Raw genomic sequence first — 56,515 nt, 5'->3', positions numbered from 1 at the left:
CTGCACAAAGGCCTATGCTGTGAACCGCTGCATCAATGACAAAAAACTTATGGTAGCGTTGGAATTTTATATGAAAAGCGGAAATTCTGAAATCAGCGGATTGCGGTGTTTATCGACATCCAAGCATCGTTGGGTCAGAACACCAATCCTAAGGCGCCTCCGTAAGAATTCAGCTGCGGCACCGCGCGTATAGAACATTTCCGGCGAAAACGGAGCGCCGTCAATGCTCTATCTCTTTGATTTTACGCAATTCCGGACGCACAACCGGTCTCCACTTTTGCTGGATCTGCTCTAGGCCGAGAGCCTCCACATCCGCACACGACCTGCGCCACGCAGTTCCGTTTCCTCGAGAGGGTCGCAAACAAATTTTGGTCCAAGCAGTTGGTGAGATGCATCCGAAATACGGATCTCATCGGGCTCCGCGGACGTTTGAATGCGTGAGGCAAGATTGACGGTCTCGCCCCACAGGTCGTAGGCGAACCGCCTTTTGCCTATGACACCAGCGACGATTGGTCCGGAGTGAATTCCAATTCTCAATCTTAGCGGTTCTCCTGCGAAGCGCTCGCGCTTAACCGCCTTGCGCAGTTCAAGTGCATAGTGCGCGAGGGCATTTGCGTGATCGGATCGTGCGAGGGGCAGCCCAGCGACCACCATCACACAATCGCCGATTGTCTTGATCTTTTCGCAGCCGTATCGTTCCGAGAGCCGGTCCGCCGTCTTGAAGAAGAAATTCAACATGGCGAGCGTTGTCACGGCTCCGACGCTCCGCGTTCGTTCCGTAAAACCGACGATGTCGGCAAAAAGCACACTCACCTCTGCGTGGTTGTCGGCAATTTTTTTGTTAGCCTTCAACCGCTCCGCAATCGACGCCGGAAGGATGTTGAGGAGTAGGGATTCGGCGCGCTGGTATTCACGCGACAGTCCCTCCTGGCTCTTCCTCAACGCCTCGTTCGTCGATTGCAGTTTTTCGTTGAGTTGACGCTCCCTCTCTTCCAGGAGTGTCATTTCATAGGCCTTCTGTTGAAGCCGCTGTTTGTTGTCGCGTTCGGCAGTGGTGTCAAGAAAAAGCAACCACACGCAGGCATGGCCGGCAAAAAGATGAAGGTCCGCGACACGCCCGTTGGGCAGTTCGACCATGGCAATATGATATGGGAGCTCCTGGCAAGGCAGTAAACCTTCCATGAATTCAAGCTGATCGGCAACAGGCTTGCCAATGAGAAGCGATGAGAGCCCGTAATGTTCAACGTTTCCGCCCTTGGCAGCTGTGCAAAGCCGGGCGTCAATTTTTAGATATGCGACAGAGTGCTCATTGTAGAAGAAATCATAAATCCAGTTGCCGACTTCTCTTGGCAATCTACGCATGGTCTATTCGGTGACTGTCAAGGCAAGTTGATGAAACGCATCATCAACATGTTCACCCGAAAGTGCACTTGTCAGATAGATTTGCCATCCAAGTTGCCTGAATTCGTCAATCTCGCGATCCGATATTTCCCACCGATCTCTCAGGTCGGATTTGTTGAACAGCAGTACGAACGGCATGGCGCCGAATTCGGCCTCGGCCCGCTCGCGCAGCGTGAGCGCAACGGCAAGGGTTGCGGCGCGGGTCCCATCGGCGACCAGCACGAGCCCGGTCGCACCCCTAACATTGCTGACGCGGAAGGAACCGATATCGTCTTCGCCGGCCAAATCCCACAAAATCAGATCCACGGTTCTGTTCGGGAGTGCGACAATCTTCTTGTCGATTTTCACACCCACCGTGGTCAAGTAGGCATCTGAAAAGATGCTTTGCACAAACCTGCGCACCAGACTCGTCTTTCCGACAGAGAAGCCACCCAACATGCAGATCTTCTTTTGCAACATACCAGCTCCGCACTACTCCAAGTTTATCGTAATCGAAACCCGGCGATTGGTGGAGCTCCCCGTTCGACTATTTTCAGGCACCACCGGTTCAAAGGTGCCAGCCCCCCGAACCACCAGCAGTCCCGGCGCGACACCGCGCTTGTTGAGCAGCGCACGAACCGTCTCGGCGCGGGAAGCGCTGATCGATACGTTAGCAGTCTCACGGCCTGTAGCGTCCGCATGGCCGGTCAACATGAACCGCGCTGTTACGCCTGACTTGCGAGCCTTTTGTGCGAATTCCTTTATCTGATCCGCCAACCTATCGAGCACTGGCACCTGCTCTGGTCCCGGCACAGCCTTGCCGGAATAGAAGAAGATATCGGTCGCCTGGATGGCCTCTCTCAAATAATTTAGTTCTGCAAGGTTCAGCTCACGCAGTTGCGAGACATCCAGAACCACTCCGTCCGCCGAAAGTTGTTCCGCGGCGGCCCGGACACGGTTGATCCAGTTGGCAGGAGCCTCACCCTCGGCAACGATGCGACCCTGGACAATCGAAAGTCTTACTGTATCGGGTGGAGACAGCGACGCCGTCAGCCGCTTCAACACGAACTCCGGCTCGAGGCTCTGATAGAATTGCCATTGCGAATGAACCCGGGCGGGATCGACCTGCGTTCCGGACAACAACGACTGCGGGTCGATGGCAAGCGGATCTCTCAGGCCGGAAATATAGAATTGCCCGCCCCTCGCCGTTTGTTCCGCAACGACAATACCAGGCTGGCCCTCAAGCCGCGACACATAGGCTTGCCAGCGCTCCGCCGCGCGTACTTCGGGGCTCACCTCACGAACCTTGGAGATGTCGAATTCCGGTCCCCCGACCGAAAGCTGTCGGGCCGCAGCACGCGCCCTTTCTATCCATGTGTCGGGAGCCTCACCCTCCGCAACAATGCGACCCTGGACGACCGAAAGCAGAACAGCTTCGGGTGGAACCAGCGACGCCGTCAGCCGCTTCAACACGAACTCCGGCTCGAGGCTCTGATAGAATTGCCATTGCGAATGAACCCGGGCGGGATCGACCTGCGTTCCGGACAACAACGACTGCGGGTCGATGGCAAGCGGATCTCTCAGGCCGGAAATATAGAATTGCCCGCCCCTCGCCGTTTGTTCCGCAACGACAATACCAGGCTGGCCCTCAAGCCGCGACACATAGGCTTGCCAGCGCTCCGCCGCGCGTACTTCGGGGCTCACCTCACGAACCTTGGAGATGTCGAATTCCGGTCCGCCGACCGAAAGCTGCCGGGCAGCAGCACGCGCCCGTTCTATCCAGGTGTCGGGAGCCTCACCCTCGGCAACAATGCGACCCTGGACGACCGAAAGCAGAACAGATTCGGGTGGAGACAGCAACGCCGTCAGCCGCTTCAACACGAACTCCGGCTCAAGGCTCTGATAGAATTGCCATTGCGAATGAACCCGGGCGGGGTCGACCTGCGTTCCGGACAACAGCGACTGCGGGTCAGTCGCAAGCGGGTCTCTCAGGCCAGAAATGTAGAATTGGCCGTCATGCACCTTTTGTTCGGCAACGACAATACCCGGTTGGGCCTCCAGTCGCGACACATAGGCTTGCCAGCGCTGCGCGGATTGCCAGGAAAGAAAAAGCCAAGCGGCTGCCGGGATCGAAACCAGCAGAACTGCAGCTACCACCAGCCACGGAAATCCCTGGTCTGAGTCCCCCTGCCTCAGTTCAACGCAGATCTGAAGCCGCGTATCTATGCCGGCCAACTGAGAGCCGTCGCCGTCAAACTGCTCTAAAGCCTGCGCATATTCATCATGGATTCGGAGCAACACATCGCGAACTATTTCATGCAGTTCCTCTGGCGGATTTCCCCGGATCACCGCAACCAAGGTCGCAAACGGTCCCACTTCCGACCAGAGACGAAGCTCTCCGAAGCGGATCGTGTCCAGGCCGCTCTGTTCTTTCTCGTGAAATGAATCTTTCACAAAGTCCTGAATGGCACTGAGCATCGAGGAAATGAGTTGGGGGTCCTCGCTCGTTGCATTGTCGGCAGTTACATGCGCGATCAAAAGCCCCGAATTTCGGTTGATGAGGAAGACATGTTCTACCCGATAGACAAGAGAATGCTTCAGGACAACTTCCGAGAAGCTGGCACCAGTTCTCCAGGATTCAAATCTCCACTTCAGCCCATGCCAGGTAAATATATGCCTTAAAGTTTCATTCAGCGACTGAAAGGTCTGGTCAATCTTTTCCCCGATCGACTTGCGAATTGCCGGCAGAAACACCGGGTACATTATATCGGTCAGCGTGCCGGGGCTCTTCTGGATCGACCGTTGCACAGCCCTCTCTACGGCTGGCGCAAGGGCCTCGCCGAGTTGCGCATGAGGCGCCCGTGCGGTTGCGCTGGCAAGAATGCCGCCCACTGCGTCGGCAAACTGCTCCGGTTCGCCCAGCAGACGCGTAACACGTGAAAGCTCAGATATTTCGCGGCCAACCAGCAACTGGCGCAGCGTTTCCATGCGATGATCGGAGGCTGGAACTCCGTCGAAACGCGCATGATGTTCCGGATCGACGTTCCGGGCAATTTCGACCAAAAGAAGAGCCAGAGCCGCGCGATCGATTTCGATTTCGTTCGAGGCAGCTCTTTGAGGAATTCTGATCGGGTCGACGCTCGACGTCAAGTCCCGATCAACTCCCTTTCCAGCTGCGTTCCGAGGTGCCATTGCTTCCGCCGGGATCCTGATTTATGCATTTTGCAACCTCGACAAACAGGCCAGCCAGAAGATTTCTGTCGGTCTTGACGTGGTTGAGATCGGAGAACATTTTCTCCATAAGCATCTGAATGCTTTCATTCTTTTGCTTGATTTCCTCACGCAGCAAATGATCGATGCGATTTATCCGGTCCGCAACGTCGCGCTCAAGCTCGCTCAATTGATCCGACAATGCGCGCACCTGCTTCTCAAGTGCCTGATTTTGCTCGCGAAGATTTCGGTCAATTTCCTTATCGGCCTCGGCTCGCGCATCTTTTTCGCTCCGCAATTGCGCCGCCAGAGACTCCACCTGCTTCTTTGCGTTTGACTCGTAGGTTTCAAGATTGCGCTTGGCCTCGGATTCGACATCCTTGAAGCGCTGCAGGAACCGCTCTTCAAGCTTGGAAAAACGGCGGTCATAGTCCTGCATCTGGTTGCCGAAAAGCAGATCGCGTATCTTGTCGACACCTACTGCGTCACCGGAGAGCCCGCTCTCGCGGGCTTGGGCCGCCATGAAGCTCAGCCCGTTTCCCTCAACATTACCTATGAGATTTTCATCCGACTTACTCGTAGAAGAAGCAGCAATCGAAGGTTCCTTTGCCATGCTTATGTCCCTCCATTTGTACACTTGCCACAGTGCAACCCCGTTAACAGGGAAGAATGTCAGCAAAACAGTTAACCCACAAGCTGGAATTCTCTTGACCCCGGTCTATTCATGACGCAGCACCATTCACTCGATCTGATTCGCGACGCAGACGAGCGCTACGTCGCCGACGTAGCAATGGAAGTTTGGGGCGATGCCATCTTGAAAGCCGGAGGCCGCGATTGGTCAGGGATCAAAGGCAGCAAGCGCGCGGTCGTCGGACGGTGACAGTCTGCAATCTATGCGGATTCTATACCCGATATACTCAACCTGAGGGCCACACTAGATGACCAGCTGCGCTGGAGCAACTGGGGGACAAAAACGCCGAATGCCCCACGAGGGGGCTTTATTGGGATCGCAAGAATGGTTGGTTGCGGGGGCCCAAATCCACAGAGACTTGTGTGTTTCGACCCGGATCGGCAAGGGCGGAACTATTGCTGCTTCAGGTCGAGTTGATTTGCCTTTCCAGCATAGCAACAACCGGGATCGGGTAGGAAGAGCGCTGTCCGCATTTGGTGATGGGACGATGAAAGCTACCAATCAATGGTGCAGCTGAGATTCTTGTCGGCAACCGCTGTGACAACTGAGCGGCTGTGCTACCAAGATGGCTTCCCGGTGGCAACACACTGATCAACAGCGTCACCCGCCTCGAGGGCGCGGGGATACGCCCCCGTATTTACATCCATCCGTCGATCGGCAGCGAAATGAATATCGGTTGCACTGACTGGTCGACCGAAAAGGAAGCCCTGACCATAGGGACAGCCGAGCTCTTGCAAGGCCTGGAGTTCCATCATGGTTTCCACACCTTCGGCAACGACCTGCTTTCCCATTGCCTTCGCCATGTCTACGATGGCCTTCACGATGGCATGATCGGCGGTGGAGCCGGTCATCGCGCGCACGAAGGCGCCATCGATCTTGATCTGGTCATAGGCGAATTCCTTCAGATGCACGAGGGACGCGAACCCGGTGCCGAAATCGTCGAAGGCAACGGTGAAGCCCGCTGCCCGTAGCGCTTCGAGTTGCCTGCCTATGGCAGCGCTCTGCTCCGACAACATGACGCCTTCTGTGACTTCGATCTGGATATGTCGGGGCGACAGCCCGGCCGACCGGGTTGCGCTCAGGATTTCTTCGACCAGGCCGGGGCTGCCCGGCGATGCCGTGAACTGCGACGACGAGACGTTAATCGCGATATGCCCGAAATCGATGCCGGCCGCCTGCCACTCCCTGGCCTGTGCGACCGCGCACCGGAGCACATGTTTGCCGATTTGCCTGGAAAGCGCCGGCTCGTCGAAAGCTGCGGCAAAGGCCGCAGGACCAAGCATCGAACCATCAGGCTTCTTCAGCCTCAGCAGTGCCTCGAACCCGATCCGCCGGCCCGTATCGAGCGCTATCTTCGGCTGGTAGTAAAGCGTGAAGAGATCCTCAACGATCGCCTCTTCAGCAAGCGCCAGCGCCGCCTTGTCGGTTTTTGCATGATTGAGCCTGCCCGGTTCGATCCGGGACAATAGATACCGATCTTCGGATTGCAGCAGGCGTTCCACGGCGCAGTGTGCCAGCCGCTCCAGCACCCCGCGCTTGTTGGCGCCGAGCCGCCGCGGCACGCGGTCGAGAACACAGAGCGAGCCGAGCCGAAGTCCCGGCTCTATTTCCAGCGGGATTCCGGCATAAAAGCGGATCCTGTCGCCTCCGGTCACGAAAGGATTGTCGGCAAAACGGACATCGCGAGCGGCGTCGGGAACGACGAAGGGCATTGATGAGCGGATCGTGTGGTCGCAGAAGGCGTCTGTGCGGCTGGACCCGTGTCCGTCGATGCCCCGTTTTGCCTTGAACCATTGGCGTTCATGGTCAAGCAAGGTAATGAGGCCGATCGGCATGTCGGCCGCGAGGCAGGCCGCGTCGACCAGCGCATCGAGCACAGGATCCGGGCCAGACGACACGCTGGAAAGTTCTCTCAGCCGTTTGAGGCGAGCCGCTTCATCCGGCCCGGATCGATCGGGTCTGACCATTTCTTGGGAAAAAACATGCCGATCAACGAACTGAGGCATAGGTACCTCTACTCCTGCAGTTATTGGATTTTGCTCAGGCGATAGCCGACGCCGCGGATCGTCTTGATGACCTCACCGCTCGCGGCATCGAGTTCCGCAAGCTTGCCGCGAAGTCGGTTGATATAGACGTCGATCGTCTTGTCGCGCGGGTCGTACTCGCGGAAGAGCGCCTGGCGCGCAATGCAAGACTTCGGGCAATCCTCGCCGGCGCAGGCGTGAAGAACCTGCAATATCCGTCCTTCGAGGGCGGTCAGCGGCTGACTGGCGCCGTCGAAATCCATCGACAGGCGCCCAATGTCGCATTCGATATTGCCGACCTTGAAAGCAAGGCCCTGCCGGACGGCGTCGCGGCCCAAGCGCGCCGCGTGCAGACGATGGACGCGGGCGCGCAGTTCCTTGACGCTGAACGGTTTCATCACATAGTCGTCGGCCCCGACACTGATGGCGTCCGCGCGGCTATCGGCATCGCCGGCGCCGGAGATCATGATGATCGGGATATCAGAGCGCGCGCGTGCACTGCGAAGCACCTCGAGGCCGCTCCCGTCGGTCAGGTTGATATCGATCAGGATGCAGTCATAGGCGGCGAGTTCGTTGGAATGGATGAAGCGGTTCGCCAGCTTCACGGAGGCAAGGCAATCCAGCCGGTCCCGCGAATCCGACCAGTTCAGCCGCAACATATCAACGACGTCGCGCTGATCCTCTATGATCATTATGTTCATTGTCTTTTCGGATGCCTGGTTGTTTGGCCAATGCGTCCTTCCCGAACGCTATGCAGCTCAGGTGGCATCGGCCGCAGCTTCAGCTGCGTGTCATCAGCCGTCGATATGGGGGCTCGACTCAAGCTTTCCAAGGTAGCGAAGGGCGATGTCAGACGGGCCAGGCGATTGACGAAGTCCGGCCTCAGCTCCTTCAGGAAACAGAGTTGTAAATGTCCCGCGTCGCGCCGGACGACGATGCTCCCGATCAATACGTCAAAGCTGCCGATGACGAGATAGAGGTGGTCCGGAATCTGCGACTTTCCTATCCGCACAGTGGCGCCGCCCTCGCTGATTTCGACGACCAGGCAGCGAACGATCTGCGCCTTGCGCATCCATTGTCCGGTGAACAGCAGATTGCAAAAAAGGGTGACGGTGCGGCAATACCATCTGCGGCTGAAGTAGTCGGATTGAACACGGCTGAGATAGGTCGTTCTCTTGGTGTGTTTCACAGGATCGCCTCGATGCTTGCAGAGATCTGCCCCGCTATCGGGAGACAAACCACCGCATTTGGATGCATCGACTAAACCGGACCGTCCTTAAGCGACCGCCGCTCCAAATTTAAAAAAGGTTAAACTGAAGCGATCCCTATGGATTGCACCGCCTTTGGAGATTATCGAAAGGTTGAAACCCATAACCATCGAGGACGAGGCAAACCATGCGACCGGGACACACAATCGCCGGCAAAGTCTTTCGCTCTCTTGTGACCGCACTCAGGCAATGTGCGGCGGATCGATTTTCCGCCGGATTGCTTGCGGGTGGCATCTCCGCCCTCGTTCTCACATGGCCGCCGATGCCCGCTTGGCTCTGGTTCATCGGAGCCGCCCTCTTCGTTGCCTGGCGGCTTCGTCACGACGGGGCGTGGCCCAGGCAGCACGACGTCTGCGGGAACCAGGCGCTTCTCGAAATGGCCGGCAAGGCCGCGAAGCTCGGCGGATGGGTGGTGCACCTGCCAGAGCGGCGGATCGAATGGTCGAATGAGACCTGGGAGATCCACGGGCGACCAAAGGGCAAGACCGTAACCCTCGAGGAAGGGATAAACTACTTCGCACCCGAGTGGCGCGACACAATCACGCAGCACTTCGAGACCTGCGTCGCGACGGGTATGCCCTACGACATCGAGGTGGAGATCATCGACGCCACGGGCCGGCGAAAATGGGTTCGCGCGATCGGTGTCGCCATCCGCGATGACATGGGCAGGATCGCCCGCATCCAGGGCGCCCTGCAGGATATCGACGAGCAAAAACGACTGGAAAGCACAGCGAGGGATCTCGAACGGCGTTTTGCCGACTCTATGGATAATATCAGCGATGCCTTTTTCCAACTCGATCAGAATTGGCGCTTCATCTACCTCAACCGACAAGCCGAACTCCTCCTGGAGCGTCAGCGTTCGACGCTCATTGGACGCTTGATCTGGCAGGAATTCCCGGAAGCCTCGTCGGGGATCATCCGGCAGCACTACGAGCGGGCCATCCTCGAAAACATTACAGCCGACTTCGAAGTCTTCTACGAGTCGCTGAACGCATGGTTCTCCGTCACCGCCTATCCCGGACCGGGAGGTTTGACAGTCTATTTTCGCGACGTGACGAAACGGCACGCCACCGATGAACATTTACATCTGCTGGAAATGGCGATTTCGAGGACCGAGGACTTCGTCATCGTCACGAAGGCTCCATCACAGCCCGGAAACAGCCATGCCATCGTCTATGTCAACGACGCCTTCGTGCGGATCACCGGCTATTCACCGAGCGATGCGCTCGGTCGTTCTCCGAGCTTTCTTCAGGGAAAGCACACGGCCGCCTCGACCATCGAACAGATCGATCGCGCCATGGCGCTTCCAAGGGCGATCCGGGTCGAAATTCTCAACTACGCCAAGGATGGACGCGAATACTGGGTGGACATGAGCATAGCGCCGATTGTCGGCGCGGACGGACGCGCCACCCATTTCGTCGCGACAGGGCGGGACATCACGGACAAGAGGACTGCAAAGGAACGTCTGGCCGAAAGCGAAGAGCGCTTCGCGATCGTCGCCATGATGACGACGGATGCGATCTGGGACTGGGACATTGCGACCGGCCGTGTGCAATGGAACAGCAATATCGCATCCGTCTTCGGTCATGACGATGTGCCGGTCGAGGATGGATTCCGGGAATGGGAATCCAAGATCCACCCGGATGACCGCGCAAGCGTGGTGTCCAGCATATTGGCCGCGATTGATGGTCAGGTCGACACGTGGCGGGAAGAGTACCGCTTCCGGCGTGGAACGGGGACTTATGCCGAGGTCGTCGATCAGGGTCATATCATCCGCAATGCCGCAGGCGAGGCAACGCGCATGGTCGGTGGCGTCCGCGACATCACCGAGACCAGGCTGGATGAGGCAAAACGGCTGCAGGCACAGCGCCTCGAAGCGATTGGCCAACTGACGGGCGGCGTCGCCCATGACTTCAACAACCTGTTGACGGTCATCCTCGGGACGGCAGAGACCCTGGCCGACGAAATCACCGATCCCAGACTGTCCGCGATCGCGCACTTGAACCACAAGGCATCTCAGCAGGGCGCCGCCCTGACCCGCCAGCTTCTGACCTTTGCGGGACGACAGCCGCTCGAGCCGGCCTCTCTTGATATCAATGGTTCCATACGTGCCATGGAGGGGTTGTTAACGTCCGCGCTGGGCGAAACCATCATGCTGCGGCTCGAACTCGATCCTTCAGCGGGACATGTGAGGGCGGATGCGGCGCAACTGGAAGCGTCCATCATGAATCTCTGCATCAACGCCCGCGACGCAATGCCCAATGGTGGCAGGCTGACAATTTCAACCGCCCGAAGCGGCGATAACGCCGTGGTCCGTATTTCCGACGATGGCTTCGGCATGGACACGGGGACGCGCGCGAAAGCCTTCGAGCCCTTCTTCACCACTAAGCCCTTCGGCAAGGGCAGCGGACTGGGCCTCAGCACGGTCTATGGCTTCATGAGGCAATCGGGAGGCAGGATCGACATCGAGTCGGAGCCGGAGGAGGGAACGACCATTTCCCTCTCCTTTCCCCGACTCGCGCCGACGGACACTCCTGCCGAACCTGCTTCGCAAGGGGGGCTTCAGGGGGGCAAGGAGCATATTCTCGTCGTCGAGGACGATCCCATGGTCCGCGATTTCGCCACAGGAACACTGCTTTCGCTCGGCTATTCGGTCACTTGCGTGGAGAATGGGACGGAAGCGCTGCGCACACTCGAAACGGACGGCCCGTTCGATCTCGTCTTTTCGGATGTGGTCATGCCCGGCCCGATCGACGGCCGCGCCCTGGCGAGCGAAATCAGGATCCGGCATCCAATGCTCCCTGTCGTCCTGGCGACCGGCTATGCGGATATTGACGGCATCGGCGCAACCTCGCGATTGTCGCCGCTGGCGAAGCCCTATACGCGACGGCAGCTGGCAGAGGCCTTGCGGGAGGCGATCGATGCGCCGTCAGACGCCAGATGAGCGCTCAAGCCGGAAATGCGGCAAATGAGGAACTGCCGCCTCGCCGGCAGCGCTGATCGCTTTCGCCTTTCGTCAGGCACGGTCGATCACTTCGTCGTTGCGAGCTCCGCCGGGTGCAGCCGCCACATCTCGATCGGTTTCGCCAGCAGACGGTCGATCTGGCTCAGCAGAGGCTCGAGGTGCGGCATTTTCATGTGTGCATCGAGGTCCGCCTGACTGTGCCAGTTCTCGTAGAACACGAAGACACAGGGATCGCCGGCATCGACATGAAGATTGTAGTTGATGCAGCCATGTTCGGCGCGGGTGGGCTCGACCTGATCGACGAGAAGGCGGTAAATCTCCTCCCGGGTTTCCGGGAGGGCCGTCAGCGTTGCGATGAGGGAAACAATCATGGCCTTCAGCTCCGCTTCTGGCTGAGCGCGACGGCGAGAATGATGATGCCACCGCGCGCGATCAATTGCTGGCTGAATTCCAGACCCATAAGGATCAATCCGTTGTTGATGAGGCCGATCATCAGGGCGCCGACAATGGTGCCGATGACGGTTCCCCTGCCGCCGAAGAGGCTCGTGCCGCCGAGCACCGCCGCGGCGATGACCGAGAGCTCGTCGCCCTCGCCGAGTTGGAAGCGGCCGGATTGCAGGCGCCCCGCATAGAGCATCCCGGCGAGCGCTGCCGCGAGCGAAGAGATGACCAGCACCTTGAACTTGATCGCCTTCGTGTCGATGCCGGAATAGCGCGCCGCCGTCTCGCCACCGCCAGTCGCAAGCACCCGCCGACCGAAGCCCGAGCGGCGCAGCACGATATGGCCGATGCCGCCGAAGACTGCCATCCAGAGCATAAGCACCGGCACCGGTCCGAGATTGCCACCGCCGAAGAGCCAGGAATAGCCGGGCGACAGGATCGGCACGGCGGCTGTCGCCGATATCCACATGGCGACGCCCTTGGCTATGCCCATCATGGCGAGCGTGGTGAGAAAGGACGGAATACCGATGCGGGTGGTGAGCCAGCCGTTGAACATGCCGACGGCAAGCCCCGTGGCAATGCCGGCACCGACGCCAACGATCGGCCCGCCTGCGGCGATGCCCATCGCGACCGTGACCGTCGCAAGCCCTGCAACCGCGCCGACCGAAAGGTCGATCTCGCCCGCCGAGAGCACGAAGGTCATGGCGATCGCCATGACGGCGATCATCGCCGTCTGCCGGACGATGTTGAGCAGGTTGTTGGGATTGAGGAACCCCTTGTCTGCCAAGGTCACCGCGAAGACGAGGAAGATGACGACGAAGCCGATATAGATGATGTTCTGGCGCCAATTGGCGAAGAAGGCGTTAGCCATGGGAAACCTCCTGTATCGCAAGGGCCTTTTGGATTTCGATCTGGAGCCGCTGTTCGGCGGCCTGGAGACGGTGGGCAAGGTCATCGGCGGGCACGGACGGATCTTCCAGCGCCTCGCGCGGCAGATCCTGGTGAATGCGCCCGTCAGCCATGACGAGAATGCGATCGCAGGCGGTCAGCAGCTCGGACAGCTCGGACGAAATCATGATGATGCCTTTGCCGGCGGCAGCGAGTTCCCGCACCAGACGAATGATTTCGGACTTGGAACCGATATCGATGCCCGCGGTCGGCTCGTCGAGGACGAGGATGTCGGGGTTGGTGGCAAGCCACTTGCCGATGACGACCTTCTGCTGGTTGCCGCCCGAAAGCGTCGAGACCGCATGGTCACGGCTCGCCGTCTTGACGCGCAGGCGCTCGATCTGCGCGTCCGTCAGGTCGTTTGCCGCCTTGGTATCGACGAGGCCGCCCTTGGACAGCCTGTCGATCACGGCAAGGATCATGTTGGAGGCAACCGAATGGTCTGGAATGATGCCCTGCGTGGCGCGCGCTTCCGGCACCAGCGCGACACCGGCGGCAATCGCATCACCAGGCTTGCGGATCGAGACGGCGCGGCCCTTTATCCGGATTTCGCCCTTGGCTACCGGATCGATGCCGGCCATGACCCGCGCCAGCGACGATCGGCCCGAGCCGAGCAGGCCCGCAAGCCCCAGCACTTCGCCACGATGCAGCGTCAGAGACACGTTCTCCGGCTTGTGGCGGCCGCTGACATTCTCGAGTTGCATAAGCACGTCGCCCTTCACGGCCACACCGCGCTCGACATCCGACAGCCCCTTCGAGCGCCGCCCGACGATGTGCTCGATCATCGTGTCGATCGGCAATTCACTGAGCGGTGCGGTGATGACATGCCGGCCGTCGCGCAGGATCGTCGCGCGATCGGCAATGCGGGCGATCTCGTCCATGCGGTGGCTGACATAGATGATGGCCACGCCGTTTGCTTTCAGCTTGCGCAGGAAGACGAAGAGCCGCTCGACATCGGAAACGGCGAGCGCCGTCGACGGTTCGTCCAACACCAGCACCCTCGCATCCTGCGATATGGCCTTGGCGATCTCCGTCAGTTGCTTCTGGCCAGCACCGAGATCGCCGACAAGAGCCTTCGGATCGACAAAGACGTCGAGCATTGCGAAAATGTCCGCCGCACGCTTCTCCGCCTCTTGGTCGTCGATCAGCCCAGTGCCGGCGCGGTATTCCCGCGTCAGGAAGATGTTCTGCGCCACCGTCAGCGTCGGGACGAGGCTCATTTCCTGGTAGTTCATGGCGATGCCGGCAGCCCGGGACGCCTCCGGTGAATGGGTAGACAGAGGCGCGCCACCGACCTCGATCGTCCCCTTGTCAGGGCGATGAACCCCGTTCAGCACCTTGAGGATCGTCGACTTGCCGGCGCCGTTGCCGCCCAGCAGCGCATGGACCTCGCCGGGCATGACCTCGAAGGACACGTCGTCCAGCGCACGCACGCCGCCGAAGGTCTTGGATATGCCGGTCATGCGGACCGCAGCGACGCTCGTGCTCATCCCACCTTCTCCCACAGTCCGGTTTCACCGGAACGGATGAGGGCGTCGGCGACGAGTTCCGTCAGCAAGCCGTCCTCGAAATTGGGGCTCGGCTGCCGGTTCTTCGCGATGGCCGAGAAGAAATCGTAGCATTCGACGATCTTCGTTTCCGAATAACCGATGCCGAGACCGGGAATCGGCCAGAGGCCGTTGCCATAGGGATGGGCAGGACCGGTATAGACGGTGCGGAAACCGCGCGCATCCGCCGGATCGTCGGCGAACATCACCTGAAGCTCGTCGCGGCGCTCGTAGTTGAAATGGATCGAGCCCTTTGTGCCGTGGATTTCCAGCGTGATGAAGTTGTTGCGGCCATAAGCGTTGCGGGTCGCCTCCAGGCTGCCGATCGCGCCGCCTTCGAATTTCAGCATCGACACGACCTCGTCGTCGACATCCACCTCGCCGCGGTCGGCATCCGCGGCCTTTTCCGCCGCGCCCAGCTTGTCGACCCCACCCTGCTGCAATGGCCGCGTCTTGTTGTAAGTCGTCGTGATCGCGTTGACCTCGGCGATCGGGCCGACGAGATAATGGGCGAGATCGACGACATGGGTGGCGATGTCGCCGACCGTGCCGGAGCCGGCGATCTTCTTCTGGAAGCGCCAGGAGAGGGGCGAATCCGGGTCGGCCGACCAGTCCTGCAGATAGGTGCCGCGGAAATTCAGGATCCGGCCGATCCGGCCCTCGTCGATGTACTTCTTCGCGAGCGCCACGGCCGGCGTGCGGCGATAATTGAAGGCCACCATGTGAATGACGCCGGCGGCTTTCACCGCGTCATGCATCGCCCTCGCCTCTTCGACGGTGCGGGCAAGCGGCTTTTCGCAGATGATGTGCTTGCCGGCCTTGGCGGCCGCAATGGCGATCTCGGCATGCACGTTGTTCGGCGTGCAGATATCGACGACGTCGATATCCGGCCGGTTGACGACAGCGCGCCAGTCAGACGATGCTTCCTCGAAACCGTAGCGCTCGCGCGCTTCCTCGGCCATGCCTTCGGTCACATCGACGACGACCTTGCGGTGGGGTATGGCCGGTGCGGGCCAGAAGAACATTGGCATGGAGGCATAGGCCATGGCATGCGCCTTGCCCATGAAGCCGCCACCGATCATGGCGACGTTCATCACTTTGGTCATCGGTTTTCTCCTGAAAAAGCTCGCCCTATGGGCGCCAAGTTCGACTGCCGGCAAAGGCCGGATCGTGTCGGACGCGGGGCGCGAGAAGCGCCCCGTGTCCTGCGGATTACTGTCCGAGGCTCGTCTTGATGTTGTCGGTCGCCTCGGTGGAATAGACCGCCTTCCAGCCGTCGAGCAGCGTGTCCCGGGTCACCGGAAGGGCTGGCAGTGCGACAAAGGCCGGCGCTTCCTTGCCGAGCAGCGCATAGCCGGCAAGCTTGGCTTCGACGACACCGGCATCATAAGGCCGCTGCGCGCCGAGCCCCTTGACGAAGCCGCCCTGGGCCATCGAGATCGCCACGTTTTCCCCGAGGTCGATCGTGGTGATGACGAGATCGTCGCGACCCGCGACACGCGCCGCCGAAATCACGCCTTCGGCCGGCACGTCCCAGACAGCCCAGATGCCCTTGATGGTCGGGTTCGAGGTGAGGATCGCAGAGGCCGCCTTTTCCGCATCGCCCGAGAAATCAGGTCCGCCGATGCCCTGCTCGGCCACGATCTTGATATTCGGATAGTCGGAGGCGATGGTCGCCTTGAAGGCATCGTAACGCTGCTTGGTGACGAAGAAATCGGCGGCATGGAACACAAGCCCGATATCGCCCTCCCCGTTCAGCGCCTTCGCCATCAGATGCGCCGAGGCCACGCCATTGCCGTAGTTGTCGGCAGATACGACCGACACATAGTCCTTGCCGGCTTCAAAGCCGGTCGGCACGTTGTCCATGAAGACGAGCTTGGTGCCAGCTTCCGCGGCCGCCTTGTAGGCTGCGGCCGTCGCTGTCGGATCCGTCGGGATCGAGACGATGACGTTCGGCTTCTGCGCCATAATGGTCTCTAGGTCGGAGACCTGTTTTTCCGGTTTGAAGCCGGCATCGGTCACCGCAAGCACCTTGATGCCCATGGCGGCGAACTGGGTCTGAAGGCCGTTGATCTGGGCGCGTGACCAATCGTTGCCACCATAGTGCATGACGATGGCCGCCGTCGCATTCATCGCCTTGATCTTCGCCAGCTCCTCGTCGGTCAGAGTAACGTGGGCGGCCGGCGAAGGATCTTCGCCCGACGGCCCCTTGGACAGGACTGTTTGCTGAAGCGCGGCCAGTGCGCTGTCAGGATCGGCCAAGGCCGGCGCTGAATAGGTGCAGGCAAGCGCCAACACGGCGGCAGTGCCCAACAGGGTTCTTCTCTTCATCATCACTTTCTCCTCCCGAAAGTGGGGCATGCGCCCCGGTCGCGGCCGTCAGGCCGATTTGAGATAGGTCATGCTCGCCTTCGCACCTTCGAGTGCGTCAGACCACGAATCGAGCTCCGTGCAGACCCAGCCATCGAAGCCAACCTCCCGAAGGGCCGCGATGATGTCGTCCGTCGGCACGTCGCCGCGGTCGATCGGCGTGAAGGCGAATGGCTCCTTCTGGAACCCCTTGAGATGGACATAGGAGATGCGTGCCGCATGCTCGCGAATGAGCGCGGCGGGATCCCCGCCGGCAGCGGCCAGATGGGCCGTGTCCGGGCAGAAATGAATGCCGGTGAGTGCAAAGATCTTGCGCACCTCTGCCGGCCCCTCGACGATCGTCGAAAGATGCGGGTGGTAGTGGGCGGTGAGGCCGCGCGCCTCGGCGATTTCCTTCACACGGTCAAGTGCGGCTGCCAGCTTGGGATAGTCAGCCTCGCGGATACCGTCGAAGCGCTTGGCGCCACCACCGACGACCAGATGCGGGGCACCAAGCTCGGCTGCGCGATCCGCCGCGCGGGTCACCCGGGCCAGCTCCTCCGGCAGAATGTCGTCGAAAATGAAGTTGCCGCCGGCATAGGTCGCCACGAGCGTCAGCCCATTGTCGGCAAGCAGGGCCCGCATGTCGCCCACGCCAAAATCGAGAAGATTGCCGTCGAAGAGCTCGACGCCTTCGTAACCCGCCGACGCAATGTCTGCGAAGGCGCGGCGCATGTCGCCAAAGGTGCGGTAGGCAAGATTGGTGATTGACGTGACGCCGACTGCGTCTCCGCCAAGGCTGCCCCAGCAGTTCGCATGATAGGCGAGCTTGAAGTTCGACATCGGCGCCTCCTCCCAGTGACCGTGTTGATGTGTGAGCCGTCTTACGTCGACAAAAAGTACATGTCAATTATTTAACTGCATAACCTTGCTTACTTTTGCAGATTTAATGCAAAAGATCCATGTTGCCAGTCGGAAGCCTCCGCCTTAATAAGGATGGAGAGGGCGAATCCGCCGGAAGGAAGAAGTCATGGCGACGACGGCAACTGCGGCAAATGACGCCGCTCCCCGCCGCAAAGGTCGGCCCCGCGTCACCGAGACCGCGGCGCCGAGCCTTGTCGAAATTCTCAATCTGGTGCGGACGGAGCAGGCCACCACACGCCAGGAAATCGAGCGCCAGAGTGAACTCGGCCGCGCGGTCGTGGCGGACCGCTTGGGTACGCTCGGCGAACTCGGTCTGGTCGACGAAAGCGAACTTGCGACCGCATCCGGTGGGCGCGCGCCGCGCCTCGTGCGTTTTGCAGCAGATCGTGGCCGGATCCTCGTTGCCACGCTCGACCAAACCGCGCTCGGCGTCGGGATTGCCGATCTCGGCGGCTCCCTGCTGATGGAGCATCACGAGGCGACCGAGCTCAGCCAACCTGTGTCCGCCCTCGCCGATCGTCTGGTCACACTTTTTCGCTGGATCCTGGAACGGCATTCGGACAACCAGCTCTACGGCATCTCCATCTCGGTTCCAGGCGCCGTCTCCGACGGTGCCGAGACGCTGTTCCAACGCGCCACTCCCGGCGTTCTGCCGGGCTGGGAGAGCTTCCCCCTTATCGAAATGCTCGTTGCGGCCTTCGATGCACCCGTCTGGCTTCGTTCCAGCGTCGAGACCATGACGATGGGCGAACTGCACGCCGGAGCCGGGCGCAATCAGCGCACCATGATGTTCGTCAAGGTCGGCAAACGCATCGGGGCCGGGCTGGCAAGCGACGGAATTCTCTTTCGTGGTGCACAGGGAGCCGTCGGCCTTATCGGCTCCGTTCCGGTGACTGTCGGCGACCGGACGGGCACGCTGGAGGCGATGGCGGGGTCGGACCACATTGCCCAGGATGGCAGGCTTGCTGCAGAAAACGGCACCAGCCCGATACTTGCCGAGCTCGTTCGACGCGGCACCGAGATCACGGCGCTGGAAGTCGCCCAGGCAGCACAGATGGGCGATGCCGCCGCCATCGATATCCTGGCGCAGAGCGGCCGGCTGATCGGTCAGGTGGTCGCGACGCTCGCCAACATGCTGAACCCCGCGCTCATCGTGCTGTCCGGCTCGATCGCGCAGACCAATGACATTCTTCTCGCCTCCGCGCGAGAGGCCATTTACGGTGCCTGCCATCCCCTCGTCAGCCGCGACATGCAGATCATCCGCTCCCAGATGGGCAGCTCTTCAGGTCTTGTCGGGGCTGCAATCGTTGCGTCCGAGGGGCTATTCGCACCACCGATGCTGAAAGACTGGATCATGGCCGGGCAGCCTCAGGCGCATCCGCTTTTCCAGGAGATGAAAAAAGAAATTGCCCGGCGAAAGGTCATCAAGGGGGATGTTGTCCGGCCGCCGGATATGTGAGGAGGATTGAATGACGATTGCGGGTCTCGGCCCTCATGGGGAGCGGGCATCGGCGCCCGAGCGGGTTTTGCTGCTGCCGGAGGACATGGAGCGGGCGCGAGCCAGTGGCTTGCGGGTCGCGGTCGTGCTGCACACGCTCGAAAGCGACTGGGCCAAACAGCAGCTTTCCGGCATCATCGGCATGCTCGGCAATTGCGGGGTCGCGGTCATCGACGTGATCGACTGCGCCTTCACGCCGGAGGTCCAGATCGAGGCACTCGGGCGGCTGATCGAGGAAGCACCGGATGCCATCATATCCCTGCCCGTCGCCAATTCGAAAGTGGCAGCGGCGCATGCGCGCGTGTCTGCGGCCGGCATAAAGCTCATCCTGCTCGACAACGCACCGACCGGGCTTCTTCCGGGAAAGGACTACATCTCCCTCGTCTCGGCGGACAATTTCGGCCTCGGCAAGATCGCCGCGGAAGGCTTGTCGCCGCATCTGCCTGATGGCGCGGAGGTCGGCGTCCTCGGCTATGACGCCGATTTCTTCGCGACCAACGAGCGGGAAATCGCCTTCGTCAAATGGATGCAGGTCAACCGTCCGGACGTGTCTCTGCGCGTCCAGCGGTTTCCATCCCTGTCGGCAGTTGCCGCAACCACGCGCGCTCTTGCCGAAGCCCATCCGGATCTCGCCGGCCTCTTTGTCGTCTGGGACACGCCGGCAATGATGGCCGCCGGCGTTCTCAAAACGCTCGGGCGCAAGATTCCGATGACGACCGTGGATCTCGGTCATGCAGCGGCGATCGGCCTTGCTGCCAGCGATCCCCTCGTCGCGATTGCCGCCCAGCAGCCGTTTCGCCAGGGTGAATCCGCTGCATCCATCACAGTGACCGCGCTCCTCGGCCGGCCGGCCCCCGACTGGGTCGCGCTTCCCGGCCTTGCGGTCACCGCAAGCAATGTGGTGGAGTGCTTCCAGACCGTGTGGCGGGCGCCGGCACCCCAGGAAGTTCTCCGAAGGCTCAGGCTCGTCGGCCTGAAGACTTCCGATCAACACCCATCTTGAGCGCGAAAGCTCTTTCGAACTTGTAGTTTCTGCGGAACAACCCAATATTTAAGCAATGTCGAATGCTTTACGCATCGCACGTGGTCGCTTCGGGAGAGTGGCGCTGCTGGATATGGATCGGCCCCTGGTGCGACACGCGCATCCGCATTGCCATGTGCTGTTGAAGGTCGAGGGTGCAGACACGCAGTTTTCGGTGCGCGACCGGCTCGTGCCGCTCACGGACGAAAGCGCCGTTCTGATCAATGCCTGGGAGCCGCATGCCTATGCGCATGACCAGGCGCGACCGAAGACGGTGATCCTCGCGCTCTACATCGAGCCGCAATGGCTCGGCCATTTCCGGCCGAATTGGGCGGCAAGCCACGCCCCCGACTTCTTCGCCTCGAATGTCGGCTCGATCACCCCCGACATCCGTTCGCGCGCACGCACGCTGGCAGAGGCCATGGTACAGGAGCCGAACAGCGCCGAAGTGCACGAGGTGCTTCTCGGCGAGCTGATGGTCGCCGTCATCGAGCGCTTCGCCGACTGGCGGGCCGTGCCGAACTCGATCCGCGATCTCGCATCACGCCCACTGCTCGACTTTCGTATCCGCAAGGCCGTCGAGCGTATGAAGGCGGCGCCTGGCGAGATCGCCGATCTCGATCTTCTCGCGACCGATATCGGCCTGTCGCGAGCGCATTTCTTCCGGCTGTTCGAGACCTCGATGGGTGTGACGCCCCGGGTCTTCCTCAATGTGCAGCGCCTGGAACGGGCGGTGTCCGCCGTTGCCGATGGAACCGAGAGCTTCGCGGTGATCGGCGACCAGCTCGGCTTTTCCGTGCCGGCTCATTTTTCGCGCTTCTTCCATGATCATGCCGGCTCCTCGCCGAGCATCTTCCGCACCGTCAGCCGGCTCTCGGCTGACGATTTTGAGACTCCTCGGTAAGGTTTGATACGCGGCGGTATCGCCCGATTGCGCGCCCTGGTTCACCTTTCTCCCCACGGCACCCCGAAATCAACGGGTGCGGGAGGAGCACATGAAGAGTTTGGAGACGGCGGGCGGCCTGATCGGCCGGACCGTGGAACGTGTCGAGGATGCCGGACTTTTGACCGGCCGCGGCCGCTATATCGACGACCTGCCCGTCCGGCGCGACACCGCCCATCTGGCGATACTGCGCTCGCCGCATGGCCATGCCGAAATCCGTACGATCAATACGACTGCTGCCCAGGCACTGCCCGGCGTCTCCGCCGTGCTGACCGGGGACGACGTTGCGCGGCTCACCCGCAGCATGACCGTGGGGGTCAAGGCGAATGTCGAATGCTGGCCGATCGCCCGGGACCGGGTACGCTATGTCGGTGAACCCGTGGCCCTCGTCGTTGCCGAGAACCGCTATGTTGCAGAGGATGCGCTCGATCTGATCGAGGTCGAGTACGAGACCCTGGCCGCCATTGTCGATCCCGAGAAGGCACTCGCAACAGACGCACCGGTCTTGCATCCGTCGCTCGGCACCAACCTCATCAACGAGCGCAGCTTTCGTTACGGGGACCCTGAAGCAGCGCTTGCGACTGCCGACCACCGCATTTCCATCCGCATCGCCTATCCCCGCAATTCCTGCACGCCGATCGAGACCTATGGTGTCATCGCTGAATACGATCCCGGTGAGGATGCCTATGACGTCACGGCGAATTTTCAGGGCCCGTTCTCGATCCATGCGGTGATTTCCCGCGCGCTGAACGTGCCCGGCAACCGCATGCGGTTACGCACGCCACCCGATTCCGGCGGCTCCTTCGGCATCAAGCAGGGCGTCTTTCCCTATGTGATCCTCGCAGCCGTCGCCGCCCGTGTTGCAGGACGGCCGGTGAAATGGATCGAGGACCGGCTCGAACACCTGACAGCCTCCGTTTCGGCGACCAACCGCGTGACGACGCTCGAGGCAGCCGTTGCCGCCGACGGCCGCATCACAGCACTCTGTTGGGATCAGTTGGAAGACTGCGGCGCGCATCTCCGCGCACCGGAGCCGGCGACCCTCTACCGCATGCACGGCAACATGACCGGCGCCTATGCGATCGAGAACGTCGCCATCCGCAACCGCGTTGTGCTGACAAATAAGACGCCGACCGGGCTCAATCGCGGCTTCGGCGGACCGCAGGTCTACTTCGCGCTCGAACGACTCGTCCACAAGATCGCCGACGAACTTGGCCTCGACAGGCTTCAAGTCATCCGCCGCAACCTCGTGCCGGCCGACGCCTTTCCCTATCGCACAGCGACCGGCGGGCTTTTGGATTCGGGCGACTATCAAACCGCAATCGACCGCGCCTGTGCCGAAGGCGGCCTGGAGGCTCTGAGGCTACGAAGGGATCAAGCGCGTGCCGAAGGTCGCCTCTACGGCATCGGTTATGCGACGGTTGTCGAGCCGAGCGTCTCTAACATGGGCTATATCACGACGGTCCTCACGCCGGAGGAACGGGCAAAGGCGGGTCCGAAGAACGGCGCCCAGTCCGTTGCCACGGTGGCCATCGATCCACTCGGCTCCGTCACCGTCAAGGTCGCGTCAGTACCACAGGGCCAGGGCCATCGCACCGTTCTGGCGCAGGTCGTCGCCGAGCGGCTCGGCCTTCCTCTGGAGGCCGTGCGCGTCAATACCGAACTCGACACGGCGCGCGACGCCTGGTCGATTGCCTCGGGCAACTATGCAAGCCGGTTTGCCGCTGCCGTCGCAGGTGCTGCGGCACTTGCTGCCGACCGCATCAGGCATCGTCTTGCAGCGATCGCCGCAAGCCAGCTCGATGTCACGGCGGATCGCATCGACTTCAAAGCCGGAAAGCTTTTCGATCGCGACAACCCGGACAATTCCATCTCCTTCGGGCGTGTCGCGGCTGCAAGCCACTGGGCGCCCGGCACTCTGTCGGATGGAACAGGCCAGACGATCCGCGAGACCGTTTTCTGGACGCCGGAGCAACTCGAGGCGCCGACAGCAGCGGACGGCATCAACTCGTCGCTTTGCCATGGCTTCATCTTCGACATATGCGGCGTGGAGATCGACCGGGCGACCGGCCAGGTCCGCATCGACCGCTATGTAACGATGCATGACTGCGGCCGCATCCTGCATCCCGGCATGGTCGACGGCCAGGTCCGCGGCGGCTTCGCCCAAGCCGTCGGTGCCGCACTCTACGAGGAATATGCCTATGGCGGCGACGGCAGTTTCCTGACTGGCACTCTCGCCGACTATCTGATCCCGACCGTCATGGAGACGCCGGAGCCGCTGATCCTCCATCACGAAACGCCATCGCCCTTCACGCCGCTTGGCGCAAAGGGCGTCGGCGAGGGCAATTGCATGTCGACGCCGGTCTGCATCGCCAATGCCGTCGCCGATGCGCTCGGGGTCGAGGACATCCGGCTGCCGCTGTCGCCAAGCCGAGTCAGCGAATGGCTCTATGGCGAGGAGCGCCCGCCGTCGAAACCTCAGGACGTGGTCCCCGTCGCTACCGGCGCCTCCGGAGAACGGTTGCTGACGGGCTCGGGCTTGGCCGACGTCGTCGCCACGCGTGAGTCCGTCTGGACGATGCTGCTCGACCCGAACACGCTGAAGGCCATCATTCCAGGCGCACATGAGGTCCGAAAGGTGTCCGACACGCATTTTCGCGCCGAGGTTACGCTCGGCATCGGTCCGGTCAAGGGCCGATACCGCGCCGACATCCGCCTCTCCGACATGGTGGCACCGGAAGCGGTCACGCTGTCCGGCGGCACAGAGGGCGCACTCGGTTCCGGTCGCGGCACGGGCCGTGTCACGCTGACGGAAACGGCGACCGGCACCCGCATAGACTATCGATATGAGGCCGCGATCGGCGGCAAGGTCGCCTCTGTGGGTGGCCGACTTCTTGACGGCGCGGCGCGCGTGGTGATCGGACAGTTCTTCCAGGCGCTCGCCCGTCATGCCGGCGGCGGAGGGCCTCCCAGCGCCGCCGCCGGCTTCACTCAACGGCTTTTGAGCCTGTTCAGGAGGCGCAGATGAAGCCTGCATCCTTCGATTTCCTCTGCCCGGACACGCTGGAGGAAGCGCTTTCCGCACTCGCCGAGGGCGGCGGTGAGGCTCGCGTCATCGCCGGTGGGCAGTCTCTGGTGCCGATGCTCAACATGCGCCTCGCCCGTCCCGGCCTGCTGGTCGACATCATGCGGCTCGAGGCATTGCGCCGGATCGATACGTCGGGCGACGAGATCACCGTTGGCGCCGGCGTGCGGCAGGCGGAACTGGAAGCCTGGACAAATCTCTCGCGCGACCTGCCGCTTCTGGCCGCCGCCTTCCCGTGGCTCGGCCATGTGCAGACCCGGGCGCGCGGCACGGTCTGCGGCTCTGTTGCCCATGCCGACCCGAGCGCAGAGTTGCCGCTTTCCCTGGTGACGCTCGGTGGTGCGGTGAGCCTGCGCAGCCGAAAGCAGAAGCGCAAGGTCAAGGCGGACGACTTCTTCATCGGCATGATGGCGACCGATCTCGCCGAGGGCGAGATGATTGAAGCCGTGCATTTCCCCAAAGCCCGGCCCGGCAGCGGTTATGCCTTCCGCGAGATTGGCCGGAGACATGGCGATTTCGCCATCGTCGCCTGCGCTGCCGTCGCCGACGACAAGGGATTGCGGCTCGGCATTGCCGGGGTCGATGACCGGCCGCGCGTCTTTCCGCTGCCCGCGCTCGACGACGACCAGTTCGACGATGCCGTCAACGATATCGCCTGGTCGCTGAACGCCCGCGACGACATTCACGCCAGCGCCCGCTACCGGCGCGAACTGGTCCGCAATCTTGGTCGCGAGACCCTGAAGGAGGCAAGCCGATGCCGCGCATGAACGCTGCCCAGAGGCATGTGGTCGATTTCACGCTGAACGGCCAGAAGGTCCGTGCAGAGGCCGAAAACCGCATGCTGCTCTCGGACCTGCTGCGCCACGAAGTCGGGCTGACCGGCACCCATGTCGGCTGCGAGCATGGAGTCTGCGGCGCCTGCACCGTGCAGATCGATGGAAAGCCGGCACGCGCCTGCCTGACGCTTGCCCAGCAGGTGCGCGACAGCGATGTGCGGACCGTGGAAGCGCTGGCCCCCGGTCCGGCCGAGCTTTCCCCGCTTCAGGCGGCCTTTCGCCGCCATCACGGCCTGCAATGCGGCTTCTGTACGCCCGGCATCCTGATGTCGCTCGACGCGCTCTTGCGCGAGCAGCCGGGCGCCGGCCGGGAAGAGATACGCGAACACCTCTCCGGCCATCTCTGCCGGTGCACGGGCTACGCGACCATCGTCGAGGCGGCGCTCGCCGCCGCGGAGGAACAACGGAAGGAGGAGACAAACAATGCTTGATCTAGGAACGAGCTTCCTCGCGAGCGTGGAGCGCGACCCGGACGCGCTCGCGATCGTCGACGGGGAGATGCGACTGAGCTATCGCCAATGGTACGACAAGATTTCGGCGCTTGCCGCGGCCCTTCGCGAGACCGGCCTGAAGCGCGGAGACCATGTGCTGACTGCCATGCAGAACCGTTGGGAGAACGCGTCGCTGCACTGGGCCTGCCAGTTTCTCGGCCTGGTCGTCACGCCGCTCAACTGGCGGGCTAAGGCCGATGAGATCGATTTCGGCATCGAGGATGCCGACGCAAAGGCCGTGTTCTATGAGGCATCGACGGAAGAGGCCGTGCGCCTGTCGCGGCTCGCGCAGAACTTGCCGCAATTCTCCGCGGAGGCGCTCGCCGATATCATGGAAGGCAGCGCACCCGATGCGGTGCCTGTCGCCGACGCTGCCGATTGGTCGCTGATGCTCTACACCTCAGGCACGACATCGAGGCCGAAGGGCGTGCCACGCCGTCACCGCGCCGAACGCGCCGGCGCCGTCGCCCATGTGGCGCAAAACCTTTACCGGCATGGCGAGCGCACGCTCGGCGTCATGCCGCTCTACCACACGATGGGCGTGCGCTCCCTGATCGCATCCTCGCTGATCGGCGGCACCTTCGTCTGCCTGCCGCGCTTCGACGTGGCGAAGGCGCTCGACCTGATCGAACAGGAGAAGATCACCAATCTGTACCTCGTGCCGACGCTCTACCACGACCTGGTGCATCACGAGGCATTCTCGCCTGAGCGCGTCGTCTCCGTAACCAAGCTCGGCTATGCCGGCGCCTCGATGACGGATGGATTGCTGAAGCGGTTGGACCAGACCTTCCGGCCGGAGCTCTTCGTGAACCACTATGGTTCGTCGGAGATCTACACCTTCACGATCGAGCAGACGGCAACCGCGAAACCCGGCTCCGCCGGCCGCGCCGGCATCAACCAGACGATCCGCGTCGTCAAGCTCGGCAGTCGCAATCCGGACGAGCGGGCAGCCTTTGGCGAAGAAGGCGAAATCATCGCGTTGATGAAAAGCGACGAGGCCTTCGAGGGCTACTGGAAGCGGCCCGATGCGGACGCCAAGGCACTTCACGGCGGCTGGTACTTCACCGGCGACACTGGTTTCGTCGACCGGGACGGTGATCTCTTCGTCACCGGCCGGGCCGACGACATGATCATCACGGGCGGTGAGAACGTGTCGCCGGTCGAAGTGGAAAGCTGCCTGTCGCTGCATGAGGGCGTCGCAGAGGTCGCCGTCGTCGGCCTGCCCGACGAGCGCTGGGGCAAGATCGTCGTCGCCTTCGTCAAGCGGCGCGGCGACATCACGGCCGAGGATCTCGATCGCCATTGCCGCGATTCCGGTCTCGCCAATTTCCGCCGCCCGCGTCGCTTCGTCTTCGTCGAGGCGATCCCGAAATCACCCGTCGGCAAGCTGCTGCGCCGCCTCCTGGTGGCCGGCGAATACAACGAGGAACGCATTCCCGCACACCAGTGAGCGACCAGAACGCCACAAGACCCATGAAAGGACATTCCATGCCCGAACACGCCACATTCCAGGACCCACGCCTCGCCGAACTCGATGGCTTCACCGTCACGATCGATGCGGCCCGCCAGCGCGCAGACATCACGCTCGACCGTCCGCCCTACAACGTCGTCTCCATGCTGGCCCGCGACCAATTGCGCCTCGTCTTCGAGGCCCTCGACGAGGACGATCGCGTGCGCATCATCGTCGTTGCCGGCAAGGGCGAGCATTTCTCGTCCGGCGGCAATATCAAGGGCTTCCTTGAGGCGAGCCCGGAGCATGTCTCGCACCTCGCCTGGAACATCGCGGCTCCCACGCGTTGTTCAAAGCCCGTCATCGCCGCCAATCGCGGCTTTTGCTTCGGCGTCGGCTTCGAACTGTCGCTTGCCTGCGATTTCCGCATCGCGACCGAAACCACCCGCTACGCCCTGCCCGAGCAGAAGCTCGGCCAGATCCCAGGCTCCGGCGGCTCGGCGCGCCTCCAGAAGATGGTCGGCGTCACCCGCACCAAGAACATCGTGATGCGCTCGAAGCGGGTCACCGGCCAGGAAGCCTATGACTGGGGCATCGCCTCGGAGATCGTCGCGGATGCCGATCTCGAAAAGGCCGTCGATGCGCTGGTCGAGGAACTGATCGGCTTCTCGCCGCTCGCCCAGCGCACCGCGAAGAAGCTCCTGACCGACACGGACGACGCGCTGCTGTCGACGGCCATCGAGCTCGAGGGCCATTGCTACAGCCGGCTTCGCACATCGGAGGATTTCCGCGAAGGCGTGCTCGCCTTCCACGAAAAGCGCGCACCGGCCTTCGTCGGACGCTAACCACTGGCCGGGCGGGAACCCGGCTTCATTTTCCAGGAGGAGGAAGCGGCCTCGTAACCGCTTCGGGAGGATTGAGAATGGATACCACACAGCAGACGACACAGGAAAAGCGCCTTGTCGAACGGGGACCCGGCATTGCGTCGGGTCTGCGCGACCTGCCGAAACATCTTGGCATCAAGACGATGAGCGCCGGACTTGTCGCCGCCATCTTCGGCTGCTCCGGCCCGGCTCTTATCGTCATCGGCGCGGCCGAGGCAGGCCAGTTGACCAACGGCCAGACCGTCGCCTGGCTCTTTGCGATCTACGTGCTCGGCGGGATCATCAGCCTGCTGCTCGCGCTCCACTACAAGCAGCCGGTCAACGGCGCCTACTCGATCCCGGGTGCGGCCCTCGTTGCCGGCTCGCTTGCGACTATTCCCTTCAACGAAGCCGTCGGCGCATTTATCCTGGCGGGCCTGCTGGTGCTATTGCTCGGGGTTACCGGGCTCATCGGCAAGGTGATGCGCTGGCTGCCAATGCCGATCGTCATGGCGATGATCGCCGGTGCATTGATCCGCTTTGCGACAGGCGCCGTTAATGCACTCGGCACGGCACCGTTGATCGCGGGCGCTGCAATACTGGCTTTCTTCGTCTCGATGCGGCTGACCAAGACGATCCCGCCAGTGCTGGCCGCTCTCGTCGCCGGCCTGATCGCGGCCTTTGCGACCGGTGCGGTCGGAGGCGGGACGGCCAACATCGCCTTCGCCGCACCGGAATTCACGATGCCGGTGTTTTCCATCGATGCCTTCTTCGCAATCGCCATCCCGCTCGCCCTTCTGGTGATCGGCGCCGAAAACGCGCAGGCGACCGGGGTGCTGATGGCCGAAGGCTACAAGCCGCCGGTCAACGCGATGACGATCATTTCCGGCATCGGCGGCGTTGCGGCCGGCATCCTCGGCGGCCACAATGCCAATATCGCCGGTCCGATGACGGCGATATGCTCCTCCGAACAGGCCGGTGAGAACAAGGAAGGGCGTTATGCCGCGACGGTCGTCAACGGCCTACTCTTTGCCGCCTTCGGCCTCATCGCGGGTGCAGCCGTTCCGATCGTGCTCAGCCTGCCATCCGCTCTCATCGGCACGGTCGCCGGCCTCGCCATGATCGGCGTGCTGCTGTCGGCCTTTCAAAACGCCTTCGGCAAGTCGCTTGGCAATCAGACCGGCGCCTTCGTCGCACTCGCCGTCGCCATGTCGAACGTCACGCTCCTCGGCATCAGCGCCCCCTTCTGGGCCCTGGTCGCCGGCGTGATCGTCTCGGCCCTTGTCGAAGCCGGAAATCTCGGGGAGAAACAGGCCGCGTAAGCGCGGGTTACCGCTATAGACGCATGCTTCCAAGTCGCCCCCCAATTGCTTTTCTGCAGTCCGGCATGGGGGGCGCATCGCTGCCCTCGATCGCCTGGAGGCAGAGCGGAAGAACCTTGAGAAGGACATCGCCAACTTTACCGAAGGAGGCCCTGTTGGTCACCAAGTTCGATGATTACATCCGCATCAGAAGCAAGAGAGACCGACATGTGCTTCCGGCACTGGAGACTTGTAAAGCCTCAGCCGCGGTCGGCACGGCATTGGCAGCCTCTGCTTATACGCGTCCTCATTGATCAGAACCCATGCACCGAATGCCTGTGCCCGATGGACATGATACACCAAGGCTGGTTTTAAAGTTTGCGCCAGGCTTCACAGCAATGGGCGAGGGATATCCTCGTAGGACTTGAAGGTGCGTTCGACAGCCAGTTCTCGCGCATGAAGAGCTCGAGATTTTCGACCGCGTTGAGTCACGGGGACTTGGGCGGCAGTGACAGGATGGTGATGTTGGCGGATTTATCAGGATCCCCCAAACGCAAAAACCACCCCGGTTATACCGAGGCGGTCAATCATTTATGTTTGAATTGGTTGCGGGGGCCTGATGGCATCGAGACTTGCAAAATCGGCCGCTTAACCGGATGCGATCTGAAGGCTCTCCCAACGTCTTAACAGCACGCGGCCGAGTAGCGCCGAAAACGTAAAGTGGCATCGCCGTCGAAACCATTAAGCAATTTTTCATAATTGACAGGATTGTCCTTTGTCAAAACCCTGCCCTCGACCTCTGCGGTAATGTGCGCGTACGAGGGCTGTCCTGTGGCAAACCATGGCTAAGGTCGAGTGAAGCGGTCTCGACCTGGCCCCAAACCGGCGGCCGCCATGTTTTTGAAATTAAACTGCTGGGCAATCGAGGCGTGAGGTGTATAGTCCATTGCAGATGCGGTTGCTGCGCAGCCTTTAGGTCTTACGACTTCTCAGCAAACTTCGAAAATTGGACCTTCGTCCTCGTTGAAGCGTTTCGCAAACGAGGGGAGTTGTCCCTGCCCGGCAACGCCCACAGTTAATCTCTCGCTCTGCTTCGGCGTTATGGACAGGCGCTGAAGATTCGATGTGCGTCCTGTAGTTGGATCAGGTGACATGCTCAGGGTCGACGAACTTTTCGAACCGCAAGAGCTCAGACACTGCATCCGCGATCTCGTCGCGCTTTCGACACTGCCGGCAATTTGGAAAGACTACAATTCGCGGCAGATCGCCGACAGTTTGGCAGCCGCCTTGATTTCGATGCTCAACGCCGACGTCATTTACGTATCCGCGCCGGGGCTGCGCGACGAAGCGGCGGTGGAAGTTCTGCGAACCAGCCGGGCGCTATCGGCCCTGTCGTCTGGCCCCGTCGAACGAATCTTGCGCGGCGCTTGGCTTAGGAGCCGTGAACAGACATTCGCGATCGAAAACCCGCTTGGCGAGGGCGAGCTACAAGTCGCGGCAGTTCCGATGGGTTTTGGCGGCGACGCTGGGATCGTCGCTGCTTCCCTCAATCCGGAATTTCCGAGCGAGACGCACCGGCTGCTTCTGGGAATCGCAGCGAGCCATGCGACACTCGCCATCCAGCGCTGGCACGCGGAGGCTCAGCAACGTCGTATGGCGAGCCTGGTCGAGCGATCGTCCGAGTTCGTCGGTGTCGCCCGTCTGGACGGCTCGGTGCAGTATCTCAACAAGGCTGGATGCGACCTGCTGGGGCTTTCCGGTATCGAGGAAGCGCAGCGGCTTGCCATCTTCGATTTCATTGCTCCAGATCAGCGAGCCCGGGCGCATCGCGAGTTGGTGCCGCTGGTGATGGAGACGGGGCGCTGGCTCGGCGAGCTCAATTTTCGGCACTTCAGGACTGGAGAGGACATTCCCTTCCTGGTGGAGTGGTTCCGCATCGACGACTTCCGCACGGGCCGCCCCATGAACGTGGCGACCGTCAGCCGCGATCTGAGGGGGCAGCGAGAACTCGAGGAGAATCTTCGAAACCTCAACGAATCGCTGGAGCAGCGGGTGTCAAAACGGACGTCGGAGCTGGCGGACGCGCTCGAAAAACTGACGCTCGAAGCCAATGAGCGCGAGCGCTCGGATGTCCGCGCGCAGGAATTGCAACTGGAGCTGCTTCATGCGTCCCGGCTGAGCGCTGCAGGTCAGATGGCAGGCGCTTTGGCGCATGAGTTGAACCAGCCGCTGACCGCGTTCACCAACTCGGTCAACGCCGGGCGCCGGATGATAGCGAACGGCACACACAGGGTCGAGAAGGTCCGCGAGGTTCTCGACGAAGCATCCGATCAGGCGCTTCGCGCCGGCGAGATCATCCGGCGTCTGCGAGAGTTCGTCACGCGCGGCGAAACGGAAATGCGGATCGAAAAACTGCCCGACTTGATCCGTGAGGCAAGTGAATTTGCCTCTGCGGGAACAGTAGCGCACGGCGTGCGGGTCCGACTGAGCTTCGATCCGCGCGCCGAAGCGGTGTTGGGAGACCGGATTCAACTGCAACAGGTCATGCTCAACCTGATACGCAACGCGCATGAGGCGTTGGCGGAGAGTGAGCGGCGCGAGCTGGATGTGGCGACGTCGCGGCTCGATGACGAGTCGATCGAGATCGCCGTGGCAGATCTGGGCTCCGGCCTGCCTGACGATATTCTCGAACACCTCTTCGAACCGTTCCACACCACGAAGAGCAATGGAATGGGATTGGGACTCTCGATCTGCCGCACCATCGTCGAGGCCCACGGCGGCAAGCTGCGATACCAGCCGAACCGCGGCGGCGGTTCAATCTTTCGCGTCACGCTGCCCGTCCCGCTGGAGCGATGACCCTGAGATGACAGTCGCCCCGCTCGTTTATGTTGTCGATGACGACCCGGCGATCCGCCGTTCGCTGGAGCGGCTGCTCGACGCGGTCGGTTTCCGGGTGACCGCGTATGCCACACCCATGGCATTCCTCGGCGTCGCGGACGACCTCGCCATGGGCTGCGTTCTGCTGGATCTGCGCATGCCGGAGATGGACGGCTTCGAGGTTCAGGCTCGCCTTCTGCTGATAAATCCCAGCTTGCCGGTCATCGTGATAACGGCGCTAGGCGACGTGCGGACCGCGGTCCGGGCGATGAAGGCGGGAGCGGTCGACTTCATCGAGAAGCCCTACAGCGACGAAGCCCTGATAGCGGCGATCGAGTCCGCCCTGAAGACCGGCGCGGCGAAGGGCCGAGCCGAAGATATTGCTGCGGCCTCACTGTTGATCGATACGCTCAGCCCACGGGAGCGTGAGGTTCTGGAGGCACTGGTGGCCGGCCGGAAAAACAAGGTCATTGCCTACGATCTCGGTATCAGTGTTCGCACCGTCGAGGTACACCGCTCGCGCATGATGGACCGCCTGGGCGTGCGCCAGCTCGGCCAAGCGGTCCGACTTTCGGTCCTCGCAGAGGGACGTTGAGGACGGAATGATAGGAGGCCGGGAAAGGGGCTTCGTGCAGCGGTTTTAGCGCCCGCTTTAAAGTTACTGATTTGTAAGTTTGATTCCTCGGGGCCATCGCCTATCTTCATCAGCGGCAATGACGACAAGCACAAGGACAAAGCCGCCCATGAGCTTTCTTCCCCGTGTGACCGAAGGCACGCGAGAACTCGTATCGCGGCAGTTCGATGATCTGGGTCCGGAGGCATGCATGGCCGAGATCACCGCCTGCCTGGCGCGAGAAAACCCGGAGTTTCTAAATATGGCCCGCAAGTGCGCGGCCGATGTAGGCGATGAGCGCCGGATCATGATCGGCTTCGGCATGTTTTATCAACTGCTGATCTTGCAGTCTGCAGGTGCTGTCGATCATCCGGCCATGCATGCTCTGCCGTGCGTGACGGCAGAAACGCGCGACGTGCTGGTACACGAAATAGATTCCAACGGCTCCGAAGTTTTTACGCTTCGAGCCATCGACGATTTGGAGCGCAACAATCCCGAGCTTATGAATATGGCGCATGGTTTCGCCTCGCGCCACGAGGATTACCTGCGTTTGATGCAGGGCTTTGCCCTGCTCTATCGATCTCTTTCCGTTCAGGCGGCGGCCGACCGCAAATATCTGCACTGACGGACGGTTTGCAGCCGGCGTAGGCTGGATTGATTGTCAGCCAACCCACCCTCCCCGAGTGGGCAGGCTCAACACCTACTTGCCTTCGTATTTGAACTCTGGAAGTTTCTGCAGCTCTTCCTTGCTCCCCTGGGCGAGCACGATCTGCGATCCATCTGCGTTGATTTGCAGTGAGTTATAGGGAACGGCGACGAGGAAGCCGCCAATGCCCAGAAAGCCACCGACCTCGAGTATTGAGAACAGGACCTTCTCGCGGTCGACGATGAGATCATCGATTGAACCGATCGCCTCGCCCGAGCTGTTTTCGACATCTGCACCCACCAGTTCGCTGGCGCGGTAGCCCTTGGCCACTTCCTTCACGTCAACATCGACGATCACGACGTTTTGCGCGACTGCCGACATCGGCGGCGGCAGGAAAATGGCGATCGACAAGACCATGCCAATTGCCAGTGCGAGGTGGACCTTGCGGTGTTTCTGTGAAGCGCTGTTGTATTGCATCTCGAATCCTCCGGCGTTGAAGCGATGCCGGCGCGCCTGGTGTCATGCTCCAGCTTCGCGGGCTTCATGAGTTTTGGTCGAAACAGCCGCGACCACCTTGACGACTGTCACTTTCCTCCGCGTTCGGTGCATCAACGCACGGGGGCCAGGGCATCCATCGCGAACTGGATCGAGGCGGCGAGCTCAGGCGCCGAGAAACCGCCCTGATGCCGCACGCCATTGACGAAGAAACTCGGCGTCCCGTTGACGCCGCTGCGGACGCCGCCAATGAAGTCGGCCCGGATCTTGTCGTCATGCAGCGCGCGGATAAGCGACTCGCGAAGCCCCATCTGAGACAACTGCAAGGTGCCGGCGATGGCGAAAAGGAGTTGGGTGCTCAGCCGATGCTGGTTCGAATAGACCGCATCGTGCATCTCCCAAAACCGGCCGTGATCGCCGGCATATTCCGCAGCCTCCGCTGCCGGTGCAGCGAGCGGATGGACCTCAACCAGCGGGAAATGCCGGAAGACGACACACAGTGCCCGGCCAAACCGGCTCTCCAGGGATCGCAAGATCGGGTTGGCAATGGCGCAGTAGGGACACTGATAGTCGCCATATTCAACAAGCGTGACGGATGCGTTCGGATCGCCGCGCATCCGGTCACGAGAATTAACGGGAACTTTGAGTGTGGACATCGTGCTGCTCCAGGTTTGGCATTTGGTCGAGGGCGTCAAGAATGCCATCCGCTCCGGGATTGACCGCGACCGGAGACAGGTAGCTCCACGCGATCGTGCCGCTCTCATCGATGATAAAGAGGGCCCGAGCGCTTTCGCCGACATCGTCGCGATAGGCGCCGAAAGCGCGCGAAACCTCTCCCTTGGGGTGGGCATCCGAAAGCAACGGGAAATGCAGGTTCCGCTCCCGCGCGAAGGCCTGATGACACCATGCCCCGTCAACGGAGATCCCGACGAGTTCGGCGCCTTTCTTGCGGAATTCGGAAAGGACGTGGTTGTAGAGCGTCATCTGGTCGCCGCAGACCGGGCTCCAGTCCGCGGGATAAAAGGCAAGGATTACCCGCCGGCCCGCAAATTCGGACAGGGAGAGGGTCTGGTCGGGCGTTACCCGCAGCGTGAAACCGGGTGCTTTCGTCCCCGAGGAAAGAATCGTCGACATGTCTTTTCTCCCTTCAATCGGTCAAGCCGTAGCGGACGTGGCGAGAGTGCCTGGTTGGCCGGTGCGCTGGGATCGCAGCCTGTAAGCCAGCACCAGCAGTGTGGCGCCCAGCACAACGGCATGCGCGCCGATCCAGAACGTCAGCACCAATGCCCCGACGAAGGGCGAGATGATGAGGAGAATGCCGAGCACGACGCTCGCGATGCCGCCGATCACCAGCCAGACGCGGCCATGGTCAATCTTCAATCGAAAGGCCGAGATCAGCATGAACGTGCCCGATACCAGCGCCCACGCCGCCACCAGGATGACGAAGGCGAGAATCGTGATGCCTGGCCATAGAAGCGCAACCGCGCCGACGACGATACCGAGGGTGCTGCTGAGCAGCAGCCAGACCCAGCGCTCGCCCTTGCGCGCGCCGCGCACTGACATGACGATCCCGAAAACGCCGTCGATGAAACTGAATGCAGCGAAAACAACAACGAGCGACAGCATCGTGACGAATGGTACCGCAAATGCGGCGACGCCGAAGAGAATGGCCACGACGCCTCGCAATGCGACGGCCCACCAGTTCCTGGCGAGCACGTCGTTCATATCTTCGGTTTTGGCGCTCTCGGTTGACCGGATGCTTGTCATTGTGCTCTCCGTTTGTGTTCGCGCGCCGTTGTCGGTATTCGGACGCGACACAGGAACGATAGGGTCACCGTATCGCGCGGGCCGTGATGACCGTCAGTTTTTTTGCGGTTTCTCCAAGCAGGCAAACGGGCAACGTTCGGGGAACTCGCACCACGCGCGACATGCGGTTTGCCGCTGTGCACAGGCAGCAACGTGACGACCCCGTTCAGCGAGCACGGCTGGAATTAACATCGATTTTCAGTGCCTTTTCATGGCAGCTTGGCTGCGATCACATCGATCTTTTCGATCTGGGGCGGCGTGCGAAAAAGCTCGCCCGCGTGCGCCATCAATGCCTCGGCGACCTTTCCCGCAAGATGGGCGTCGCGACCTGAATCGTCCGGGAACGCATCGAAGATGCCGAACGTCCCGGGACCCATCTTGATTGCGAACCAGGCTTTCGTTTCCGGCTCCGCCTCCACAAGCGGCAAGGCGCTCGCGAGGAACTCCTCCACCTTGGCTTCAAATCCCGGCTTTGCGTCCAGTCGTACATAAAGAGCCTTCGTGACCATGATCATGTTCTCCATCGTTGACGTTCGTTGAGGCAAGTTGGCAGCCCTTCACTTGGGCTTGGGATTTTCTGTTTATCCTTGGGCGACCTCCGCCCTGACCGTATTCACAATCCGGGCCGCGTCGTTCTGCGTCTTTCCGCACAGCAGCAGCGCCCGATCCGCCAGTTCGAGGCCGGCCGCTAGATTTTCCGGAAACACCGCGGTCGCGTCGAGCAGCGCAAAGTGTCCCATGTCCAGATCATCAGCTGTTGACACAAGAGAGGCCGGCGCCGGTTCGAGCGCCTTTATCCGATGCAGGATGCTTTCCACCGTGTTGCGATGATCGAACGTGATGACAACCAGGAGCGCCCGCTCCAGCCCCGCCGCTTCAAGGATGCGGTGATGTCTTGCGTCGCCGAACACGACCTCGTGGGATTGACGGCGCGCGGTTCGAAACCGGGACAAATCCGTCTCAATGGCAATGTAGGGAATTTCTGCCGACTCCAGGACGGTGGCGACGAGGCGACCCACACGGCCGCAACCGCACAGGATGACGTGATCATGGAAGTCACCGCTCTGCGCACGGATCGATGCCTCCGTCGCTGCGATGCGGCGTTCACGACGGCCGAAAAGCCACTCGGCCCAATGATTGCGTTGGATGACGAGTGGGGCGAGACCCATTGTCAGGGCCAGGGCAATCAGCATCGGCTGACCCTGTTCAGGCGAGACGATGCCGGACTGGAGGGCAAGTGCCAGGAGGAGCAATCCGAACTCGCCGCCATGCGCAAGGATGACGGCGGTCCTCGCCGACGCCTCACGGTGCGCTCCGACGACGAGCCCAGTCACGAAGGTCAGGAGCGCCTTCAGGGGAACGAACACGAGAACCCAAAGGACGATCGAGCCGGGGAAGCTCGTTATGGCCGACAGATCTATTCCCATGCCGACGGTAATGAAGAACAGACCTACCAAAACGTCACGGAATGGCCGGATGTCCTCCTCGACGCGATGGCGAAATTCGCTCTCGCCGATGACCATGCCGGCGACGAAGGCTCCGATCGGCGGAGCCAGCCCTGCGAGATGGACCACGTAGGCGGTACCGAGCGCGGTCATCAATACCCACAGCAGGAAGAGATCGGCAGAGCGGGACTTGAGCACCCACGAGAATCCGAGGCGGATCAAAGGTCGCGCAATGACGGCTGCGGCGAGAAGAGCAGCAGTCGCAACTGCGATCTGTTTGAGAATTTCCATCGGAGCCAAGGTTCCGTCCTGGGACCAGGCGTCTACGAGGATAAGGAGCGGGAGTGTTGCGAGGTCTTGGAAAAGCAATATTCCAAGCGCCAGGCGCCCATGCCGGCTGGTTATTTCACCCTGCTCCGCGAGTTGCTTCAGCGCGATTGCTGTCGACGACATGGCGATGGCGCCGGCCATGAGGATTGCCGGCTGCACCGCCACCCCCGTCAGAAAAAGCGCACTCGCCACGAGGGCCATCGTCAAGCCGACCTGCAGGCTGCCGGCACCAAGCACATCCCAGCGCGCCCTGAGAACCGTTGGAATCGAGAATTCGAGACCGACCATGAACATCAGAAAAATCAGGCCGAGTTCGGCCAGAAACTGCGTATCCTGCCCGGATCCAATGAGGTCTAAACCATGCGGCCCAAGCGCGACGCCGACCAGCAGGTAACCCGTGGCGGCGGGCATCCGGAACGCGCTGAAAAAGCCGACCGCAAGCCCCGACGCGGCCAGCAGGATCAATGTTTGAGCCAGCAAATCGTGCATTGCTACCTCGGCGCTTTGCGACCGACGCGGTCCGGCGAATGGAGTCCAGGTACAGATTGCTCCCCGGCACGTTGGTGGACATCCGAGGCTTCACCGTGAGGATCGTCCTTCCGGGAATTGGCCATGTCATCGGGCTCTTGTGGTGCGGTTTTGTAGGGGTGGCCGACATGCATGGGAATCCAGGAGGGGGGATCACTTGCGGGAAAGGACTCCATGCTGGCCAGTTCAATCTGGTCTGGATCCGTCGTCGCCGGCGGATGAGGTTCGGGGTCCGGTGTACCGCTCACGCCACAGCTCCTTTGGCAGAAGATGCCGGCCGGGCCATTAGAAGCCCGGCTGGTATCAAGGTTGGATTGGTTACGGAGAGATGGTGATACGGTTGTCAACCTTGGTTACGCCCGGCGCTCGCCAGGCCGCACGCTCTGCCTCCTGCCGTTCCGCCCAGGAGCGCACAGCGCCCGAGAGGGTCACCTCGCCGCCGCTGGCTGTCACGGTCACGCGGTTCGCGTCGACCTCAACCATTCGCTTCAGCGCTTCCTCGATCTTGGACTTGATCTCCGTTGGAGTGACTCGCGGTTTCAGTGTCACCAGATTCGAGATGCCCTTGACGCCCTTGACCTTTCGCACGGCCGCTTCGGCGCGCTTGCGTTGATATTCCCACTCGGCAGTGCCTTCGAGGGTCAACCAGCCGCTCTTGACCACGACCTTGAAGTTTTCGTGGGAGTAAGGAAGCTCGTACTTGAGTGCCTCGACGGCGGAGCGCGCAATCTCTGGATCGGGTTTCTCGTGGACAGACGGCAGCCGAACCTCGATGTCGTTGGCGACACCGAGTACGCCCTTGACCCGCTTCGCCGCTTTTTCCGCTTCATATTTCTGGGTGTAGCTGCGCACAAAGCCGCTCAGCGTGACAACGCCACTTTTCGCCGCCACACCGATGTCAGTTGCGTCGATGTCCGGATCCCAATTGAGTTCGCTTTCCACATCCCGTTTGATGTCGGCATCAGTTGTCATCTCGCGATCCTCCGCGTTAGGTGATTACGCTGCACTCTAAAGGACGGTCTTGCCTGCGCAGCATTGCGAAGCTAGCTCACATGTTCGGCCTCTAGCCCTGACAGCCGTCAGTTTTGGTTGGGCGACCTCACGCGCGCCAGTGCAGACTAAAAAAGTCCGCAACCGGGGACGGTTGCGGACAAATTGGCGGGTTGCCAGGGGAGGAGAGAGCTTAACCCGCCTGAACGGGAATGCGCTTTGTATCTGCTTGCAGTTCCGGCGACCTTGGAATCACGAGCGTTAGCACACCGTTTCTGAAGGTGGCCTTTGCCCCGTCAGGGTCGATCCCGTCAGGAAGAGGTACGGTTCGTTCCATTGCGCCATATGTTCGCTCGCTGACAAGGATCCCGTTTGTTTCGGCTTCATGGTCGGATTTCTTCTCGCCACGAATCGTCAGTAGACCGTCGCTGATCGACACCTCGATGTCCGTGTCGTTCATACCCGGTAGCTCTGCCGTGACCGTGATCTCCTTGCCACTGTCGGCGACATCCACACGAACAGTGTCCACCCACGGCAGCCGATCGATAGCGGAAAACGGATATGGCATCATCCGCCAGAAATTTTCGAAAGCGCGGTCGACATCTAGTTGAAGCCCGCGCACGGGGTCCATCGGCGCAGTTCGGGCCGTTACGTCGCGGCCGGAGCCCCGCCATGGAACGATGTCTGTGATTCTCATTGCGATTCCTCCCTCATCCCGCCTTGACGCTGATCCTGGCGGCGGGTGACGGCGCGGCTTTGGGCAGTGTCAGCTGAAGCACGCCGTCCTTGAACACCGCTTCGATCTTCGCTGTGTCGATAGGCTCCGAGACGGTAAACCGGCGTTCATAGGTACCATCGCGGTACTCGGCGTGAACCAGGGCATAACCTTCCGGCGCACTGGAAGCCGATCGCGCTGAAACGCGCAGGACGCGATTGTCCAAGGTGACATCGAGGCTCTCAGGATCCGCGCCCGGCATGTCAAGCAACATCCGGACGCCGGCCGTGTTCTCAATAATGTCGGTCGGAGGGTTGAAGACAGGCTCTACCCGAGTCGCTTCGGCGGGTACTGTCCCGTTGGTTTCGTGGTCGGTCATGGCGGTGTTCTCCTCAGGAGCGGCTGACGGTGATTTTGTGCGGCCTGTCCGCATCCGGGCGCGGCAGATCGAGCCGGAGCACACCGTGCCTGAATTTCGCCGTCGCACGGTCGCCGTCGACGCGGAATGGCAAGACGAGGTTTCTGGCGAAGGCGCCGGTGGCGCGTTCCTGACGATGGATGACAGCGTCTTGCGCCAAAGGTTCGGCGGCTCTGCTACCCCGCAGAGTAACCGTGTTCTGGTGTACGGCTATATCGATATCCTCTGGCAGCACGCCAGGTATCTCGGCCGTGATCACCGCTCCATCGGTCCCGGCCCAAATGTTCATCAAGGGGAATTCGGGCGCCGCTACCAGCCGGAGATTGTCAAGTAGACGGCTCATGTCGCTTTGTGCAGAGCGCATTTGGCGCAGCGGGTCGAACCCTCGTCCCGTGTTTTCGATGTTGTGCAGCATGCCGATCTCCCTTCTTGTGTCGGATGAAGCGTCGATGTCTTACAGGGTGCATCCGCCCCGCACAGGCGACATTGATGACCGTCAGTTTAGAGCCTTTAAAATTCGTGTAGTTGCTTTTGGCGTCCTGGCGTAAGTCACCAGCGGTCTTCCTCCCGCCGAGGGAGCGTTCACGAAGGACAGGTCTGCAAACATGCCGACGAGCAGCCGAGACCCCTACGCAATCCTTGGCGTCAAGCGCGACGCCTCACAGCACGATATCCAGGCGGCCTATCGCCGCAGGGCAAAGAAGCTCCATCCCGATCTCAATCCTGGAAACAAGCAGGCAGAACAGGAATTCAAAGACCTGTCCGCAGCCTACGAGATTCTGCGCGATGAGGAAAAGCGCAGCCGTTTCGACAGCGGCGAGATCGATGCGACAGGCGCGGAAAGGCCCGAACGTCGATACTATCGCGACTTTGCTGACGCCGGCACAGGCGGCGACGCCTATGAGAACGGCGCAGCCTTCGCGGATTCCGGTGGCGACGACATCTTTGCCGAATTCTTTTCCCGGCGCGGGCGTCGGGGTTTCCGCATGCCCGGCGCAGACGTCCGGTACTCGATGGAGATCGACTTTCTCGATGCGGTCAATGGCGGCACACGCCAGGTTACGCTATCTGACGGCCAGACGCTAGAAATCCGCATACCACCTGGCGCGCGAGACGGGCAGACTCTCAGGCTGCGCGGCAAGGGCGGGGCTGGCGAAGGCGGAGCGGAGACCGGTGACGCGCTGATCGAGCTCCACGTTCGTCCTCATCCCTTCTACCGGCGCGAGGGTGACGACATCCGCCTGGACCTTCCGATCACGCTTGGCGAGGCGGTTCTCGGCGGCAAGGTCACGATGCCGACACCTGCCGGCCCGGTGGTGGCGACAGTGCCGGAGAATTCGTCGAGCGGCAGGGCGCTGCGTGTGAAGGGAAAGGGCGTGGCTCGGCGCGACGGCACCCGGGGCGACGTCTATGCAACACTGAAGATCGTACTTCCGGAAAAGCCGGACCCCGAACTGAAGGCATTTGTGGCCGGCTGGTCTGCCAGCGAGGGATACAACCCCCGGCGAGGGATGGGGACATAGATCATGGACCATCAGGAATTCGCGCACGATCTTCATATCGATATAGCACGGCTGCATGTCTTCATCGACCGGGGCTGGATATCTCCGCTTATCATAGACGGAAGGCCAATTTTTCGGGATGTCGACTTGGCACGAGCCGAGCTGATAGCCGATCTCACCATTGAAATGGGTATCAACGACGAGGGCGTTGATGTGGTGCTGGATCTGCTCGACCAGCTTTACAGCCTGCGCTTCGCTTTCAGTAAGCTATTCGACGCGCTGGAGGACCAACCGCCGAGCATCCGGCGCCGCGTCGTCACCGACGCCCAAAACCTGAAGAGGCTCGCCCGGCCGGGATCACACACGCTTCGCTGAAACAATTGAATAGCCGCAGAACCGGCCACGCTTCTCCGTGAACCAAGGGAAGCTTTGCTGCCACCCATTCATGAAGTGGCGGCCGCTCTATCCTTCTGTCCGTTCACCGCCACACCGACCATTGCAGGACGAAGTATCCGGCCGTGGAGCAGGTAGCCTGGCTGAAGCACCTCAACGACTGTGCCATCCGCGACTGTCGCGTCAGGATGCTGGCGAATGGCGTGATGAACATGCGGGTCGAATGCCACGCCGAGCGGATCGATGCGTTGCAATCCATGGCGGGAAAGCGTCGCCAGCAGGTTGGCTTCGGTGGCCTCGACACCCTTCAGGATCGGATTGACCCCGTCGCGGTCCGACGCCCCCCGCGGCACGCTTTCGATCGCGCGCCGTAGGTTGTCGAGCGTGTCCAGCAGGTCTCCCGTCAGCTGCGAGGCAGCGAACTTCACCGCCTCCTCGCGCTGGCGCTGCATTTGCTGACGGATGTTCTGCTGCTCGGCGAGGGCGCGAAGCAGCCTATCCTTCGTATTTGCGAGTTCAGCCTGGAGAGCTGCCGTTGAATCCTGGCCGGCCTCGGTTTCAAAGCCTGGGGTCTCGGCGCCTAATCCGGATTCCGCGAGTTTCGATCCGGATTCTTGCCCTTTGTCCGCGTCAGCCATGGCGCTGACCGTTCTTGTTGACTTCCTCGAAATCGGCGTCGATGACATCCTCATCCGACGCTGTGACCGAAGAATCTTCGGATCCGGAGGTCGAGGCGCCGGAAGCCTCATACACCTTGGCGCCAAAATTCACCGATGCGATCTCCAAGGCCTTTGTCTTCGCCTCTATCTCGTCTGCCGAGTCTCCGGCTATTGCCGACCTCAGCTCGTCGATAGCTTTTTCAACGGGAGCACCGTTGGCAGATGAAGACTTGTCCTTGGCTTCGTCCAGCGCTCTTTGGCTGGTCCCAATCTGCGCATCTGCCTGGTTGCGGGCTTCGACCAAGGTACGCCTCTTCTTGTCGGCCTCCGCGTTCGCCTCGGCCTCCTTCACCATTCGGTCGATATCGGCCTGCGACAATCCGCCGGAGGCCTGGATCTTGATCTGCTGCTCCTTGCCAGTGGACTTGTCCTTTGCCGTCACATTCACAATACCATTGGCGTCGATGTCGAAGGTGACCTCGATCTGCGGCGTTCCACGCGGCGCGGGCGCAATACCGACAAGATCAAACTGGCCGAGCAGCTTGTTGTCAGCCGCCATCTCACGCTCCCCCTGGAAGACGCGGATCGTGACGGCGTTCTGGTTGTCCTCTGCCGTTGAGAAGACCTGGCTTTTCTTTGCGGGAATGGTGGTGTTGCGTTCAATCAGCCTTGTGAACACGCCGCCCAGCGTTTCGATGCCGAGCGACAGCGGCGTGACGTCGAGCAACAGCACGTCCTTGACCTCACCCTGCAGCACACCTGCCTGGATAGCCGCCCCGATTGCCACCACCTCGTCCGGGTTGACGCTCTTGTTCGGTTCCTTGCCGAAGATTCCTGAAACGACTTCCTGCACCTTGGGCATGCGCGTCATACCACCGACGAGAACAGCTTCGTTGAGGTCGGCCGGCTTTAATTTGGCATCCTTCATCGCCGCCTTGCAGGGTTGTTCGGTGCGCCGGATAAGATCATCAACCAGATCTTCCAGCTTCGCCTGCCTGAGCTTGATCTCGAGATGCTTGGGGCCGTTCTGGTCGGCGGTGATGAAGGGAAGGCTGACTGTCGTCTCCAGGGCGGAGGACAGTTCGATCTTGGCCTTTTCCGCTGCCTCGCGCAGTCGCTGGAGTGCGAGCCGATCGTTGCGCAGATCAATTCCCTGGTCTTTTTGAAACTCTTCCGCAAGCCAGTCGACGATCCGCTTGTCGAAATCCTCGCCACCGAGAAACGTATCGCCATTGGTGGCCCTCACTTCGAACACACCATCGCCGATGTCGAGCAAAGAGATATCAAATGTGCCGCCCCCGAGATCGTAGACTGCGATCTTGCTGCCCTCCTTCTTGTCCAACCCGTAGGCCAAAGCGGCCGCGGTCGGCTCATTGATGATGCGCAGCACATCTAGTCCGGCAATCTTTCCCGCATCCTTCGTCGCCTGGCGCTGGCTGTCGTTAAAGTATGCCGGTACGGTTATGACGGCCTGGCTCACCTTGGCACCCAGATAGGCTTCCGCCGTCTCCTTCATCTTCACCAGGATGTGAGAACTGATCTGGCTCGGGCTGTGTTTCTTCCCCGCGACCTCGATCCAGGCATCGCCGTTGTCGCCTTTTACGATCTTGTAGGGGACAAGGTTCTTGTCCTTTTCCACCATTGGATCATCATACCGGCGGCCGATCAGACGCTTGACGGCAAAAATCGTATTCTCGGGGTTGGTCACCGCCTGGCGTTTTGCCGGCTGGCCGACGAGAATCTCCCCATCCTTGGTAAACGCAACGACGGACGGGGTGGTACGACCGCCCTCTGCGTTCTCGATGATTTTGGCCTGCCCCCCTTCCATCACTGCGACGCAGGAATTTGTCGTGCCCAGATCGATACCGATCACCTTACCTGCCATAGCCGTATCTCCCTAGATTGGGCACAAGCGTCACTGCCGCGCCACGAGCAAAGTCTTGCCGAATAAGCAGATGCCGGCCCTGACGGTCGTCAGTTTCAAACCAATTCGGTCAGTGGCGGGCGGGCGGCTCGTTACCGAGCCATGGGTCGGGATTGAATTTTGAGACTAGGAGATCGTCCAGTCGCTTTTCGATCTCGATTTCGGGCACGCGGATGGATTCACCGCGTGACTTAGCCAGGACTTCCTGTGCTCGTTCCGCCATTTCGCGATTGTGAACACGCACCCAAACCACAATGCCTCCCGCCATAAGCTGAAGCTCCAAGTCTTCTGCCTGCTTCTTTCCGAGATGGTGAATGGCCGCCGCGCCGATGCCAGCGCCAGCGGTTCCTGCAGCCGCGGCGATGGCAGCAACCAGCGCCACGCTTCCGCCCGAAGCAACGACCGTCATCGCCGCCGTCGCGGCACCCAGGTAGAACAGCATCCCAGCGACCCCGGCGGTCGCGGTAGAGATGTCGTCGCGGGCGATGTAAGCGCGACGCGGCGCACCGGGGACGTCGGCGATTTCCTCGGGCGGTACATAGAGCAAGCCGAGACGCCGCCGTATGGTTTCGATATCACCCATGATGTCGATATCGGAGCGATCGAACCCAGCTTGAAGGAGTTCCTGGATCGCGTCTTCGAGTATCTCCCGGCGTCGGAAAACAGCGGCCACTTCGCGGATGACACGACTTTCAAGAACGTCGTCGTCCTTAGCCATTCTAGTCTCCTCATCTCCGATTGATTCTGACGTGGCGTGGACCCTGTAGCGAGATGACGCCGCGCTCCTGCAGGTCCGTGAAGGCCCTGCAGACCGTTTCGGCGGAAATTCCCAGCAGGTCGGCGATATCGTAGCGGGAGATCGGTAACGCGAGACCGTCCTCCTTGTCCGCAGAAAGCCTTTGGTGGAAATAGAGAAGGAATTCGCGGACCTTCTCCGGGGCCGTCATCGTGCTGATGACCAGAAGTTGCTCCTGCAGGCGTTCCAGCGCTTCGAAAATCTGCATTCTGATTTCGCGAGCCGTTTCGGGATCCTCTTTGACCAGCGCCTCTACCCCCTGGCGCGGGTAGCAGGAGATCAATGTCCCGTCAGCGACGGCCTGAACGGCGAATCTATGGTATAGACGGGCGGTGAATCCGAAAAGGTCTCCCGGCAGGTAGATGTCGACAAGCTGTCGTCGCCCATCGGTCCGAATCAGGTATTTGCAGGCTGAACCCGAAACAACACGATACCAGGTTTCGCTGGGCTCTTCTTGCCCGTAAATATCCTGCTGGCGATGGAAGCGGCGAAGGTGGGCCAAAGAACGGAGCCGTGCCGGCTCGGCCGTCGGCGCGTCTGGCATGCGCCGCAGGGCAATGGACGTTCCAGATACTTCAAGCATTGTAGGTCCCTTTCCTCAACCAGCGCCCGAAGGCTTGACTTCCAACATTGGCTAGGCTCCCTCGAAAGGGAATTCGGGGACTCCCCGTACCGTAAAATCCCGCAACCCAGCGATCGGGCCGTCTCCCTTCAATACTGACGGTCGTCAATGCGGCCTTGGAGTTCTGGGTATGCGAACAGTGGCATTGGAGGCAGGCCCGCGACGAAAATGGGACCTGCTTTTGCCAATCCGCCGACGAGAGTAGGAAACTTTCGGCATGCAATGGGATCGCGGCAAAGGGGGTGAACCAGCCCCGCCGGGATAAACTGGTGCGGTGCCTATGATTCCTCACACTCATGATTGTCACCCAGGTACACCACCCTGGCTCACCTGCTTGAGAATGACACTGACGTCACCGTTGGCATCTATGCGATCTGGCCTTCTAGGCGGCATCTTCTTCCCCGAGTCAGGCATGTCGTAGAGTTGCTGGTCGAGGAAGGAAAGCAGGGCCTTGGCTTGTCGAGTAGATGACCAAAAATTGGCGGATAGAAGCCGAAGCACCAAATCTAAGCGAGTCGGCTTCTGGTCAATGGCAAGGTCTGCTTCTACGACCGGAATGAAGGCGCGTAGCGGACACGTCCTCTAACTCTAACCCCCAGTCTTATCCAGTTTAGAGTGCGGTCCATGTTGTTTCCCGAGGTGTCTCCCGGTCACCTGCAAGCCACATGAGCGACTTGGAAATGTGAGAACAACGTCAAGATATTCCAACTCAGTCACGATTTTTCGGCTGTGTGGCTGAAAACTCGAACCTGGTCATCTCGAGTCTCGGACCCATTACGCGGATCGGCAATTCCTGTGCCGCTTCATGACCTCGGTGGTGCCCCTTGACGAGAACGACTTTGCCACTGCGATAGTGCCGCTCAACGACGCAGACCGCCGTCTCCACCGTCGCAACATCCAGTCCGCAAAAATACTCCATCATCCGCCTCCTGCGTGGTTTCGAGGCGGCAATACTATCAGCGCCAGGCGCATCAGTCGGCGCCGCAGACGCGACCTGCCGATTACGGGCGGCAGTCCTTCCCTCCCCCAGTTCCCCTCCCAACCCACAGCTCCCTGAAGGACCTAAATGCCAGCGCTCCGTGTGGACAAAGCCTCCGGCACATGCATCGGCAGATACATGAGATCGGTATCGACCGAGAGACGCGGTAGGCTGCGCACATCGGGGTTGCTCGCCGTTTTCAAACCATGCCGAGTTTGAAACCATCAAAATATCCTCGATGCGATTGAGCATATCTGACGCTATTCAAACTATAGGTGTTCAGCGCCCGCCCCTGGCGGGCGCAAATTTTGCCCTGGAACAAAGACGCCGCTCACGCGGCGGCTCCTTCCTTGGTGTCCGCAACGCCATGCAGACCGTGCAGGAAATCGGCGGCGCGCTGCGCATGGGCGGCGGCGCTGAAGATGGCGCGCTTGTCTTCTTTCAGCACTTTGAGCCAGCCCTGAATATAGGCGGCATGATCGGTGCCAGGCTGGGGCGTCAATTCCAGATCGGCGCACAGAAAGGCTGCGCCAAGCTCGGCAACCAGTTCCTCGCGGGCATAACCTTCATCGCCCCACTTCTTGCGACCAAGCTCCCGGTCAAGGCGGTTCTTGTGTTTTGTCCAGTGGGTGAGTTCGTGCGCCAGCGTGGCATAATACGCCTCGGGCGCGTGAAAGCTCTCGAAACAGGGCATCTGCACATGGTCGCTCGCACCACTGTAATAGGCCTGATTGCCGCCATGACGAATATCGGCACTGGTCGCCGAAAAGAACCCTTCGGCGTGTTCAATCCGCATGGCCGGATCAATCACGGGTTCGGGCTTCGCATAGTATTGCTCGGGCAGCCCTTCGATTTGCTCAACGTTGAAAACCGTATAGGCTTTCAAGAACGGAATGTGCCGCTCTTCCTCGCTGCCGTCGTCCTGTTCCTCCGTCTTGGTGATGGTGTTCGCATAGACAACCATATTGCCACGCTCGCCCTTGCGCACATGCGCGCCAAGCTCCGTGGCCTGCTTGAAAGTCATCCAATAGGGCGAGCAAAAACCAGCCTCGATTGCCGCGCCCCAAAGCATCAAAACGTTGATGCCGCTATAGGCCAGCCCGTTATGCCGCAATGGTTTGGTGATCCTTCCCTCCATATTGCCAGCACTCCAAGGCTTCAGCCAGGTCAGCTCGCCATTTTCCAGATCGGCAATAATCTTGTCGGTCACCTGCTGATAAACATCGTTCTCCATGTCCCTTTTCCTCTGATCGGGTTGCGCATGCAACCGATCTGCCCCTCTGGCGAAGAGAGGGGGGGGAACCGTCCAGACCAAACGCGTCCGGGGTGGTGCGGGCGCAGGCGAACGCCGAGCCACGGCCCGGATGCTTTTGCCCGAAGGGCTTGGTCTTGACGGAGGACGGGGCTGCAAGCCCCCAAACAGACAGCAGAAAGATCGCAGGGCTCAGAAATGAGCCGTGCTCAGCAAAAGGGCCGCAAAAGCGGCCCGTCAAACGCAAGGGATGGAAGCCGGATGGCCGAGACTATCGGCTCGGTTCACGACAGCCCGTTCCGCAGGATGCGCCTCCTTACCGGAAGCACACCATTCTGGGCAGGTTGTCCCACCTTATGTGGATGTCTCTTCGTATCAGTGGCTTAGGTTTTTTATTGTGCCGTAAGGCTCTGTTTTTGAGCCTCTTTCCGGGCGCCGGCTTCCCAGGATGATGACGAGCGAGATAAGATCTACTGTTCGCACACTGCTCTCGAAATCCACTGCAAGACCCTCGATCCGGATTCCCGGCCGTGCCCTATGACGTCGACGATGTAAAGCCACTCCTAGTGCGAGAAATCTGCAATCAATTCTCTTTAGTGGAACATCCCGGTAATCTGCTCTTGGTGAAATAACGACGTTTTGGCTTCCGCGGCTAGACCGCTGCGGAAGTGGAGAACACCCTGGTGTTTGTGGCGGGGCTTTGACAATACGGACATGGTATGTTTTTCTGTCCTTGGTCCTAGGACAGAGGACAGTACTCGGAAAGCATGATGAAAAGCCAGGACATCGTCATACTGCTCAAGCTCGTCAGCCTCCAAGAGCAGGAACAAGAGCAAGGAGTTGAACGCTTACGCATAGAGGCGCAGGGCGAGGACCCATATTCCGTTCGGAATTTGGAGGCATCTCTCGGCATAAGCAAGACCGAGGTCAACGAGTCGATCAAGAGGAGCGTGTACTCTGGCATTGCCAGCAAAGATCGCGAACTTGGCCGACCCAAGCCAAGCCGACGGAACCTGTTCAATTTCATCGTCCACGGCTTGAAATTCACCTTCCCGGCGAAGCCCGGATCAATGCAGCGAGGCATACCGACTGCGTTCGCTGCTCCCATGCTTGAAGGCCTTCTAATGAGTGCCGGCAACTACATTTACGTCTGGCCGCATGCGAGCGGCCGTGAAATGGGCCAGTCAGTCGATCCGCTGTTCAAAAGCGTGCCGGAAGCTGTCCAAAAGGACGACCGCCTATACGAATATCTGGCACTCTGCGACGCGATCCGTCTCGGAAACCAGAGGGAAGTGGGTTTGGCAACTGAGCGTCTCTCAACGGGGATACTCGGCAAATGACCACTGTCCGCGGCCAGCTGCTCGAAATGTTGAAAGTCGTCGCAACAGCGCTTGAGCAAGATTTGCGCGATCGCCTTGTGTTCGTCGGGGGATGCACAACGGCGCTCTTCATCACAGACCCGGTGACCCTCGAAGATGTCAGAGCTACCGACGATATCGACCTTATCGTCGATCTTGCGGGGCTGGCAGAATGGGGCCAGCTATTGGAACAGCTGCGAGAAAGGGGGTTTAAAGAGTCCTCGGATGACGATGTCATCTGCCGAATGCGGCTCGGCCCGCTCAAAGTCGATTTCATGCCGGATGATGAAGCGATCCTCGGCTTCAGCAATCGCTGGTACGCAAAGGGGATCGAAACCGCTGAGGTTCATCAACTCACTGAAGGTCTCACCATCCGGCTCCTCACGCCGGCCCTCTTTATAGCGACGAAACTGGAAGCGTTCACCGGCAGGGGTGGCGATGACCTCTATTCCAGCCGAGATGCCGAAGACATACTTCTCGTAATCGACGGAAGAGAGGAGCTTGGTCAGGAGTTGGCGACTGCGGACCTCGACGTCAGATCCTATATTGCTGAACAATTCCAGGCGCTACTCCAGCATCGCGACTTTGACGACTTCCTCGAGGGAAACTTGCGTGGACAGCCTGGCCGAGCAGCTATCGTGCGCGAGCGGTATGTTGCCATAAGCCACTGCGCAGACGGTGGCGGCCATGCGCATTGAAGCAAAATGGTATAGCCGTAAAGGCACCAAGACCGCTGACAATCGTGACCATGCAGGGCTTGGCATCAATGCAAGCGGCGTGATTTGCATCGTCGTCGACGGTTCTACCGCGGGTGCGGGCAGTGGAGAATATGCCCAAGCGATCGTGCGGGAAGTGATCGACTGGTTCAACGGTCTACAAGGAGCGCTGGATCTCAATGCGCTTTCGAAACAGCTGCGCGGAATCCATCTAGATTTGCGCGCGCGTTTTCCTCGGGGCTCTGCCAGTTTCGCTATTGTGCATGCCGACCGAAGAACACGAATGACAGTTATCCATGCAGGCGACTGTCTTCTAGGCCAGATTGATCGAGGCGACAGAATTCACTGGCGGACTCAGCCTCACACGCTTGCCAATGCGCTTACCGTCGTTGCACTTGAGGAACTATCGAAGATACCGGCCAGGCATCTCCTCACCAAGAGCTTTCGTTCCCGTGAGTATATGACACCTGAAATACTCGAAACGGACAGTTTGCCTGGCGTCTATTTCATCTGCACGGATGGCTTCTGGGCCGAACTTTCAGCACACGAGCAGCTTGCCGTGATCGAAGGCCGCGAAGTCGAGGCGAACGGAGAGCACGACGACTGCAGCGTTCTAAAACTCGCCATCACGGATATTGCCGACCCGCAGCTTGTCATTGATGTGGGAGGGCCCTCCGCCAATTTTTACAGGGCCCACATATAGCGGTTGTGAGGTACTCATCGTCTTGCAGCCTCCAATGCCAAAGGGGCTGGGCTCTTATCGAACCTCAGCCCGATCGCATCAATTTCAAGACGGTAGCCGTAGATGGCGGCAATGAGAATTGCAGCAACGATTGCAATAGGGGTTGCGACCGCGAGTGCTGGAATACGTACGAAGAAAGAAAGCCAGGTCATGCTTCCGCTTCCTTTTCTTGGATAGGTGGCGGAGGCACAATAACCGACGCTTGAGCCGCAGCTGCGGCGTTGGCAGCCGCCTGAGACTGCCAGAATTCCCGCAATGCTTCGATTTCTCCGTAAGCACCGACCTCAACCAGGCGGTCCACAAATCGGCCGTAGAGAAGGTCTTGGACTTTTCCCTGGGTTCTCATCCATTCAACGGCAGCATTCGGGTTGACCAATAGAACATAGTGGAACTCACCAGAGGCGCCCGGTTTGGTTTGGATGAACAAAAGATCTCGCAATTGCCGCATCCGTTTCCGCCACGTATCGACGGCACGCTCTCCAATAAAACCAGCTTCAGCTGCAAAGGTCGCAGGATTTTCGATGGTAATGACAGGATGATCCGGTGCCCGCGCCCAAAGACAAAGGAGTGTGTGCCCCGCAGGTTGCCCCTTTGTCTGGGCGTCGATGGTCTGCATCACAACCGGCATCGTTCGCGGTACGGTAAAGAAGCCGTCGTTCGTTTTGCGAGTCCAAATCCATGCTGGATGAAAGTTCGGGAAATGAACATCCATCTGCTGCTGCGCACGTTCCGCCATTTTCATGCGCTTTGCGCTAGCCTGTCTTCCGTTTGCCATCGTTGTCTCCTTTCGGCTTGCAACCGACAATGCTTCAAGCAAGCGTTTGGAACAATGATTAGCTACGCTCAGCTTCGCTCTATACAATGGGGCGAATCCAGTGGTTCCGCAATGGTCATTGGCTCTATTTAGCGAGGTACAATAAAGCCTATTGCGCGATATCGCGCAAAAAAATTATTTTTTTACAGCATATCCAATGCGTTTGACCTGAGACCCTGAACTTCCTCCAGAATTTGGTAGAGTCCGTCACAACCAGGAGACGGACGAATGAAGCGTTCACGGTTCACGGAAGAACAGATCATCGGGATATTGAAGGAGCAGGAGGCTGGCGCGAAGACCGTCGATGTCTGCCGCAAGCACGGCATCTCGGATGCAACCTTCTACAAATACAAGGCGAAGTATGGCGGCATGGACGTGTCGGATGCCCGCAAGCTGAAGGCGCTTGAGGACGAGAACGCCAAGCTGAAGAAGCTGCTCGCCGAGGCCATGCTGGACAATGCGATCCTGAAGGATGTCGCTGCAAAAAAATGGTGACGCCCGATGTGAAGCGAGATGCGGTGGCTCACGTCTGTGCGCAGCATGGAGTAAGCCAGCGTCGGGCGTGCGAGGTTCTATCGGTGGATCGGTCGAGCATGCGATATCGCAGCGTGCGGCCTGACGATGCGTCCATTCGGGAGGCAATGAAAAAGGTGGCGTCCGAGCGCCGCCGCTTCGGTTATCGCCGTATCCACGTGATGCTCGACCGTCAGGGGATCGTCATGAACCTGAAGAAGCTTCGACGTCTCTATCGGGAGGAGAAGCTGACGGTGCGCAAACGCGGCGGCCGAAAGCGGGCCTTGGGAACGAGACGTCCCCTGGCTCTGCCGTCACGCCCCAACGAGCGCTGGAGTTTGGACTTCGTCAGCGATGCCTTCACCGACGGTCGCCGCTTCCGGGTGCTGGCGGTTGTCGACGACTTCACCCGCGAATGCCTATGCCTGGTCGCCGATACATCCCTGTCAGGCGCAAGGCTTGCCCGTGAACTGGATAGTCTCATCGCCAGACGCGGAAAACCGAGGACGATCGTCTCGGACAACGGCACGGAGATGACCAGCATGGCCATCCTCAAATGGTGCCAGGAGACCAAGGTCGAATGGCATTACATCGCCCCCGGCAAGCCGATGCAAAACGGCCTCATTGAAAGCTTCAACGGCAGCTTCCGCGACGAGTGCCTGAATGAGACGCTGTTCTCGTCGCTCGCTCAGGCCCGCGCCGCAATCACTGCATGGAAGGAGGATTACAACAGAAACAGACCCCACTCGTCGCTGGGCAATATCACCCCCAGCGAGTTCGCAACGAAAATGGCTATGGAAAAACAGGCCGCATGAGGCCAGATTGAAAACCCAAGACTCTCTCGAAAACTGGAGGGAAATTGGGTCTCAGGTCACATGGGCCGCGCTGGCGCGATTGAAGCCCAAAAACGCAAAAAGCCCCGTGATGGGGCTTTATTGGTATCGCAGGGATGGTTGGTTGCGGGGGCAGGATTTGAACCTGCGGCCTTCAGGTTATGAGCCTGACGAGCTACCGGGCTGCTCCACCCCGCGTTATATTTGATGTTCTGCGGTATTTTTGGACAGGAAAGGGATGGCTTTGTGCGTCCCTTTGATATCGGCTTTGCCGACGTTTTGTAATGAGAAGATTTGATATTGCCATTAGCAGACCTGGCAGCGACCTACTCTCCCGCGTCTTGAGACGAAGTACCATTGGCGCAGGGGCGTTTCACGGCCGTGTTCGGAATGGGAACGGGTGCAGCCACCCCGCAATAACCACCAGGTCAGCTAAGGGCAATATAGTGAGAAGCTGGTAAAGGTCTTTGGACCTCGTTTTTTTGAACACGTTTTTGCATCATCGACCGCCTTTGGCGGTCTGATGAACATTGATCAATGAGAACGATCAAGCCAATCGAGCTATTAGTACCGGTAAGCTTCACTCATTACTGAGCTTCCACACCCGGCCTATCAACGTGGTAGTCTTCCACGGCTCTGATAGGGAATACTCGTTTTCAGGTTGGTTTCCCGCTTAGATGCCTTCAGCGGTTATCCATTCCATATATAGCTACCCTGCTATGCCGTTGGCACGACAACAGGTCCACCAGAGATATGTCCATCCCGGTCCTCTCGTACTAGGGACAGATCCTGTCAATATTCCTACACCCACGGCAGATAGGGACCGAACTGTCTCACGACGTTCTGAACCCAGCTCACGTACCGCTTTAATTGGCGAACAGCCAAACCCTTGGGACCTGCTCCAGCCCCAGGATGCGATGAGCCGACATCGAGGTGCCAAACAACCCCGTCGATATGGACTCTTGGGGGTCATCAGCCTGTTATCCCCGGCGTACCTTTTATCCGTTGAGCGATGGCCCTTCCACGCGGGACCACCGGATCACTATGACCGACTTTCGTCTCTGCTCGACTTGTCAGTCTCGCAGTCAGGCGGGCTTATGCCATTGCACTCGACGACCGATTTCCGACCGGTCTGAGCCCACCATCGCGCGCCTCCGTTACTCTTTCGGAGGCGACCGCCCCAGTCAAACTACCCACCATACACTGTCCCGGATCCGGATAACGGACCGCGGTTAGACATCCATGACGATAAGGGTGGTATTTCAAGGATGGCTCCACTCAAACTGGCGTCCAAGCTTCAAAGCCTACCACCTATCCTACACATGCCGACACGAATGCCAGTGTAAAGCTATAGTAAAGGTGCACGGGGTCTTTCCGTCTGACCGCAGGAACCCCGCATCTTCACGGGGAATTCAATTTCACTGAGTCTATGCTGGAGACAGCGGGGAAGTCGTTACGCCATTCGTGCAGGTCGGAACTTACCCGACAAGGAATTTCGCTACCTTAGGACCGTTATAGTTACGGCCGCCGTTTACTGGGGCTTCAGTTCAAAGCTTGCACCTCTCCCTTTAACCTTCCAGCACCGGGCAGGCGTCAGACCCTATACGTCGTCTTGCGACTTCGCAGAGCCCTGTGTTTTTGATAAACAGTCGCTACCCCCTGGTCTGTGCCACCCCATCTCACTTGCGTAAAATGGGGTCACGCTTCTTCCGAAGTTACGCGTGCAATTTGCCGAGTTCCTTCAGCATAGTTCTCTCAAGCGCCTTGGTATACTCTACCTGACCACCTGTGTCGGTTTCGGGTACGGTCTATAGGGTGGAGCTATTTCCTGGAACCGCTCCACCGCACATTCAATCCAATAAGAATGTACGATTTGTGCGATCCGTCACTACCACCAGGCCCACGAATATTAACGTGGTTCCCATCGACTACGCATTTCTGCCTCGCCTTAGGGGCCGGCTAACCCTGCTCAGATTAACTTTAAGCAGGAACCCTTGGTCTTTCGGCGAGGGGGTCTCTCACCCCCTTTATCGTTACTCATGTCAACATTCGCACTTCCGATACCTCCAGGGCCCCTCACAGGTACCCCTTCACAGGCTTACGGAACGCTCCGCTACCACACGTCTTGCGACGTATCCTCAGCTTCGGTGCATGGCTTTAGCCCCGTTACATTTTCGGCGCAAAGACCCTTATTTAGACCAGTGAGCTGTTACGCTTTCTTTAAATGATGGCTGCTTCTAAGCCAACATCCTGGTTGTTTTGGGATCCTCACATCCTTTCCCACTTAGCCATGACTTGGGGACCTTAGCTGGAGGTCAGGGTTGTTGCCCTCTTCACGACGGACGTTAGCACCCGCCGTGTGTCTGCCGATTAGTACTCCTCGGTATTCGGAGTTTGGTTAGGATCAGTAAGACGGTGAGTCCCCATAGCCCATCCAGTGCTCTACCCCCGAGGGTATTCGATCGACGCACTACCTAAATAGTTTTCGCGGAGAACCAGCTATTTCCGAGTTTGATTGGCCTTTCACCCCTAGCCACAAGTCATCCCAATCTATTGCAACAGATGCGGGTTCGGTCCTCCAGTTGGTGTTACCCAACCTTCAACCTGCTCATGGCTAGATCACTCGGTTTCGGGTCTAATGCATCTAACTAAACGCCCTATTCAGACTCGCTTTCGCTGCGCCTACACCTACCGGCTTAAGCTTGCTAGATACACTAAGTCGTTGACCCATTATACAAAAGGTACGCTGTCAGGCTTGCGCCCTCCAACTGTTTGTAGGCAACCGGTTTCAGGTTCTATTTCACTCCCCTTGTCGGGGTGCTTTTCACCTTTCCCTCACGGTACTTGTTCGCTATCGGTCATGCACGAGTACTTAGGCTTGGAGAGTGGTCTCCCCATGTTCAGACAGGATTTCACGTGTCCCGCCTTACTCAAGGACAATGTGTGTTCTACGCGTACGGGACTGTCACCCACTACGGTCGCACTTTCCAGAGCGTTCCACTTTATTCCACATTGCCACTGGCCTGGTCCGCGTTCGCTCGCCACTACTTACGGAGTCTCGGTTGATGTCCTTTCCTTCGGGTACTTAGATGTTTCAGTTCCCCGAGTTCGCTTCTAACCCCTATGTATTCGAAAGTTAGATACCTTATCACAATGCTTGGAAACCCAAGCCGTCATCGCTGACAGTTTGGATTCTCCAAGCATTTAAGGTGGGTTTCCCCATTCGGATATCCATGGATCAAAGCTTATTCGCAGCTCCCCACGGCTTTTCGCAGCGTATCACGTCCTTCATCGCCTGTGCATGCCAAGGCATC

Annotated in this window: 50 protein-coding genes, 1 tRNA gene and 2 rRNA genes (1 of these 53 cut by a window edge); 20 read left to right on the top strand and 33 right to left on the bottom strand. The window is 60.1% G+C overall.

Annotation, left to right across the window (positions count from 1 at the left end; translation table 11 throughout):
• Positions 1–291: 291 nt before the first annotated feature.
• From LQ231_RS21430 to LQ231_RS21415, 4 genes are all read right to left on the bottom strand, one after another.
• Positions 292–1,362, bottom strand: coding sequence for an adenylate/guanylate cyclase domain-containing protein (locus LQ231_RS21430; RefSeq protein WP_230173828.1), 1,071 nt, complete (start codon positions 1,360–1,362; stop codon positions 292–294).
• A 3-nt stretch (positions 1,363–1,365) separates the two neighbouring features.
• Positions 1,366–1,860, bottom strand: a complete 495-nt coding sequence (locus LQ231_RS21425; RefSeq protein ID WP_230173827.1) for a Rab family GTPase — start codon at positions 1,858–1,860, stop codon at positions 1,366–1,368.
• Between the two features lie 12 nt (positions 1,861–1,872).
• Complete coding sequence (locus LQ231_RS21420) at positions 1,873–4,368, bottom strand: OmpA family protein (protein ID WP_230173825.1); 2,496 nt, start codon at positions 4,366–4,368, stop codon at positions 1,873–1,875.
• A 169-nt stretch (positions 4,369–4,537) separates the two neighbouring features.
• Positions 4,538–5,203, bottom strand: coding sequence for a hypothetical protein (locus LQ231_RS21415; protein ID WP_230173823.1), 666 nt, complete (start codon positions 5,201–5,203; stop codon positions 4,538–4,540).
• Positions 5,204–5,314: 111 nt separating this feature from the next.
• On the opposite strand from LQ231_RS21415, the gene LQ231_RS21410 reads away from it, so the two are divergent.
• Positions 5,315–5,470 carry a hypothetical protein gene (locus LQ231_RS21410; RefSeq protein WP_230173821.1) on the top strand — a complete coding sequence of 52 codons (156 nt, stop codon included), beginning with the start codon at positions 5,315–5,317 and terminating at the stop codon, positions 5,468–5,470.
• A 368-nt stretch (positions 5,471–5,838) separates the two neighbouring features.
• On the opposite strand, the gene LQ231_RS21405 is transcribed toward LQ231_RS21410, so the two are convergent.
• Genes LQ231_RS21405 through LQ231_RS21395 form a run of 3 tightly spaced genes read right to left on the bottom strand, consistent with a single transcriptional unit; the run spans position 5,839 to position 8,494 of the window.
• On the bottom strand, positions 5,839–7,287 hold the full coding sequence (locus tag LQ231_RS21405) for an EAL domain-containing protein (RefSeq protein WP_230173819.1): 1,449 nt from the start codon (positions 7,285–7,287) through the stop codon (positions 5,839–5,841).
• A 20-nt stretch (positions 7,288–7,307) separates the two neighbouring features.
• Positions 7,308–8,006 carry a response regulator transcription factor gene (locus tag LQ231_RS21400; protein ID WP_230173817.1) on the bottom strand — a complete coding sequence of 233 codons (699 nt, stop codon included), beginning with the start codon at positions 8,004–8,006 and terminating at the stop codon, positions 7,308–7,310.
• The gene (locus LQ231_RS21395) at positions 8,003–8,494 is read right to left on the bottom strand and encodes a hypothetical protein (protein WP_230173815.1); all 492 of its coding nucleotides are present in this window, start codon (positions 8,492–8,494) and stop codon (positions 8,003–8,005) included. The genes LQ231_RS21400 and LQ231_RS21395 overlap by 4 nt, the downstream gene beginning before the upstream one ends.
• Before the next feature lie 206 nt (positions 8,495–8,700).
• Here LQ231_RS21395 and LQ231_RS21390 point away from each other — a divergent pair, with 206 nt between their 5' ends.
• The gene (locus LQ231_RS21390) at positions 8,701–11,517 is read left to right on the top strand and encodes a PAS domain S-box protein (RefSeq protein WP_230173813.1); all 2,817 of its coding nucleotides are present in this window, start codon (positions 8,701–8,703) and stop codon (positions 11,515–11,517) included.
• A gap of 86 nt (positions 11,518–11,603) precedes the next feature.
• Here the strand turns inward: LQ231_RS21390 and LQ231_RS21385 are convergent, their stop codons facing one another.
• The 6 genes from LQ231_RS21385 to LQ231_RS21360 all read right to left on the bottom strand — a co-directional run bounded on the left by LQ231_RS21385 (position 11,604) and on the right by LQ231_RS21360 (position 17,666).
• Positions 11,604–11,909, bottom strand: coding sequence for a putative quinol monooxygenase (locus LQ231_RS21385; RefSeq protein WP_230173810.1), 306 nt, complete (start codon positions 11,907–11,909; stop codon positions 11,604–11,606).
• A gap of 5 nt (positions 11,910–11,914) precedes the next feature.
• Positions 11,915–12,850: an ABC transporter permease gene (locus tag LQ231_RS21380; RefSeq protein ID WP_148168621.1), complete on the bottom strand. Its 936-nt coding sequence runs from the start codon at positions 12,848–12,850 to the stop codon at positions 11,915–11,917.
• Positions 12,843–14,417: a sugar ABC transporter ATP-binding protein gene (locus LQ231_RS21375; protein WP_230173809.1), complete on the bottom strand. Its 1,575-nt coding sequence runs from the start codon at positions 14,415–14,417 to the stop codon at positions 12,843–12,845. Before LQ231_RS21375 ends, LQ231_RS21380 begins: the two co-directional genes overlap by 8 nt.
• Positions 14,414–15,580 (bottom strand): Gfo/Idh/MocA family oxidoreductase, encoded by a 1,167-nt coding sequence (locus LQ231_RS21370; RefSeq protein ID WP_230173808.1) that lies wholly within the window; start codon positions 15,578–15,580, stop codon positions 14,414–14,416. Before LQ231_RS21370 ends, LQ231_RS21375 begins: the two co-directional genes overlap by 4 nt.
• A 106-nt stretch (positions 15,581–15,686) precedes the next feature.
• Positions 15,687–16,808 carry a substrate-binding domain-containing protein gene (locus LQ231_RS21365; protein ID WP_230173807.1) on the bottom strand — a complete coding sequence of 374 codons (1,122 nt, stop codon included), beginning with the start codon at positions 16,806–16,808 and terminating at the stop codon, positions 15,687–15,689.
• 45 nt (positions 16,809–16,853) lie between these two features.
• A complete protein-coding gene (locus tag LQ231_RS21360; protein ID WP_230173806.1) occupies positions 16,854–17,666 on the bottom strand; it encodes a sugar phosphate isomerase/epimerase family protein in 813 nt (270 codons plus the stop codon).
• A 187-nt stretch (positions 17,667–17,853) separates the two neighbouring features.
• Between LQ231_RS21360 and LQ231_RS21355 the strand changes: the two genes are divergently transcribed.
• The 12 genes from LQ231_RS21355 (at position 17,854) to LQ231_RS21300 (ending at position 33,350) form a co-directional block, all read left to right on the top strand.
• A complete protein-coding gene (locus tag LQ231_RS21355) occupies positions 17,854–19,206 on the top strand; it encodes an ROK family protein (RefSeq protein WP_230173805.1) in 1,353 nt (450 codons plus the stop codon).
• Between the two features lie 10 nt (positions 19,207–19,216).
• On the top strand, positions 19,217–20,248 hold the full coding sequence (locus LQ231_RS21350) for a substrate-binding domain-containing protein (RefSeq protein ID WP_230173804.1): 1,032 nt from the start codon (positions 19,217–19,219) through the stop codon (positions 20,246–20,248).
• A gap of 55 nt (positions 20,249–20,303) precedes the next feature.
• Positions 20,304–21,170, top strand: coding sequence for an AraC family transcriptional regulator (locus LQ231_RS21345; RefSeq protein WP_230173803.1), 867 nt, complete (start codon positions 20,304–20,306; stop codon positions 21,168–21,170).
• Between the two features lie 91 nt (positions 21,171–21,261).
• Positions 21,262–24,237, top strand: a complete 2,976-nt coding sequence (locus LQ231_RS21340; protein ID WP_230173802.1) for a molybdopterin cofactor-binding domain-containing protein — start codon at positions 21,262–21,264, stop codon at positions 24,235–24,237.
• Positions 24,234–25,061, top strand: coding sequence for an FAD binding domain-containing protein (locus LQ231_RS21335; RefSeq protein WP_230173801.1), 828 nt, complete (start codon positions 24,234–24,236; stop codon positions 25,059–25,061). Before LQ231_RS21340 ends, LQ231_RS21335 begins: the two co-directional genes overlap by 4 nt.
• Positions 25,049–25,561 (top strand): (2Fe-2S)-binding protein, encoded by a 513-nt coding sequence (locus LQ231_RS21330; protein WP_230173800.1) that lies wholly within the window; start codon positions 25,049–25,051, stop codon positions 25,559–25,561. The genes LQ231_RS21335 and LQ231_RS21330 overlap by 13 nt, the downstream gene beginning before the upstream one ends.
• The gene (locus LQ231_RS21325) at positions 25,554–27,071 is read left to right on the top strand and encodes an AMP-binding protein (protein ID WP_230173799.1); all 1,518 of its coding nucleotides are present in this window, start codon (positions 25,554–25,556) and stop codon (positions 27,069–27,071) included. The genes LQ231_RS21330 and LQ231_RS21325 overlap by 8 nt, the downstream gene beginning before the upstream one ends.
• A gap of 38 nt (positions 27,072–27,109) precedes the next feature.
• The gene (locus LQ231_RS21320) at positions 27,110–27,916 is read left to right on the top strand and encodes an enoyl-CoA hydratase/isomerase family protein (RefSeq protein ID WP_230173797.1); all 807 of its coding nucleotides are present in this window, start codon (positions 27,110–27,112) and stop codon (positions 27,914–27,916) included.
• A 77-nt stretch (positions 27,917–27,993) separates the two neighbouring features.
• Positions 27,994–29,256: a benzoate/H(+) symporter BenE family transporter gene (locus tag LQ231_RS21315; protein WP_230173795.1), complete on the top strand. Its 1,263-nt coding sequence runs from the start codon at positions 27,994–27,996 to the stop codon at positions 29,254–29,256.
• A gap of 1,131 nt (positions 29,257–30,387) precedes the next feature.
• Entirely contained in the window at positions 30,388–32,091 is a 1,704-nt protein-coding gene (locus tag LQ231_RS21310) for an ATP-binding protein (RefSeq protein WP_230173793.1), read from the top strand.
• A 7-nt stretch (positions 32,092–32,098) separates the two neighbouring features.
• A complete protein-coding gene (locus LQ231_RS21305; protein ID WP_230173791.1) occupies positions 32,099–32,707 on the top strand; it encodes a response regulator in 609 nt (202 codons plus the stop codon).
• 229 nt (positions 32,708–32,936) lie between these two features.
• Positions 32,937–33,350, top strand: a complete 414-nt coding sequence (locus tag LQ231_RS21300; RefSeq protein WP_230173789.1) for a hypothetical protein — start codon at positions 32,937–32,939, stop codon at positions 33,348–33,350.
• A gap of 75 nt (positions 33,351–33,425) precedes the next feature.
• Here the strand turns inward: LQ231_RS21300 and LQ231_RS21295 are convergent, their stop codons facing one another.
• From LQ231_RS21295 to LQ231_RS21250, 10 genes are all read right to left on the bottom strand, one after another.
• On the bottom strand, positions 33,426–33,848 hold the full coding sequence (locus LQ231_RS21295) for a PRC-barrel domain-containing protein (protein WP_230173787.1): 423 nt from the start codon (positions 33,846–33,848) through the stop codon (positions 33,426–33,428).
• A 131-nt stretch (positions 33,849–33,979) separates the two neighbouring features.
• Positions 33,980–34,522 (bottom strand): DsbA family protein, encoded by a 543-nt coding sequence (locus LQ231_RS21290; RefSeq protein ID WP_230173785.1) that lies wholly within the window; start codon positions 34,520–34,522, stop codon positions 33,980–33,982.
• Positions 34,497–35,000 (bottom strand): redoxin domain-containing protein, encoded by a 504-nt coding sequence (locus LQ231_RS21285; protein WP_230173784.1) that lies wholly within the window; start codon positions 34,998–35,000, stop codon positions 34,497–34,499. Before LQ231_RS21285 ends, LQ231_RS21290 begins: the two co-directional genes overlap by 26 nt.
• A gap of 21 nt (positions 35,001–35,021) precedes the next feature.
• Entirely contained in the window at positions 35,022–35,633 is a 612-nt protein-coding gene (locus LQ231_RS21280) for an HdeD family acid-resistance protein (RefSeq protein WP_230173783.1), read from the bottom strand.
• A gap of 248 nt (positions 35,634–35,881) precedes the next feature.
• Positions 35,882–36,181, bottom strand: coding sequence for an antibiotic biosynthesis monooxygenase (locus LQ231_RS21275; protein ID WP_230173782.1), 300 nt, complete (start codon positions 36,179–36,181; stop codon positions 35,882–35,884).
• A 72-nt stretch (positions 36,182–36,253) separates the two neighbouring features.
• On the bottom strand, positions 36,254–37,936 hold the full coding sequence (locus LQ231_RS21270; RefSeq protein ID WP_230173781.1) for a cation:proton antiporter: 1,683 nt from the start codon (positions 37,934–37,936) through the stop codon (positions 36,254–36,256).
• A gap of 357 nt (positions 37,937–38,293) precedes the next feature.
• Positions 38,294–38,947 (bottom strand): BON domain-containing protein, encoded by a 654-nt coding sequence (locus tag LQ231_RS21265; RefSeq protein ID WP_230173780.1) that lies wholly within the window; start codon positions 38,945–38,947, stop codon positions 38,294–38,296.
• A 211-nt stretch (positions 38,948–39,158) separates the two neighbouring features.
• Entirely contained in the window at positions 39,159–39,662 is a 504-nt protein-coding gene (locus LQ231_RS21260; protein ID WP_230173779.1) for an Hsp20/alpha crystallin family protein, read from the bottom strand.
• A gap of 13 nt (positions 39,663–39,675) precedes the next feature.
• On the bottom strand, positions 39,676–40,059 hold the full coding sequence (locus LQ231_RS21255; RefSeq protein WP_230173778.1) for an Hsp20/alpha crystallin family protein: 384 nt from the start codon (positions 40,057–40,059) through the stop codon (positions 39,676–39,678).
• Between the two features lie 13 nt (positions 40,060–40,072).
• The gene (locus LQ231_RS21250) at positions 40,073–40,513 is read right to left on the bottom strand and encodes an Hsp20/alpha crystallin family protein (protein ID WP_230173776.1); all 441 of its coding nucleotides are present in this window, start codon (positions 40,511–40,513) and stop codon (positions 40,073–40,075) included.
• 190 nt (positions 40,514–40,703) lie between these two features.
• Here LQ231_RS21250 and LQ231_RS21245 point away from each other — a divergent pair, with 190 nt between their 5' ends.
• Positions 40,704–41,621, top strand: coding sequence for a DnaJ C-terminal domain-containing protein (locus tag LQ231_RS21245; RefSeq protein WP_230173774.1), 918 nt, complete (start codon positions 40,704–40,706; stop codon positions 41,619–41,621).
• Between the two features lie 3 nt (positions 41,622–41,624).
• Positions 41,625–41,975, top strand: coding sequence for a chaperone modulator CbpM (locus LQ231_RS21240; RefSeq protein WP_230173772.1), 351 nt, complete (start codon positions 41,625–41,627; stop codon positions 41,973–41,975).
• 68 nt (positions 41,976–42,043) lie between these two features.
• Here LQ231_RS21240 and LQ231_RS21235 read toward each other — a convergent pair whose 3' ends face one another.
• The 5 genes from LQ231_RS21235 to LQ231_RS21215 all read right to left on the bottom strand — a co-directional run bounded on the left by LQ231_RS21235 (position 42,044) and on the right by LQ231_RS21215 (position 48,207).
• Positions 42,044–42,631 (bottom strand): nucleotide exchange factor GrpE, encoded by a 588-nt coding sequence (locus LQ231_RS21235; protein ID WP_230173770.1) that lies wholly within the window; start codon positions 42,629–42,631, stop codon positions 42,044–42,046.
• On the bottom strand, positions 42,624–44,537 hold the full coding sequence (gene dnaK / locus LQ231_RS21230) for a molecular chaperone DnaK (protein ID WP_230173768.1): 1,914 nt from the start codon (positions 44,535–44,537) through the stop codon (positions 42,624–42,626). The genes LQ231_RS21235 and dnaK overlap by 8 nt, the downstream gene beginning before the upstream one ends.
• A 109-nt stretch (positions 44,538–44,646) precedes the next feature.
• Entirely contained in the window at positions 44,647–45,294 is a 648-nt protein-coding gene (locus LQ231_RS21225) for a hypothetical protein (protein ID WP_230173767.1), read from the bottom strand.
• Positions 45,295–45,304: 10 nt separating this feature from the next.
• Positions 45,305–45,955, bottom strand: a complete 651-nt coding sequence (locus tag LQ231_RS21220) for a helix-turn-helix domain-containing protein (protein ID WP_230173766.1) — start codon at positions 45,953–45,955, stop codon at positions 45,305–45,307.
• A 1,349-nt stretch (positions 45,956–47,304) separates the two neighbouring features.
• Positions 47,305–48,207 (bottom strand): zincin-like metallopeptidase domain-containing protein, encoded by a 903-nt coding sequence (locus LQ231_RS21215; protein ID WP_230173765.1) that lies wholly within the window; start codon positions 48,205–48,207, stop codon positions 47,305–47,307.
• Between the two features lie 788 nt (positions 48,208–48,995).
• On the opposite strand from LQ231_RS21215, the gene LQ231_RS21210 reads away from it, so the two are divergent.
• From LQ231_RS21210 to LQ231_RS21200, 3 genes are read left to right on the top strand one after another with little or no spacing between them, the layout of a single operon-like run.
• Positions 48,996–49,565 carry a hypothetical protein gene (locus tag LQ231_RS21210; protein WP_230174997.1) on the top strand — a complete coding sequence of 190 codons (570 nt, stop codon included), beginning with the start codon at positions 48,996–48,998 and terminating at the stop codon, positions 49,563–49,565.
• Complete coding sequence (locus tag LQ231_RS21205; RefSeq protein WP_230173763.1) at positions 49,562–50,281, top strand: nucleotidyl transferase AbiEii/AbiGii toxin family protein; 720 nt, start codon at positions 49,562–49,564, stop codon at positions 50,279–50,281. Before LQ231_RS21210 ends, LQ231_RS21205 begins: the two co-directional genes overlap by 4 nt.
• Positions 50,271–51,002 (top strand): hypothetical protein, encoded by a 732-nt coding sequence (locus tag LQ231_RS21200; RefSeq protein ID WP_230173762.1) that lies wholly within the window; start codon positions 50,271–50,273, stop codon positions 51,000–51,002. Before LQ231_RS21205 ends, LQ231_RS21200 begins: the two co-directional genes overlap by 11 nt.
• A gap of 14 nt (positions 51,003–51,016) precedes the next feature.
• Here LQ231_RS21200 and LQ231_RS21195 read toward each other — a convergent pair whose 3' ends face one another.
• Together LQ231_RS21195 and LQ231_RS21190 are read right to left on the bottom strand one after the other, a co-directional pair.
• Positions 51,017–51,193, bottom strand: coding sequence for a hypothetical protein (locus LQ231_RS21195; protein WP_155251700.1), 177 nt, complete (start codon positions 51,191–51,193; stop codon positions 51,017–51,019).
• Positions 51,190–51,816: a hypothetical protein gene (locus tag LQ231_RS21190; RefSeq protein ID WP_050578832.1), complete on the bottom strand. Its 627-nt coding sequence runs from the start codon at positions 51,814–51,816 to the stop codon at positions 51,190–51,192. The genes LQ231_RS21195 and LQ231_RS21190 overlap by 4 nt, the downstream gene beginning before the upstream one ends.
• A 267-nt stretch (positions 51,817–52,083) precedes the next feature.
• On the opposite strand from LQ231_RS21190, the gene LQ231_RS21185 reads away from it, so the two are divergent.
• Positions 52,084–53,183, top strand: a protein-coding gene (locus tag LQ231_RS21185) for an IS3 family transposase (RefSeq protein ID WP_113144399.1) whose coding sequence is annotated in 2 segments (ribosomal slippage) — positions 52,084–52,336 and positions 52,336–53,183 — 1,101 coding nt in all. Because the reading frame shifts where the segments join, the coding sequence is not laid out codon by codon here.
• A 139-nt stretch (positions 53,184–53,322) separates the two neighbouring features.
• Here LQ231_RS21185 and LQ231_RS21180 read toward each other — a convergent pair.
• The 3 genes from LQ231_RS21180 to LQ231_RS21170 all read right to left on the bottom strand — a co-directional run.
• Positions 53,323–53,399 (bottom strand) — tRNA-Met (locus LQ231_RS21180).
• A gap of 115 nt (positions 53,400–53,514) precedes the next feature.
• A 5S ribosomal RNA gene (gene rrf / locus LQ231_RS21175) occupies positions 53,515–53,629 on the bottom strand.
• A gap of 115 nt (positions 53,630–53,744) precedes the next feature.
• Positions 53,745–56,515 (bottom strand): 23S ribosomal RNA (locus tag LQ231_RS21170) (it continues 27 nt past the right edge of the window).

It is taken from the genome of Rhizobium sp. CECT 9324 (genome assembly GCF_918741265.1).
GTDB lineage: Bacteria > Pseudomonadota > Alphaproteobacteria > Rhizobiales > Rhizobiaceae > Allorhizobium.
This window is presented reverse-complemented; position numbering and strand designations above follow the sequence as displayed.

Excerpts from the sequence above, each read along its gene's own strand:
- LQ231_RS21270 (WP_230173781.1), bottom strand. The coding sequence starts at position 37,936 with ATGCACGATTTGCTGGCTCAAACATTGATCCTGCTGGCCGCGTCGGGG.
- LQ231_RS21405 (WP_230173819.1), bottom strand. The coding sequence starts at position 7,287 with ATGCCTCAGTTCGTTGATCGGCATGTTTTTTCCCAAGAAATGGTCAGA.
- LQ231_RS21335 (WP_230173801.1), top strand. The coding sequence starts at position 24,234 with ATGAAGCCTGCATCCTTCGATTTCCTCTGCCCGGACACGCTGGAGGAA.
- LQ231_RS21195 (WP_155251700.1), bottom strand. The coding sequence starts at position 51,193 with ATGACCTGGCTTTCTTTCTTCGTACGTATTCCAGCACTCGCGGTCGCA.
- LQ231_RS21300 (WP_230173789.1), top strand. The coding sequence starts at position 32,937 with ATGGCCGAGATCACCGCCTGCCTGGCGCGAGAAAACCCGGAGTTTCTA.
- LQ231_RS21430 (WP_230173828.1), bottom strand. The coding sequence starts at position 1,362 with ATGCGTAGATTGCCAAGAGAAGTCGGCAACTGGATTTATGATTTCTTC.
- LQ231_RS21365 (WP_230173807.1), bottom strand. The coding sequence starts at position 16,808 with ATGATGAAGAGAAGAACCCTGTTGGGCACTGCCGCCGTGTTGGCGCTT.
- LQ231_RS21205 (WP_230173763.1), top strand. The coding sequence starts at position 49,562 with ATGACCACTGTCCGCGGCCAGCTGCTCGAAATGTTGAAAGTCGTCGCA.
- LQ231_RS21280 (WP_230173783.1), bottom strand. The coding sequence starts at position 35,633 with ATGACAAGCATCCGGTCAACCGAGAGCGCCAAAACCGAAGATATGAAC.
- LQ231_RS21340 (WP_230173802.1), top strand. The coding sequence starts at position 21,262 with ATGAAGAGTTTGGAGACGGCGGGCGGCCTGATCGGCCGGACCGTGGAA.
- LQ231_RS21290 (WP_230173785.1), bottom strand. The coding sequence starts at position 34,522 with ATGTCCACACTCAAAGTTCCCGTTAATTCTCGTGACCGGATGCGCGGC.
- LQ231_RS21380 (WP_148168621.1), bottom strand. The coding sequence starts at position 12,850 with ATGGCTAACGCCTTCTTCGCCAATTGGCGCCAGAACATCATCTATATC.
- LQ231_RS21255 (WP_230173778.1), bottom strand. The coding sequence starts at position 40,059 with ATGACCGACCACGAAACCAACGGGACAGTACCCGCCGAAGCGACTCGG.
- LQ231_RS21210 (WP_230174997.1), top strand. The coding sequence starts at position 48,996 with ATGAAAAGCCAGGACATCGTCATACTGCTCAAGCTCGTCAGCCTCCAA.
- LQ231_RS21415 (WP_230173823.1), bottom strand. The coding sequence starts at position 5,203 with ATGGCAAAGGAACCTTCGATTGCTGCTTCTTCTACGAGTAAGTCGGAT.
- LQ231_RS21320 (WP_230173797.1), top strand. The coding sequence starts at position 27,110 with ATGCCCGAACACGCCACATTCCAGGACCCACGCCTCGCCGAACTCGAT.
- LQ231_RS21370 (WP_230173808.1), bottom strand. The coding sequence starts at position 15,580 with ATGACCAAAGTGATGAACGTCGCCATGATCGGTGGCGGCTTCATGGGC.
- LQ231_RS21325 (WP_230173799.1), top strand. The coding sequence starts at position 25,554 with ATGCTTGATCTAGGAACGAGCTTCCTCGCGAGCGTGGAGCGCGACCCG.
- LQ231_RS21305 (WP_230173791.1), top strand. The coding sequence starts at position 32,099 with ATGACAGTCGCCCCGCTCGTTTATGTTGTCGATGACGACCCGGCGATC.
- LQ231_RS21315 (WP_230173795.1), top strand. The coding sequence starts at position 27,994 with ATGGATACCACACAGCAGACGACACAGGAAAAGCGCCTTGTCGAACGG.
- LQ231_RS21245 (WP_230173774.1), top strand. The coding sequence starts at position 40,704 with ATGCCGACGAGCAGCCGAGACCCCTACGCAATCCTTGGCGTCAAGCGC.
- LQ231_RS21240 (WP_230173772.1), top strand. The coding sequence starts at position 41,625 with ATGGACCATCAGGAATTCGCGCACGATCTTCATATCGATATAGCACGG.
- LQ231_RS21285 (WP_230173784.1), bottom strand. The coding sequence starts at position 35,000 with ATGTCGACGATTCTTTCCTCGGGGACGAAAGCACCCGGTTTCACGCTG.
- LQ231_RS21265 (WP_230173780.1), bottom strand. The coding sequence starts at position 38,947 with ATGACAACTGATGCCGACATCAAACGGGATGTGGAAAGCGAACTCAAT.
- LQ231_RS21225 (WP_230173767.1), bottom strand. The coding sequence starts at position 45,294 with ATGGCTAAGGACGACGACGTTCTTGAAAGTCGTGTCATCCGCGAAGTG.
- LQ231_RS21275 (WP_230173782.1), bottom strand. The coding sequence starts at position 36,181 with ATGGTCACGAAGGCTCTTTATGTACGACTGGACGCAAAGCCGGGATTT.
- LQ231_RS21345 (WP_230173803.1), top strand. The coding sequence starts at position 20,304 with ATGTCGAATGCTTTACGCATCGCACGTGGTCGCTTCGGGAGAGTGGCG.
- LQ231_RS21375 (WP_230173809.1), bottom strand. The coding sequence starts at position 14,417 with ATGAGCACGAGCGTCGCTGCGGTCCGCATGACCGGCATATCCAAGACC.
- LQ231_RS21190 (WP_050578832.1), bottom strand. The coding sequence starts at position 51,816 with ATGGCAAACGGAAGACAGGCTAGCGCAAAGCGCATGAAAATGGCGGAA.
- LQ231_RS21410 (WP_230173821.1), top strand. The coding sequence starts at position 5,315 with ATGACGCAGCACCATTCACTCGATCTGATTCGCGACGCAGACGAGCGC.
- LQ231_RS21385 (WP_230173810.1), bottom strand. The coding sequence starts at position 11,909 with ATGATTGTTTCCCTCATCGCAACGCTGACGGCCCTCCCGGAAACCCGG.
- LQ231_RS21355 (WP_230173805.1), top strand. The coding sequence starts at position 17,854 with ATGGCGACGACGGCAACTGCGGCAAATGACGCCGCTCCCCGCCGCAAA.
- LQ231_RS21330 (WP_230173800.1), top strand. The coding sequence starts at position 25,049 with ATGCCGCGCATGAACGCTGCCCAGAGGCATGTGGTCGATTTCACGCTG.
- LQ231_RS21250 (WP_230173776.1), bottom strand. The coding sequence starts at position 40,513 with ATGCTGCACAACATCGAAAACACGGGACGAGGGTTCGACCCGCTGCGC.
- LQ231_RS21220 (WP_230173766.1), bottom strand. The coding sequence starts at position 45,955 with ATGCTTGAAGTATCTGGAACGTCCATTGCCCTGCGGCGCATGCCAGAC.
- LQ231_RS21425 (WP_230173827.1), bottom strand. The coding sequence starts at position 1,860 with ATGTTGCAAAAGAAGATCTGCATGTTGGGTGGCTTCTCTGTCGGAAAG.
- LQ231_RS21310 (WP_230173793.1), top strand. The coding sequence starts at position 30,388 with ATGCTCAGGGTCGACGAACTTTTCGAACCGCAAGAGCTCAGACACTGC.
- LQ231_RS21420 (WP_230173825.1), bottom strand. The coding sequence starts at position 4,368 with ATGGAAACGCTGCGCCAGTTGCTGGTTGGCCGCGAAATATCTGAGCTT.
- LQ231_RS21200 (WP_230173762.1), top strand. The coding sequence starts at position 50,271 with ATGCGCATTGAAGCAAAATGGTATAGCCGTAAAGGCACCAAGACCGCT.
- LQ231_RS21235 (WP_230173770.1), bottom strand. The coding sequence starts at position 42,631 with ATGGCTGACGCGGACAAAGGGCAAGAATCCGGATCGAAACTCGCGGAA.
- LQ231_RS21360 (WP_230173806.1), bottom strand. The coding sequence starts at position 17,666 with ATGTCGAACTTCAAGCTCGCCTATCATGCGAACTGCTGGGGCAGCCTT.
- LQ231_RS21350 (WP_230173804.1), top strand. The coding sequence starts at position 19,217 with ATGACGATTGCGGGTCTCGGCCCTCATGGGGAGCGGGCATCGGCGCCC.
- dnaK (WP_230173768.1), bottom strand. The coding sequence starts at position 44,537 with ATGGCAGGTAAGGTGATCGGTATCGATCTGGGCACGACAAATTCCTGC.
- LQ231_RS21400 (WP_230173817.1), bottom strand. The coding sequence starts at position 8,006 with ATGAACATAATGATCATAGAGGATCAGCGCGACGTCGTTGATATGTTG.
- LQ231_RS21390 (WP_230173813.1), top strand. The coding sequence starts at position 8,701 with ATGCGACCGGGACACACAATCGCCGGCAAAGTCTTTCGCTCTCTTGTG.
- LQ231_RS21215 (WP_230173765.1), bottom strand. The coding sequence starts at position 48,207 with ATGGAGAACGATGTTTATCAGCAGGTGACCGACAAGATTATTGCCGAT.
- LQ231_RS21295 (WP_230173787.1), bottom strand. The coding sequence starts at position 33,848 with ATGCAATACAACAGCGCTTCACAGAAACACCGCAAGGTCCACCTCGCA.
- LQ231_RS21260 (WP_230173779.1), bottom strand. The coding sequence starts at position 39,662 with ATGAGAATCACAGACATCGTTCCATGGCGGGGCTCCGGCCGCGACGTA.